Origin of the sequence: Agathobacter sp. LCP21S3_B2, from assembly GCF_052118705.1 — a bacterium.
GTDB lineage: Bacteria > Bacillota > Clostridia > Lachnospirales > Lachnospiraceae > Roseburia.
Map to the genome: position 1 here is coordinate 1 of NZ_JBQKGQ010000004.1, position 57,671 is coordinate 57,671.

Here is a 57,671-nt window from a genome sequence, read left to right on the forward strand (position 1 = left end):
ATAGTGGTCTTTTTCTATTCACTAAATAGGTGAAAAGCAATATTCAATTAAAATACAGTAACTGCGCGGAATTCAGCTGCTGATGCTGTTATTCCGTGAATAATTCAGGTTAAATGTGATAATTTATTAATAGATGCTACCGGCATGAAAGCAATATTTGTCGAATTGAAGGGAACTGATTTGGCACATGCGTTGCAGCAAATAAACCAAACAATTGATATGATGAGAGATGATATTCCTAATTGTACTAAATATGCGAGAATTGTTACATCAAACAGAACGAATGTGCCAAATATAAGAGCAAATCCTGAATACATAAAGCTTTATAAAAAGGCAAATGTCAAGGTGTCGGCAAATTTGATAGAAGAGAAAATTAGCAGTTTATAAATTTGAGGACATAACATGCAAACCAACACCACCCGAGATAAAACAATTGATTTCATAAAGGGCATCCTTATTTTATTTGTGATTTTAGGTCACACTACATTGGGCCTGACAGACATGTATTCATTTGATGATACAATGAATGGTATCACAAATGTCATATACAGCTTTCATATGCCTTGCTTCATCGCAGTCTCGGGCTTCTTATACAGGGAATATGTAAGGAATGCTTCACAAGGTATTTCTAGCCGGATAGGTCATAAATCATTTAATATCCTGCTGCCTTATGTGATGATTTCAGTTATTTACTGGATGATTAAATTTGCACTTTCAAATTTGTTAAGGGAGCCGCTCAGTGTTAGCAGCCTGATAAGCATACCATGGAAGCCTATAGAGATTTTTTGGTACTTATATGCACTGTTTCTCATATATTGTGTGGCGTATATGGCTGATTATGTGTTTGCGAGACTTCTGCCACATTTTAAGAATAAAATGGAGCTTTTATTTGTGCTGTTTTTTATAATTGCTTTGACATCCTATGGCAGATTTCACTATGTGGGCTTTAACTACATAGCCTGCTTTCAGATGTACTTTTATCTGGGATGCCTGATTAAGAAGTGGCTTGATAAACTGGATAATAGATATGCTGTGTTGAGCGGTCTACCGCCTGTATAGTGACAGTATTTATATTTGCAGTAAGCTATTTTTTATCAGGGTATTGTGATTTCCCTAAATGGTTACAGACTATCGGCCGTGGCAGCATGCCGTTTTATGCGATGCATGTGATATTTGTAGGTGGAATCAGGATTATATTGGACAGGGCTGGTATAACCAATATGGCACTGCAGTGTATATGTGGATTTGCAGGAAGCACTGCTATATGCTGGATTTTGTTTGAATGTATTATAAAGAAAATCAGATTAATCAATTTTATATTCTACCCAGGTAAACAGCTTCATATCAGAAAATGACAAATAGGAATCAGGGTGTTGTTTTTTAACACTAATCCGATATACTATATAGTGCTTGTTGAAGAAAAATATCAAAATGAATAGTTTTAATAGAAAAGGAAACACCATGAAATTTATTAAAATCTCTGCATTTGCAATAGTCCTCCTATTGCTCGTGCAAATAGTATCAAAGGCATTTATTGCCATTGACAGCAGCGATATCGAAAATATATATGGTTTTTATGCAGAGCCAAAGAACAGTCTTGATATGGTCATGATTGGACCAAGCGAGGTATACACGGGCTATGCGCCGGCTCTGGCATGGGAGGAGTATGGCCTTAAGTCATGCAATCTTTCAATAGGAGCTGTGCCATGCAATATGTACAAGTCCATCGTCACGGAGATTGTGAAGAGACAGAAGCCGAAGCTTCTTGTGATCAGTGCTGCAGCATTTAGTCAGGGCAATTGGAATCTGACTGATGAGGTTTATCTGAGAAAGTGGATTGACAATATGCCTATGTCACAGAACAAGCTTGACACGGTAAAGACTATTCCCCAAAATATCAATAAGGATGATGAAAAGGTGAAGGATAACATATCGGATACCCTTTATTTTCCATTGGAGAAGTATCATGGCAACTGGAAGGACCCTGAGGCGGTGTATACCTCATTTGTCACTCGTGCCTATATGAGGCTCAGTGGTGGAGGTTATCTGAAGGGCTTTTATTCAAAAACAGGCATCACCGGAGGCCGTGACAATCTGGCAAATATCGGACAGCCCACTAAAGAAGCCTATGTGCTGACTGATGAGTGCAGGGAATATCTTAAGGAGCTGCTTTCGTACTGCAATAAGCTTGGCATAGAGCATGTGCTGTTGCTGCAGCCACCTCATGAGACACAGGCAGCTGATAAGTCAGGACTTGAGAAGATTGAAAGTATAACGAGGGAGTATGGGTACGATTTTCTTGATCTAAGTACTGATTATGAGAGCATTGCAGGGATAGATGATTCCCATGACTTCGCTGATTTTGAGCACCTGAATGCCTATGGTGCTCAAAAGCTTACGTCATATATTGGCAATATGGCTGTGAATCAATATGGTATAAAGTCTGATACGGCAAAATCAGAGCTTTCAAGATGGAAAAAGTCTGTGAAGAGGACTAAAAAAGCTCTGAAAATGGCAAGAGAATATACTGACAGAGGAGTGGCACAAGTGGTTGGTGAGTATGAGACTGCCAAATAAGTGAAGCTGCCGGGTAATCAATCGCTGCATAATGGTATTATTTAGTGACGTTTGATACGGGATTTAATGAGCCTTATGCCTTCCAACACCATCTCATCACGCATCAGTACAAGCAGCACCATATAGACTATAAATCCGGTCACAATCATAATCATTGTGTGCATGAAGCTGACTGACAGCCTTACATCCATGAGAAACAGTACTATAAGCATACAGACTGCTGATATGAGATATTTCCACGATAGAGAAAATATTTTTGGTATACTGAGCTCATTTCGTATGAAGTAAAGCTGTACAGCAGTTATTATTACCTCCGAGATGACAGAGGCTATGGCTGCACCGTATGAATAGAGCTGATGTATGAGAATCATATTCATGACAAAATTGGCTGCGGCTCCGATACATACTGAGCGTGTCAGCAGGCTTTCACGCTTGGTAGTTACCAGATACTGTATACCGATTACATTGCTTAAGCCTATAATCGGCAACAGTGTAGCCATTATCATGATGAGATATGGCACCTTTTCATATCCCGGACCGAAAAACCATGGCGAGAAATTGCGTGCGATGCCTATCAGGCCAAAGCACAGAGCAAGACCTATAAACCAGACGAATTGAAAGCTCTTATAAAGGAGAGCTTTTACTTCGTCTTTTTTATTTTCACTGAAGGCTCTTCCTATTCTTGGAAGCATCACAGTACCGAGTGAGGTTACGAGCATGAGGACCATTTTGGATATCTTGTTGGCCTGCTCATAGTAGCCGTTTTCTGTCATGCTGCCGGTTAGGTTGTTGAGCATGGTTTTGTCAAGCGCTGTGTATATGGTTGTCGCTATAGTAGGTACAAAGAGCGTGAGAGTAGCCCTTAGATGAGAGAATGGCTTAAGCTCCTTAAGATTTGGTCTGTCGACATATTGAGGTAGGTAAAACCAGATGGATATATTGGCAAAAAGCTCTAAAAGGCATACTCCTGCCACATATATGAGCAGATCACTCTCTGAGCGCACGGCGATGAAGATAAAAGCAATGTTTATGATTTTAAAAATCACGTTTCGACCGACTATTTTGCCAAATTCCTCAAGTCCCTGAAACAGCCAGGAGATATCAGAAGCAACTGATATCAGGTACACGGCTTCAATCAACAGCAGGTGCTTTTTGAGCGGTGAGTGTGGAAATGCAAGTGTGAATACCATATATGCGCACAGACACACAATCACGCTGATAACGGATAGAAGCTCTATCTCCCAGAAGGTTTTGGTGCGTTTGGCTCTGTCCTTTTGCAGGTATGCTATTTCCCTGTTTCCGTAGTTTACAGTGCCAAGTGCGGCAAACATGATAAAGTATGATACCAGCGAGTAGGTATAGCTGTAGGCACCTATTCCGTCTGCCTTAAGCACCCTCGAGAGGTACGGCGCGGTGATGAGCGGTGTGATCAGTGTGAGTATCTGGTAACTCACATTATATATGTAGTTTAGTTTTATACTCTTGTTTTTTTGTGTTTTATTTTTCATGCAGATATCATATCACATATTGACTTATTTTGGCTATGCAGTTATTATATAAAAATCGCAAATTAACATTACTATCAACTTACACGTATAAATTACGACAGGGGAATAAAGCCTGTCACATAGGTGGAGAAATGGATAATATTATAATACGAAACAGGAAAGAGGAGTTTAAGGAGCTTGTTTTATACACGTTTTTTGGCAATATGACCTTTGTGATCAGCATAGGCTCATATGCCATTTTTAATGTGATTTTTGGAATCAATGAGCTGATTGCAAATGCACTGGCATGGGTGTTTGCTGTACTTTTTTCATATGTTACCAACAAGAAGTGGGTGTTTAAGGTTGCCACGCCGACAAAGACGGCGTTTTTAGTACAGATGTTTGCTTTTTTCAGCGGAAGATTTATTACGCTTGTCATTGAAGAGACTATTATCTTTGTATTTATCACTGTTTTGGCATATCCGAGCATGTGGGTGAAGCTGGCTGCACAGGTGGTGGTTGTTGTGCTCAACTATGTGATAAGCAAGCTATTTGTTTTTAAAAATCGCTAGGTGTGGTATATTTAATAAAATTATAAGAACTATAATAGTGTGTGTATGGTATAATAAAACGTAAATTTATTTGAACTCAGTTTAATTAAATGCAGTTTATGAGAAGTTGATTTACATAGGGATATAGAAGCTGCTTTTTGCAGTGTGGGACAGAAGGAGAAAATCCTATATGAGTAATAGACTTGACATGAAAAAAGATACAAATAATCGAAAAGACAAAACAAAATACGATGGTCCGGAGAAGCCGGACGCATACATGGGCAATGACAAGCAATGGGTTTTCAGGGCATTGGTTCTTGCTTTTGTTGATATGTGTATTATTGCAATCTCATTCTTTTTCGCTTTGATGATCAGGTTTGAGTTTTCATATTCACATATTCCGCTTTCATTTCTTGAGGGCTATCTGCACATTGTGCCATTGTTTATGGTGATTTCACTTGTGGTGTTTTATATTTTCAGGCTTTACCACAGTATATGGCGCTTTGCGAGCATCAACGAGTTTATGCATATTATTGGTGCCTTTCTGGTGCTTACAGTTGTGAGCGTTATCATTCATGAGGTTTATGAGATCAAGATGCCGTATGCATTCTGGATTATCGGACTGATGCTCAGCTTTGCACTGTGCACAGCGTGCCGTTTTGCGTACAGATTTATCAGAACCGGTCAGAAGATGCTTGAGCAGAGAGGCTCCGCAAACGGTGATGAGAAGGTCATGATTATAGGAGCCGGAAATGCGGGCAGGATGCTTATCAGGGAGCTTATCATGAGCTCACATCTGCACACAAAGGCCTGCTGCATCATAGATGACAATCCGGCGAAGCTGGGGCGCTTTATAGACGGCGTGCCTATTGTCGGCAACCGAAATGATATTCCTGAGATGGTTGAGAAGTATGATATTACAAAGATTGTGTATGCTGTCCCATCCACATCAGGTAAGGACAGGAAGGATATACTCAATATTTGTAAGGACACAGGCTGTGATGTGTCTGTGGTTCCGGGAATCTATCAGATGGTGGACGGAAGAGTGTCGGTTTCCAATCTGCGTCCGGTAAGCATTGAGGATTTGCTTGGAAGAGATCCGGTTGTTGTGGATAATGACGGTATTCATTCATTTTTACAGGGCAAGGTGGTCATGGTCACAGGTGGCGGTGGCTCAATCGGTAGTGAGCTTTGCCGTCAGATAGCCAGGGAGGATCCTAAGCTTCTTATCATTTTTGATATTTACGAGAATAATGCATACGATATACAGCAGGAGCTGAAGCGCAAATATCCTTATGTAAGGGTGGAGACGCTGATTGGCTCGGTGCGCAATACTAACAGGCTGCACTATGTATTCCAGACATATCATCCGGAGATTATTTATCATGCGGCAGCACATAAGCATGTACCGCTGATGGAGGAAAGCCCGAATGAGGCAATAAAAAACAATGTGCTTGGCACATTAAAGCTCTCAAGGATTGCAGCTGAGTACCATGTGAAGAAGTTCGTGCTTATCTCTACGGATAAGGCGGTTAATCCGACCAATATCATGGGGGCATCAAAGCGTCTGTGTGAGATGGTTATACAGATGATGAACAGGCAGACAGAGACTGATTTTGTAGCGGTACGTTTTGGAAACGTGCTTGGCAGCAATGGTAGTGTTATACCGCTGTTTAAGAAGCAGATAGAGGATGGCGGTCCTGTTACGGTGACGGACAAGCGTATTATCAGGTATTTTATGACAATTCCGGAGGCCGTGGCGCTTGTGCTGCAGGCAGGGCTCTATGCTCACGGAGGAGAGATTTTCGTGCTCGACATGGGCGAGCCGGTCAAGATTGATGATATGGCAAGAAACCTTATCAGGCTTTCAGGACTGGAGCCGGATGTGGATATTCAGATTGTATACACAGGCCTGCGTCCGGGCGAGAAGCTATACGAGGAGATGCTGATGAGCGAGGAAGGCCTCAAGGAGACTCCGAACAAGCTGATTCATGTTGGTGAGCCTATTGAGATGGATGATGAGCTCTTTGAGAAGCAGCTTGAGATGCTCGAGAAGGCATGCACCTCAGAAGCAAAGGATATCAAGCAGATAGTGGCCTCTGTGGTAAAGACATATCATCCGGACCTGGAGGACTAAATATCTTTTGAAGCTCATAATATAGACTGTAAAAGCCGGATGTTTGGCATATTTCATGTCGGAAGCGAGGAACATAACTATGGAAAAGAGACAGATTTCATTTTCACCACCTGATATAACAGAGGCAGAGGTGTCAGCTGTTGCTGATGCGCTGCGAAGCGGTTGGATTACAACAGGTCCAAGAACCAAGGAGTTTGAGAAGAGGATTGCTAAGCTATGTGTTACGGATAAGGCTGTGGCTCTGGGCTCTGCTACTGCGTGTCTTGAGTCGATACTCAGATTTCTGGGAATAGGTGCAGGGGATGAGGTCATCACGAGCGCATACACATATACTGCATCTGCAAGCCCTGCTGTGCATGTAGGTGCAGCTCTTAAGTTTATAGACGTAGCACCTGATTCATTTGAGATGGATTACGATGCCATGGAAGCCGCTATTACAGAAAAGACAAAGGTTATTGTGCCGGTTGATATTGCAGGTGTGCCTTGTGACTATGACAGGATTTTTGACATTGTGGAGAGAAAGAAGGCTCTTTTTCATCCGTCAAATGATGTGCAGAGGGCAATCGGACATGTGATTGTGGCGGCTGACTCAGCTCATGCTTTTGGTGCTTCTTACATGAGAGCAGGTGAGCGGATTATGTGTGGCAATGTAGCTGATTTTACAAGCTTTTCATTCCATGCGGTCAAGAATCTGACCACCGCAGAGGGAGGAGCACTCACCTGGAGACCTATAGAGGGCTTTGATGACGAGTATATCTACAAGCAGTTTATGCTGCTTTCACTCCACGGACAGACAAAGGATGCTTTGCACAAGAATGGTCTGGGCAACTGGGAGTATGATATTGTGGCTCCTTCGTATAAGTGCAATATGACTGATATCCAGGCTGCTATTGGTCTGGTACAGCTTGACAGATATGAGGGGCTTCTCAAGAGGCGACGTGATATTATAGAGTGCTATGACGAGGCATTTGAGCCGCTTGGTCTCTTGACTGTGCCTCATTTTACAGACAGGCATATATCGAGCGGGCATTTGTATCTGCTTCGCATACCGGGCATCGGTGTGGAAAGGCGTAATGAGCTTATAGTGCAGATGGCGGAGCGAGGTATCGCCACAAATGTGCATTACAAGCCGCTTCCGATGATGACAGCATATAAGAATATGGGCTTTGACATAGCTGATTTTCCAAATGCTTATAATCAGTATGAGAATGAGATTACACTTCCTCTCAACACAAAGCTTAGCGATGAGGATGTGGAGTATATAATTAATAATTTATTGGAGATTTTACATGAGTAGATGGAGAACATGGGGAGAGATTCCTACATTCATGAAAAATGATTTTACACTTAAATATTACAGGCATCTGAGCAGAAAGAGGACAAGCATGGTATTCAAACGCTTTTTTGATGTGATTATGTCCGCTGTTCTTCTTGTGCTGCTTTCGCCTGTTATACTGGTCCTTGCTGTCTGGATAAAGGTAGATAGCAGAGGACCTGTTTTTTTCAGACAGGAGCGCATCACGCAGTATGGCAGGAAGTTTCGCATATTCAAGTTTAGAACTATGGTTAATGACGCTGACAAAAAGGGTTCACTCGTGACTGTCGGTGGGGATTCAAGAATCACAAGAGTCGGTGCTGTCATCAGAAAGTACAGGCTTGATGAGATCCCGCAGCTTATAAATGTGCTATGTGGTGATATGAGCTTTGTTGGCACAAGACCAGAGGTGGAGAAGTATGTCATGGCATATACACCAGCGATGATGGCGACACTTCTGATGCCTGCCGGAATCACAAGTGAGGCAAGCATCAGGTATAAGGATGAGGACAGGCTTCTTGAGGCTTCTGATGATGTGGATTACACATATATCCACAAGGTGCTGCCGGGCAAGATGAGGTACAATCTTAAGTATCTTAAGAGATTTTCACTGATAAATGATATCAGACTGTGCATAGAGACTGTGCTTGCGGTAATACATTAGTCTGCTTGTCTGGGAGGATGATATTTATGGATAAAGTCAAATTTTCAGTCTTACTGTCAATTTATTACAAGGAAAAGCCTGAGTATTTCAGGGAGTGTATGGAAAGCATATATTCACAGACTGTTTTACCGGACGAGATAGTGCTGGTGGAGGATGGCCGGCTGACAGATGAGCTTTATGAGGCAATCAGAGATTATGAATGCAGGCATTCGGAAATAAATTTTGTTACTGTAAAGCTTGAAAAAAACAGCGGGCTCGGTCTTGCGCTTGCTGAAGGCATAAAGCATTGCTCTAATGAGCTTGTGGCCAGAATGGATACGGATGATATATGTGTGCCTGACCGGTTTGAGAGACAGCTGAATGCTTTTTCGGAAAATCCGGGGCTTGATATCATAGGCGGCTACATCAGCGAGTTTTCCGATGATATGCATAATATTATATCAGAGAGGACAGTGCCTCTTGGAAATTATGTGATAAAGCAGTATCAGAGAAAGCGTGATGCGGTCAATCACATGACTGTGATGTACAAAAGGTCTGCGGTGCTTGCCGCGGGCAATTATCAGGACTGTCTGCTTATGGAGGATTCTCTTCTTTGGGCGAATATGATCAGAAATCACTGTCGTATGGCAAATATAGGTGAGACTCTTGTGTATGCCAGAACCGGTGATAATATGCTGAAGAGGCGTGGCGGCTTTGATTATTTCCTTAAATACAAGGCAGGAAGAAAGCGTATTTTAAAGACAGGGACCATAAGTGCGGCCGATTATTTTGTTACGGTTGCGGCACAGTTTGTTGTCTGTATGATGCCACTTTGGATGAGGAGCCTGGTGTTTAAAAAAATATTAAGGAACAAAAACTTTTCAAATGCACGTTAATGTGGTAAAATCGGTATGGTTAACATTAATAGGCTTATTACTAGCAGACATAGGAGGTTAATATAAATGGAATTTAGAGCGGAATACGAGAAATGGTGTACAGACCCATATTTTGATGAGGCTACAAAGGCAGAGCTTAAGGCTATCGCAGGTGATGATAAGGAGATAGAGGACAGATTCTATCGCACACTTGAGTTTGGTACAGCAGGTCTTCGTGGTGTAATAGGAGCCGGCACCAACAGGATGAATATATACACAGTTCGTCAGGCTACACAGGGACTGGCAAATTACATACTTTCACAGGGAGAGGACGCAGTAAAGAGAGGTGTTGCAATCGCACATGACTCACGTAATATGCATGATGAGTTCACAGATGCCACAGCTCTCTGTCTTGCAGCTAACGGAATCAAGACATATGTATTCCCACAGCTCGCACCTGTTCCGGAGCTTTCATACGCAGTAAGGACACTCGGCACGATAGCCGGTGTTGTTATCACAGCAAGCCACAATCCTCGTGAGTACAATGGATACAAGGTATACTGGGAGGATGGTGCACAGGTTACTCCACCTCACGATACAAGCATCATGGCTGAGGTGGCAAAGGTTACATCGTTTGATCAGGTAAAGACTATGGACAAGGCTGCTGCTATTGAGGCAGGTCTTTACAATGTCATCTCTGATGAGGTTGAGGAGGGATATTTCGGAGAGCTACGCAAGCTTTCTATCCATCCGGAGATTATCAAGGCTATGGCAAAGGATATCAAGATTGTTTACACACCACTCCATGGCACAGGTCTTCGCCCTGTACAGAGAGTGCTTAAGGATATGGGCTTTGAGAATGTATACATTGAGCCAAGCCAGGCAGTGCCTGATGGCAATTTCCCTACATGTCCTTATCCAAATCCTGAGAATCCTGATGCATGGAAGCTTGCACTTGAGCTGGCAAAGGAAAAGGATGCTGATATCGTTTTAGCAACTGACCCTGATGCCGACAGACTCGGTGTATACTGCAAGGATACAAAGACAGGTGAATATGTGACATTTACAGGAAATATGTCAGCTATGCTTATCGGTGAGTATATTTTAAGCCAGAAGAGTGCCAATGGTACTCTGCCTGAGAATCCTGCATTTGTTGAGTCAATTGTTTCTACAGATATGGGAAAGGCAATTGCGGCAGCATATGGTGTAAAGCATATCGAGGTTCTCACAGGCTTCAAGTATATCGGAGAGCAGATGCTCAAATTTGAAAAGACCGGCTGCAACAACTATGTATTTGGTATGGAGGAGAGCTACGGATGTCTGCCTGGCACATATGCAAGGGATAAGGATGCTCCTGCAGCAGTTTGCATGTTGTGTGAGGTGGCTGCTTTCTACAAGTCACAGGGCAAGACGCTCTGGGATGGCATGGTTGACATGTACGAGAAGTATGGCTACTACAGAGAGGGTATTTCCACACTGACTTTAAAGGGCATTGATGGTGCCGCACAGATAAATGAGATTATGACAAAGGCACGTGCCGCTGAGCCAAAGAAGTTTGGTGATTATCAGGTGATTGCTATCCGTGATTACAAGAATGACACAAGAAAAGATATGACAACAGGAAAGGTTGAGCCGACAGGTCTTCCTTCTTCCAATGTACTTTACTACGAACTTAACGATAACGCTTGGTGCTGCGTACGCCCTTCTGGTACAGAGCCTAAGATTAAATTCTATTTCGGAGTCAAAGGAGTGTCTCTTGAAGATTCACAGGCTAAGCTTGATGCTTTGTCAGCTGAGGTTCTCGGACAGTTTGAATAAAGACTATGATGAAAATATACATTTGCCCGGATTGTGGCTGGATACGGATGGTTTCAAGAAGGAAAGAGGTTGAATGCTTCAAGTGTGGCAGGCCGCAGATGCGTCTGACGAATCTGGAGTTTGGAAAATATACCAATATGTCAGAGAAGGAGCGTCAGGACTACGCAGACGCGTGGCTTTACATTCATAGGAAAAAGGAAAAATAACATGGCAAAAAAGAGAAGAAGAAAAAAGAAAAAAAGTGCGCGTAAGAAGCTGATACTCTTTGTGTTTGAAGTTTTACTATTGATAATTGTATTGGTTGTAGTGTGGGCTTACAATAAGACGCTTGGACAGGTAAAGTATGAAAAAGGGCTTACAAACAGTGAAGCTGGAATAAATGAAGATATTGATGAGGATGTACTTGCTAATATGCATGGATATCTGAATGTTGCATTGTTTGGTCTTGATAATAGAAGCAATGGTTCATACAATGAGGGACATTCCGATTGTATCATGATCGCTAGTCTGAATTATGATACTAAGGAGGTTCAGCTTGTTTCTGTCTACAGAGATACCTATCTTCCGATAGGAAACGGAAAATATGCCAAGGCTAATGCTGCATATGCAAATGGTGGTGCGAGAAGGGCAGTAGCCATGCTTAATTCAAATTTGGATTTGAATATTACTAAATATGTATGTGTGGACTGGAAGGCTCTTGTAGATGCCATAGATGATATCGGTGGTCTTGATCTTGAGATTACGAAGGCAGAGATGGAGGAAATCAATTTTCTGATTCCGGAGGTTGATTATACTACAGGATATAATACTCCTTATCTTGAGGATGATGGCATGCAGCATCTTGATGGAACTCAGGCTACGTGCTATGCACGTATCAGAAACACCTCCGGTGATGATTTCTTAAGGGCATCCCGTCAGAGAATTGTGCTTCAGGCTATGCTTGACAAGGCTAAACAGTCAGACTTAGGTTCGCTCACAGAGATGTGTAAGGATATTATGAGTCAGATAAGTACAAACTTTACAGCAGCAGAGATTGTGCAATATGCAACAGCTGTTACAAAATATCAGATGAAGGAGACAACAGGCTTCCCATTTGAGCTGACTACAATGAATCTGTCAACTACTGGCGATACCGTAATTCCTATAGATTTGGCACAGAATGTTTCTGAGCTTCATCAGTTCCTGTTTAATGAGACTGATTATCAGCCGACAGATACCGTTCAGACAGTAAGTGATAAGATTGCTAAAAAGACAGGTGTTACATCTAAGACTTCAGCATTTGATCTCACGCAGTACAATGATACTGTTGGCTCTGATGGAACTGAAGGGGCAAAGAAAAAGAATAAGGACAAGCAGGATGCCCTAAAGAAGAGTCAGTCAGAATCTGAAAATGATTCGACAACAAAATCATCATCCGATGATTCAGATGAGTAATTACCTGAAGTCAGTTATGAAGGTGTTATAAGGCATAAGATATACTAATTAAGCTTTATAAAGACAATATTTATATGGACAATATATCAGGGACCGGTCATTAGATTGGTCCCGCATACTTTAATATGGCTGATACAATTAATATATCAATAAAGTAATATTGCAATAACTGGTCTGTATGGTTACTAATAATCTATAGTTGATTAATGATTAAACATTAATTATCAATTATATTACAAGAACAAGGGAGAAATTTATGAAATCAGAAATCAAAGAAAAAATCACAGCAACAAACCAGAAATACTTAAAGAAATTTTTAACACAGGAAGCACCGGCAAAGCTTGAGTCACAGCTTGAGCACATGGATTGGTCATACCTTGATATGATTCACAACAAGGAGCAGCAGCGAGGTACATTCTCACCACTTGCAGCTATGGAGCTTTCAGAGATAGAGGCTAATAAGGATAAATATCTTGCAACAGGTCTTGATGCGGTCAAGAATGGCAAGGTCGGTGCAATTCTTCTTGCAGGTGGACAGGGCACACGTCTTGGTTTTGACAAGGCTAAGGGCATGTTTAATATCGGAAAGACAAAGGAGCTCTACATTTTCGAGCAGCTTATCGCAAACCTTATGAAGGTTACAAATCAGGCCGGTACATGGGTGCCGCTGTATGTCATGACAAGCGAGATAAATGATGGCATGACAAGAGAGTTTTTTGCAGAGCACGACTATTTTGGATACAATAAGGACTATGTGAAGTTTTTCGTTCAGGAGATGGTTCCGGCAGTTGATTTTGACGGCAATCTGCTCATGAAGTCTGAGGATTCACTTGCCATGTCACCAAACGGAAACGGTGGATGGTTCAAGTCACTCATCAATGCCGGTCTTGACAAGGATTTGAAGGACAAGGGGGTTGAGTGGCTCAATGTATTTGCTGTGGACAATGTGCTTCAGCAGATTGCAGATCCTGTATTTGTCGGTGCTACAATCGAGTCCGGCTGTGTCAGCGGCTCTAAGGTGGTCAGAAAGTGCGATCCATACGAGAGAGTAGGAGCTATGTGTCTTGAGAATGGCAAGCCTTCGATTGTTGAGTATTACGAGCTTACTCCTGAGATGGCAGAGGCAAAGAACGAGAATGGTTCATTACAGTATGGCTTTGGTGTTATCTTAAACTATTTATTCCGCGTGGACAAGCTCATGGCTATCGCAGAGAAGAGCCTTCCGCTTCATGTGGTAGAGAAGAAGGTACCTTACATTGATGAGAATGGAACAGAGCACAAGCCTGAGACTCCGAATGCATACAAGTTCGAGACACTCATCCTTGATATGGTATACATGATGGACAACAGCCTGCCATTTGAGGTAGACAGAGAGAAGGAGTTTGCACCTGTAAAGAATGCGACAGGTACAGATTCGGTTGAAACAGCGAGAGCACTTCTTGAGAAGAATGGAATTGAGATTTAATTGCTATCATTTGGTGCCGCACAGAGCTGACATTGATATTTAATATATGATTTATGGTAACTGTTTATTGGCAGGGAAAGTATTGATATTCTGCATTTTGTATATATCGCAGATTCATAGGTGCATCTGCTGATGAGCAGTTATTTTTATTTTTGTAAATATGCAGCTGGTTTTTTCATAATGCATCAGCTTTTTTGTTTTCAATTGTTCTGAATATTTACGATTTCCGAAAAAATAAATAATCTCGTCACAAATTAAACACAGATTGACAGTATACTTCTAAATATAAACGAAGGGAGAAATTATTATGGATAACAATTATGGAAATATGAATGACACAAATAATACTAACAGTACAAATAACAATACAAACAATGTAAATTTCACAATGTCGGGTAATCCTTACAATCCGGACGAGTCACAGAAGGCTGCACAGACTAATAATACATCAGCTGAAACCTATTCACAGAGCTACAACCCATATTCGCAGGCTTCTGAAGCAGCACAGCCAAATGTAAATCAGTCATATGCAAACCAGTCTTATTCTAATCAGTCATATAATTCAGGCACAAATAATAATGCATATGGTGGCACATCAGCCGGTTCAACAGGCAGCTCATATAGCCGGATGAATATGAATGGTCAGGCATACCAGCAAGGCAGCGCATATCAGAGTGGTCAGACGCAGAATACCCAATATCAGAACGCACAGTACCAAAATGCTGCAAAGCCTAAGAAACAGAGAACACCTAGAAAGCCTGGTGCATTTGGACCATTTGCAGCAAAGACAGTGGCGGCAGCTCTTATCTTCGGACTCGTTGGAGGCGGCGTTTTCACAGGAGTAAGCTATGTTGGCACGAGAGCTATTTCAAATTCTTCTACTGCAAGTGCAAAGCTTTCTACCACAACATCCGGTGGAACTAAGCAGACATCATCAGGGGATGCAAAGGATCTGACAGATGTATCATCTGTTGTCGATGAGGTTATGCCTAGCATCGTTGCTATCACAAATACAGGAACAGTCACCTACAACAGCTTTTTCGGAAAGAAGTCACAGCAGTCACAGAGCTGCGGCTCAGGTATCATTGTGAGTGAGGATGATGATTATCTCTACATTGCTACAAACAACCATGTTGTAGCAGATTCAGAGGAGCTTACAGTACAGTTTGATGATGATTCTGTGGTAAAGGCAGAAATCAGAGGAATGGATCCGGACGATGATCTTGCAGTTGTACGTGTAAAGAAAGCAGACCTTGGAAAAGATACTTACTCAAATATCAAGATTGCTACAATCGGAGATTCAGACAGTGTAGTTGTTGGAAGCCCGGCAATCGCTATCGGTAATGCACTCGGATACGGACAGTCTGTCACAACAGGTATAGTAAGTGCGCTTAACAGAACAGTAACTACACAGGATTCACAGACAGGTGAGACTGTTACCAACAACAAGCTTATTCAGACAGATGCAGCCATAAACCCTGGAAACAGTGGTGGAGCACTCTTAAATGAAAACGGCGAGGTCATCGGTATCAATTCCGTAAAATATTCTTCAACTGAGGTTGAGGGTATCGGATACGCAATTCCTATGTCAGTTGCAAAGCCTATTATTGAGAGCCTCATCCAGGATGGAAAGTATACAAATGAGAATCAGGCATACCTTGGAATAAAGGGTGGCGATGTTTCGTCTGAGATGGTAGCTTATGGTTTTCCACAGGGTGTGTATGTTTCATCTGTTTCAGCTGGTTCAGGTGCCGCAAATGCCGGCTTACAGGAGGGAGATATCATCACTGCTATTGACAGCACAAAGATTTCTTCTATGACAGAGCTGCAGTCAGCGTTAAAGAGCTATCAGGCCGGAGATAAGGTTACTCTTACCGTTGCCCGTCAGAGTGGCAGACAGTACGAAGAGAACAAGGTTGAAGTAACCTTAAGCTCTGCAAAGGATATCCAGCAGTAAACGGGGTGCTGTGGCAGTAGGTCGGGACGTAAGTCCCAGGCACCGGCGGCGCACACGTACTCTTGCGGTCGCTACGCTACGTGGCTAAGATACTGTACGAAAAATTATGCTTGAAGGGTTTCTATGCTTGACGAAACCGTCGAAACGCGCCGTCCATGGCACGGTTTCTCCTCACCCCTGCGTCCATGCAGGGGTGTTTCTGTGTTCCTTGGGCATAATTTCTACAGTATCTAAGCCACTTCGCTATGCGCTTCCGCAAGAGTACGTGTGCGCCGCCGGTACCCGGGGCTTACATCCCTTACGCTGTGGCAGATATGCGCTTACGTGTGCGCCACCGGTGCCCGGGGCTTACGTCCCTTACGCTGTGGCGGAATAGTGCTTACGTGTGCGCCTCTGCTATGCGCAGATTACGTTCGCTATGTTGTGGTAGAATGTTGTTCAAATCGGTTTAAAGTACTAGACAAATTCCCTAAAATATTAGATAATGTATGTAAATAATTTTACTTTTGCACCGCATAGGAATTCTTCAAAATTGATGGTTTATAAGTAGATTTATCATAGTATACACATCGGTTTATGATTATGAGATATAATACACATTGAGCGGATGCAGCATAGGAGGTCGGCATGAAGAAGAAAAAAATAGTTATTGCACTCGGACATGATGCTCTTGGAACAACTCTTCCGGAGCAGCACGAGGCTACAAAGCATACAGCAAAGGCAGTTGCAGATTTTATCAGGGACGATTATGAGGTTGTTATCACACACAGCAACGGACCGCAGGTGGGCATGATTCACACCGCGATGTCCGAGTTTTGCAGGATTTATCCTGAGTATACAGCTACACCTACAGCAGTCTGCTCTGCAATGAGCCAGGGCTATATAGGATATGATTTACAGAATGCTATCCGTACAGAGCTTCTTGGCAGAGGAATTTACAAGACCGTTTCTACAATACTTACACAGGTGGTTGTTGACCCATATGATGAGGCTTTTTATCATCCGACAAAGATCATTGGCCGTGTTATGACAGAGGCTGAGGCTGAGGAAGAGGAGAAGAAGGGCAACCATGTGACACAGGTTGAGGGAGGCTACAGAAGAGTTGTGGCAGCTCCAAAGCCTGTTGATATAGTGGAAAAGGATGCTATAAGGGCTCTTGTTGATGCGGATCAGGTTGTTATCGCATGCGGTGGCGGCGGAATTCCTGTGTTAGCACAGGATAATAAGCTTCAGGGCGCCAGTGCTGTTATCGAGAAGGATCTTGCAGCCGGAAAGCTTGCAGATACTCTTGATGCTGACAGACTTGTTATACTTACAAGTGTTGACAAGGTCTGCCTGAACTATGGCAAGGAGGATGAGAAGCCGCTTGATACCATGACTGTCGATGAGGCAAAGAAGTACCTTGCAGCAGGCGAGTTTGATGAGGGTACCATGGCTCCAAAGATTGAGGCGGCTATCGACTTTATCGGTGACTCTGCCATCCGTTCAGTGCTTATCACAAAGCTCAACAAAGAGGGCAAGACAGTTTCAGGTGGTATGGGCACTTTAATTACAAAGTAGAGCTTAATTGTTATAATTCACATATATCCCACACGTCTATATGAATTTTGCAGAGCAGATGTGTGGGTAGTTTTATAAAAACATCGTGCGGTTTTGCGAATGTGCGTGGGGTGGTTCTGAAGAGTTGAAAACAAGGTAACTATTCAGAACCCCCGAGAACAAGAAAAGTAAGATAGAAGGTAACACAAAATGAGTGAGAAAAGGCTTCAAAAGAGAGATGAAATCTCAGACGAGTACAAATGGAAGCTTGAGGATATGTATGAGACAGATGAGCTGTGGGAGGCTGAGTGTGAAAAAGCGTCACAGCTTGCAGAAAAGCTCTCGGGCTTTAAGGGACATCTGGCAGACAGTGCAGCAACGCTGCTTGATTTTTTTAAGAAGCAGGATGAGCTGTCTTATTATTTGGAGCGTATAGTGGTTTATGCGAATGAGCGCTCGCATCAGGACACTACCGTGTCGAAATATCAGGCATATGTGTCAAAGGCAGAGACACTGACTGTTCAGGCATCAGGTGCGCTGGCATTTGCGAGTCCGGAGATTTTGCAGATAGATGATAAAACGCTTGAGAGCTTTTACAGTGAGAGCAATGAGCTTATGCACTATAAGCGTGCGATTGATGAGATAATGCGTCAGAAAGCGCATACTTTATCGGCTGCAGAGGAGAATATCCTGGCGCAGTGCGGTGAGATGGCTGCAGCACCGGAGAATATATTCAGCATGTTCAACAACGCGGATATCAAATTCCCGTATATCACTGATGTCGAGGGAAATAAAATCCGTATCACGCATGGCAATTTCATAGATTTTTTAAGCAGCAAGGACAGAAGCCTGCGCAAGCAGGTGTTCCGTGGAGTCTATGATTCGTACAAGAAGTGGAGCAATACTGTTTCCATGATGTACATCAGCAAGCTGAAAAATGACACTTTTTATGCAAGGGTAAGAAAATATGACAGCGCAAGGACCATGTATTTATCCGATGGCGATATTCATGAGAGCGTATATGATAATCTGATTGAGACGGTTCACGCACATCTGCCGGCTCTGCACAGGTACATGGCGCTTAGGAAGAAGCTTTTAGGTGTGGAGCATCTGCATATGTATGATTTGTTTGCACCGATTGTGGACAATGTACAGACCACATACACCTATGATGAGGCGAAAAAGCTTGTGGCAAAGGCGCTTGAGCCTATGGGCGATGAGTATGTCAGCACACTTAAGGCCGGCATGGAGAGTGGCTGGATAGATGTATATGAGAATGAGAACAAGAGAAGCGGTGCGTATTCATGGGGCGCTTATGGCACACATCCGTATGTGCTTTTGAACTATGCCGACAATCTGGACAGTGTGTTTACGCTGGCTCATGAGATGGGACATGCGATGCATACATACTATTCAAATGAGCATCAGAGCATCACCTACGCAGGATACCTGATTTTTGTGGCAGAGGTTGCATCCACCTGTAATGAGTCGCTTCTAATGCACTATATGCTTGAGCATTGTGAGGATGAGAATGAGAGAAAATATCTCATGACACATTTTCTGGACGGCTTCAGGACGACACTTTTCAGGCAGGCGCAGTTTGCAGAGTTTGAGCATATAGCTCACCGGAAAATGCAAAAGGGCGAGCCGGTTACCAAGGATGTGCTAAATGAGCTATGGCATGAGCTGAATGTGCAGTACTACGGACCGGATATGCGCGTGGATGATGAGATATCATATGAGTGGATGCGCATACCGCATTTTTACACACCGTACTATGTATATCAGTACTCGACAGGCTATTCGGCAGCAGTTGCTTTTTCAAAAAAGATACTTGAGGAGGGAAAGCCTGCTGTGGATAAGTATATAGGAAATTTCCTGTGCGGTGGTTGCTCGAAGAATCCAATAGAGCTGCTAAAGAGTGCCGGTGTCGATATGAGCACACCAAAGCCTGTGGATGACGCACTCAATGTATTTGAGGATTATCTGAAGCAGTTTGAGGCAGCAACTGAGTAAGGAGGAAAACATTTTTATGGAAAAAATTAAAAGCTTTACAATTAATCATAATATTCTTAAACCTGGATTTTATATTTCAAGAAAAGATGGAGAAATCGTCACATACGACCTTCGTACAAGAAAACCTAATGCAGGCGATTATATGTCCAATTCAGCTATGCACTCAGTGGAGCATATGTTTGCGACATGCGTGAGAAACTCTGAGATTGCAGATGATGTGGTATATTTTGGACCGATGGGCTGTCAGACAGGCTTCTATCTCGTTGTGAGGGATGTCGAGCCGGGAAAGGTTTTTGAAATCACCAAAGAGGTCTTAAAACAGATACTTGAGTATGATGGACCGGTATTTGGTGCATCAGCCATAGAGTGCGGACATTACGAGAATCTGTCACTTGACGAGGCAAAGAAGGAGTGCCGTGCATATCTTAAGGTACTTGAGAGCCAGACAAATATGGAGTTTACTTATCCACAGTAAACAGGTATTAAGATTTGACAGAAGTTGTATTGAGTACAGGAAAATTTGATGCTTACATGTGCGTATGACGCATCAATCTTTGGTTCTCAGTGGTTCTGGATAGTTATATAGAAAGATAATATAATAGCAAGATAGCAGGAATGGAGAAATAAAATGACAATAGGTGTAATTGGTGCAATGCAGATGGAGGTCGATGACTTAAAGGCTCAGATGACAGACACACAGACAGAGGTCTACAGCGGAGTGGAGTTTGTTGAGGGCAAAATCGGTGATCAGTATGTTGTTGCGGCAAAATGCGGAATAGGAAAGGTATTTGCGGCAATATGTGCAGAGGCCATGATTTTGAAATATGATGTAGATATGATTGTCAATATCGGAGTGGCTGGTACTTTGACAAAGGATTTAAATGTGCTTGACGTGGCAGTAGCAACAAACGTGCTGCAGCACGATATGGATACATCGCCAATCGGAGACCCGAAGGGACTTCTTTCAGGCATCAATATGATTCTGCTTCCGGCTGATACAAAAATGGTGGAGCTCATGTGCTCATGCTTAGCTGACAGGAATATCCACTACAAAAAGGGCAATATTGCAACAGGAGATCAGTTTATTGCCACAAAGGAGCAGAAAGATTATATTTCGAATACCTTTGATGCAATCGCAGCAGAGATGGAGGGAGGCAGCATCGGTCATGTGTGCTATGTGAACAAGGTGCCATTTGCCATTCTTCGCTCAATATCAGACGGCGACGGCGGCGAGACAGATTACCAGACCTTTGCGGAGAAGGCTGCGCATCAGTCGATTGAGGTAGTGCTTGAGTTTATCGGAAGGGCAGAAGAACTGAAATAGAGTTATTTCATTATTCATAATTTGCGATAATAAAGAATAGTATATAGCATGAGTGAATACAGAGCATACATGCAAAATACAAAACTACATAATGGGACAAAACGAAAGAAACGCCGACACAGATTCCTTTTTGGAGTGCTGCTGTCGGCGCTTCTTATTACAGGTGCTTTATATGGCAGAGAGTATGACATATCACAGCTGAAAAATATAGAGGTGATGGAGACACTTAGCAGTGCTGTGAGTCAGTTCGGAGACAGAAAGCTGCCTGTATATTCGGTTCAGACAACAGAAAAAAAGATAGCCCTTTCATTTGACTGTGCCTGGGGAGCAGAGGATTTTGACAGTATGATGGAGACACTTGACAAGCACAACGTAAAGGCTACATTTTTTATGACAGGAGGGTTTGTAAGTGATAACCCTGAATGTGTAAAGACGCTGGTTGAAAAAGGGCATGAGCCCGGAAATCACAGTGAGCACCACTATGATATGGCAACAATCACGGCAGGCGAGATGAAGACAGAGATAATGGATGTGCACAAAAAGGTCAAGGAGCTGACCGGAAAGGATATGAAGGTATTCAGACCGCCATACGGCTCGTATAACAATGAACTGATTGACACAGTGTATGGCTGTGACTATTATCCAATCCAGTGGGATGTGGATTCGCTCGACTGGAAAAACTATGGTGTGCAAAACATTATAGATACAGTGTGCAATCACAAAAGCCTGGATTGTGGCTCGATAATACTCTGCCATCTTGGCGCCAAATACACCTCGCAGGCACTCGATGAGATGCTCACGAAGCTGCAGGACATGGGCTATGAGATAGTTCCGGTATCAAAGCTGATCATGACAGAAGGCTATCATATGGATGCAAATGGTATGCAGATCAAGGACTGATCAATTTCATAAATCAATATTTTAGTCAATATTTAGTCAATATTTTAGCCTCTTACGATATTGTTATTTACAGACAAGTGTGTTAAACTAAAATTATATTTTAAAGAAGCTGTGAGACAGCTATGGGGGTAAATTATATGACAGATACAGGTTTTTTAGTAGCATTCTTTATATTTATTTTTTTAGTTATCATCTTTGCGCTTGTCGCTGTAATCGGAGCCGTTACAAGTGCTGTTGCAGGTATCAATGATGATGAGATTGAGGAAGAGGGCATTTGAAGCTGAAATAAATAAAAGATCTTAAAAGACATTTAAGGACATCGAATTATATTAATCGTATAATTGGGTGTCTTTTTATTGTCAAAATCTCTTAAAAAAGTATAAACCAATTGAGTTGCAATCCGCCACATTGTATAATAAAAATATAACAGCGAATTAAATTTATTGTGAAAATCGCAGTAATCACATTGTCTATCAAACTAAGGCAGGACATTATCAAAGAAAAAGAAAAGGAGAGGACAGATGATATCCAGATATAGTGTAAAAAAACCTTTTACTGTACTTGTAGGAGTACTGCTGGTAATAGTACTCGGTGTTGTATCACTTGGCAGGATGACGACAGATCTGCTGCCGGATATGAGCTTTCAGTATGCACTTATCGTGACAACAGATATGGGAGCAAGTCCACAGGAGGTGGAGAGTGATGTCACCGCGCCGCTTGAAGCAGCTATGGCAACTACGTCCAATATCAAAAACGTAAGCTCAATGTCATATAACAGCTATTCTCTGGTGACATGCGAGTATGAGCAGAATGCCAACATGGATTCCGTAGTGATAGAGATGCAGCAGAAAATAGATCAGGTCAAGGCTGGCTGGAAGGATGGAGTGGGTACTCCGACCATTATGAAGATAAATCCGGACATGCTTCCAATCATGATGACTGCTGTGGATATGGATGGGAAAAGCAAGGCAGAAATAACCGACTTTGTGGAAAACACACTTAAGCCTGCAATTGAGAGTACAGAGGGAGTCGCATCAGTGACTGCAACAGGTGAGCTCACCGAGCAGATACAGGTCACGATGAATCAGGCCAAGATAGATGAGCTCAATGAGAAAATAAATAATGCCGTTTCAAAGAAATTTGACGATGCAAAAAGTCAGATGGATGATGCAAGCGCAAAGATAGAGAGCGGACAAAACGCAATCACATCAGCATCGGATCAGATGAGCGCGGGAGTGGATACGCTAAAGGAGCAAAAGACAAAGCTTGCAGAGCAGAAGACTCAGTTAGAGAGTACTCTTGCAAGCTTAAATGAGCAGAAGAGCCAGCTTGAAACAATTCAGTCAGCTCTTTCAGACTTCATGAATAGTGATACATATACAAAGACAATTCCGTCACTCAAAGAGGGCGCAAATGCACCGGGTGAAGCAGGACAGACGCTCAAAGCGCAGCTTGAGCAGGTTGATAAGCAGATTGCAACACAGTTTTCAGGTCTCTCGGCGCTTGGAATCACCGTAAACACAGCAGATGATCTGCCTGCGGCAGCGTCAGCGATAGCACAGACTCTCATTCAGGTGAACACAGGTATAGAGCAGTGCCAAAGCGGGCTTGACCAGATAGCACAAGGAGAGACAGCACTTTTAGATGCCTATGATAATCTAAACAGTCAGGCAGCCATCAGCTCTATAAGCATAGGACAGCAGTCAGCACAGCTTGCAACAGCAGCGGCATCTCTTGACAGTTCAAAGAAGGAGCTTGAAAAGAGTAAGGATGATGCACTTGACAAGTCAAACTTAAATGCAGTTTTAACAATTGACTCGCTCTCGCAGCTGCTCGTCGCACAGAACTTTGACATGCCTGCAGGCTATGTAAATGATTCAAATGGCACACAGTACATAGTACAGGTGGGAGATGAGGTAAAATCAATTGATGATTTAACAAATCTTGTGCTCATGGATATGAAGCTTGATGGGATAGCTCCTATTCATGTCAATGATGTGGCAGATGTTGAGATGACTGACAACTCGGATGAGACATATGCGATAGTCAACGGTAATCCCGGAATAATGCTCTCTATGGAGAAGCAGACCGGCTACTCTACAGGAGACGTCACAGACCGTCTTTTGGACAAGCTTGATTCGCTGGAAAAGGAAAATGACGGATTACACGCCACAGTGCTTATGAACCAGGGCGTATACATCGACATGGTTGTAAAAAGTGTGATGCAGAATATGATAGTGGGAGCAATACTTGCCATTTTCGTATTGCTCTTGTTCTTAAAGGATATAAAGCCAACACTTATTATCGCAGCATCTATACCGCTATCGGTTATTGTGGCAGTGGTGCTTATGTATTTTACGGATATCACTTTAAATATCATTTCAATGTCGGGACTTGTGCTTGGAATAGGAATGCTGGTGGATAATTCAATTGTAGTAATCGAGAATATCTACAGATTAAGGGGAGAGGGATATTCGGTAAAGAAGGCGGCTGTTGAGGGTGCAAATCAGGTGGCAGGAGCCATTTTTGCCTCTACACTCACCACGGTAAGTGTGTACGCGCCAATCATTTTTACTGATGGAATCACGAGACAGCTCTTTGTAGATTTGGCTCTTACTGTAGCATTTACACTTATGGCATCTCTTGTAGTGGCACTCACATTTGTACCGGCAATTGCTTCAGGCATGCTCAAAAAGACGAAGGATATAAAGCATCCATGGTTTGACCGTTATAAGGATTGGTATGGAAATGTACTCGGCACATGTCTTAGATTTAAGCCGGTGGTATTTATTGCGGCAGTAGTGCTTTTAGTCGGCAGTGGCGCACTTTGCATGTCAAGGGGAATGACATTTATGGATATGGACATGGAGTCAAATCAGATTTCACTTACCATAGAGGCAAAGGATGACGAAAAGCTTGACTTCAAGCAGCTTACAGAGCTGTCTGATAAGGTCATGGATAAAATATCTGATATAAAGGGCATAGACACAATAGGAGCTACAGCAGGCGGCAGCTCGACCATGAACCTGATGAGCTCAGGAAGCGACAGCGTGAGCATGTATATATTGCTTGATGAGAAGTCGGATGTTTCATCGGATAAGGTAATAGATGAAATTGAAAAACGCACAAAGAATCTGGACTGCAAGGTAACAGCATCTTCACAGGCTATGGACTCATCAGAGTTTTTCGGAAGCGGTCTCTCTGTCAGGATTAAGGGTAATGATATAGAAAAGCTGCAGAAGCTTGCAGGTGATGTGGCAGATATCCTTAAGGACACAAATGGAGTGACAGATATAGATGACGGTCTTGGAGATACAATCAATGAGCTTAAGATAACTGTGGATAAGGAAAAAGCAGCAAAGTATGGCTATACGGTGGCTCAGGTATACCAGCTCGTATCCGGTGAGATATCATCCCAAAAGAGCGCAACAACCATTACGACCGACATAAAGGACTATGAGGTATACTTACAATCCGCAGAGCAGTCTGATGTGACTGTGGACGACATCAAAAACCTTACATTTACCTATAAGGATAATGAAGGCAGTGAAAAGGAGATTCCGCTCAGTGATATCTGCACTATTTCGCAGGAACAGACACTGAGTACCATTCATCGAGATGCTCAGACAAGATATATTACAGTATCAGGTGCGGTTGATGAAAACCATAATGTAACATTACTAAGCAATAAAATTAAATCAAAAATTAATAAACTTAGCATTCCTGATGGCTATTCAATAGACATGGAGGGCGAGGATGAGACAATAAATGAGTCAATGAGTCAGCTTGGACTTATGCTTGTGCTTGCAGTGATATTTATCTATCTTATCATGGTGGCGCAGTTCCAGTCATTGCTTTCACCGTTTATTATCATGTTCTGTATACCTCTTGCGTTTACAGGAGGCTTTATAGCTCTTTTCATCACGGGAAATGAGCTCGGAATCATATCAATGCTTGGCTTTATCATGCTGGCAGGTCTCATTGTAAATAATGGAATCGTGCTCATTGATTACATTAACCAGGCCAGGAGAGAGGGCATGAGCAAGCATGAGGCAATCATAGACGCAGGCCGTACAAGGCTTCGTCCAATACTGATGACAGCGATGACCACCATACTTGCAATGTTTACATCGGCGATAGGTATCGGAGATGGCTCAGATATGATAAGGCCGATGGCAATCGCAATAATAGGAGGTCTCGTATACGGAACCATCCTTACGCTTATAGTAATTCCATGTATCTATGATGCGTTCAACAGAGAGAAGAGCATGGTAGAGGAAGAGCTGTAGCAGGATAGAAGGAAAAAAGCTGCAAATATAGAGAGTTGGAGGATTTTTACATGGCAAAGTATATTATGGCATTAGATGCGGGCACGACCAGCAACAGGTGTATACTTTTCAATGAGAAGGGCGAGATGTGCAGTGTGGCACAGAAGGAATTTACGCAGTTTTTTCCAAAGCCGGGCTGGGTGGAGCATGATGCAGAGGAAATCTGGGCCACACAGCTTGAGGTGGCAAAGGAGGCTATGGCCAATATTCAGGCTACGGCAGCCGACATATGTGCGATAGGCATTACTAACCAGAGAGAGACCACAATTGTATGGGATAAAAATACAGGAGAGCCGATTTATCACGCGATAGTATGGCAGTGCAGACGCACGGCAGAGTATGCGGATTCGCTGAAGGAAAAGGGGCTTACCGATACCTTCAGAAAAAAGACAGGGCTTGTGATAGATGCTTATTTTTCGGCAACTAAGCTCAAGTGGCTCCTTGACAATGTGCCGGGAGCGAGGGAGAGAGCCGAAAGAGGCGAGCTTTTGTTTGGAACAGTCGAGACATGGCTTATATGGAAGCTCACTCAGGGACAGGTGCATGTCACGGATTATTCCAATGCTTCAAGAACCATGATGTTTAATATCAATACCTTAAAGTGGGATGATGAGATACTTAAGGAGCTTGATATACCAAAGAGCATGCTTCCAAAGCCAATGCCGTCAAGCTGTGTATATGGTGAGGTGAATCCTGTGTTTTTCGGGGGTCCGATTCCTATCGCGGGAGCGGCAGGAGACCAGCAGGCAGCGCTTTTTGGACAGACCTGCTTTAGGGCAGGAGAAGCCAAAAATACATACGGTACAGGCTGTTTTCTACTGATGAACACAGGTGAGATGCCGGTATCCTCAAAGAACGGACTTGTTACCACTATAGCCTGGGGCATAGACGGCAAGGTGGTATATGCGCTGGAGGGATCAATATTTGTGGCAGGAGCTTCTATCCAGTGGCTACGCGATGAGATGAAATTTATCGATTCCTCAACAGATTCAGAGTACATGGCAAGAAAGGTAAAGGATACAAACGGCTGCTATGTGGTGCCGGCATTTACAGGGCTTGGAGCACCATACTGGGATCAGTATGCCAGAGGAACCATTGTGGGGCTTACGAGAGGTGTAAACAAGTACCATGTCATAAGGGCAACTCTGGAATCAATGGCATTTCAGGTAAATGATGTGCTTGAGGCAATGAAGGCTGATTCGGGCATCAATCTCACATCACTTAAGGTGGACGGCGGTGCCAGTGCCAATAATCTGCTCATGCAGATGCAGGCTGATATCAGCAATGCACCGGTCAACAGGCCTGTGTGCGTGGAGACAACAGCCATGGGCGCAGCGTACCTCGCAGGGCTTGCGGTGGGCTACTGGGAAAGCATGGATGATATAAAGAGAAACTGGTCTATTGACCGTGTGTTTGAGCCGGAGATAGCAGCTGATTTGAGAGAAAAGAAGCTTAAAATGTGGAAAAAGGCTGTCGCCTGCGCATTTAACTGGGCGAAGGATGAATAATAGCTGATGCTTGCATTGTTTTAAATGAGCTTAGTGATACAGCAATTAAACAATATATGGAAATTGGTAGGAGAAAATAACATGTATGATGTAGTAATTATAGGAGCGGGAGTATCGGGAAGCGCCTGTGCCAGAGAGCTTTCGAAATATAACCTGTCCATCTGTGTGGTGGAAAAGGAGGAGGACGTGTGCTGTGGCACTTCAAAGGCAAACAGTGCTATTGTCCATTCCGGAATTGATTGTAAGACCGGTACACTTATGGCACAGATGAATCTCCGGGGAAATGAGATGATGGATGAGCTTTCGAAGAAGCTTGATTTTGAGTTTAGAAGAAACGGCTCACTGATAGTGTGCTTTAGCGATGACGATATGCCAAGGCTTAAGGAGCTTTATAATCAGGGAATTGCAAACGGGGTGCCGGGACTTGAAATTCTTGATGCAGGCGAAGCGCATGAGATGGAGCCGAATCTGTCTGATGAAGTTGTGGCAGCTATTTACTGCCCGACAGGAGGTATTGTATGTCCGTTTGGCATGAATATCGCATTTGCTGAGAATGCGGCAGCAAACGGTGTGGAGTTTTTATTTAACACCGAGGTGAAGGCGATACAAAAGGAGCAGACAGGCTATATTCTCATTACTCAAAATGGCGAAATTCATGCACGCTGCGTTGTGAATGCAGCCGGTGTATATGCTGACGTGTTCCACAACATGGTAAGTGAAAACAAAATACATATTACACCAAGGCGCGGAGAGTACGAGCTTTTAGACAGGGCTGCGGAAGGTATCGTTGACAAGACTATTTTCCAGCTCCCGGGCAAATACGGTAAGGGCGTGCTTGTAACCCCGACAGTACACGGAAATATTTTAATCGGACCTACAGCAGTTGACCATGAGGACAAGGATGGTACAAATACAACGAGAGCAGGCTTAGAGCATGTTGTGACATCCGGCACACGTTCGGTGCCGTCACTTCCTATGCGTCAGGTCATAACATCGTTTGCAGGAAACCGTGCACATGAGGACGGACATGAGTTTATCATCGAGGAGCTTTCTGACGCACCGTATTTTATTGACTGCGCAGGTATAGAGTCACCGGGCTTATCAAGTGCGCCGGCTATCGGCGAGAGAGTGGCAGCAATAGTTGAGGGGCTTTTTAATCCTTCTAAAAATGCGGACTTCATCGAGACAAGAAAAGGTATCTTAAATCCAAAGAAGCTTTCAGAGGATGAGTATAAAAAGCTGATAAAAGAAAAGCCTGAGTATGGCAATATAATCTGCCGCTGTGAGATGATTACGGAGGGCGAGATAATGGATGCGGTAAACAGACCGCTGGGCGCAAAGTCACTTGATGGTGTGAAGAGACGCACCAGAGCCGGAATGGGCAGATGTCAGGCAGGCTTCTGTTCTCCGAGAACTATGGAGATTATCGCCAGAGAGAGAGGCATTTCACAGCTTGACATCACTAAAAGCGGTGGAAAGTCAAGGATTGTTGTTGGAATGAGCAAGAACCGCGGATAGCCTGTCATACTTCAAAGAGACAGGTAACGATAGATTGATATTGGATTAATATCAGATTAACATAGGGGGACAATATGGAATTTTACGATATTGTGATAGTAGGAGGAGGCCCGGCAGGTCTTGCGGCAGCAGCTTCCGCTAAGAAAAATGGAATAGATAAAATACTTATACTGGAAAGAGACTGTGAGCTTGGGGGTATCTTAAATCAGTGTATACACAACGGCTTTGGCCTGCACACCTTTAAGGAGGAACTCACAGGTCCTGAATATGCCGGCAGATTTATCAAAGAGGTCAAAGAGCTTGGCATAGAGTACAGGCTCAATACGATGGTCATGGATATCTCAACCGGTGACGAGTTCGAAAACAGGGCAGATGACAGGAATGATGTAAAGATAAAAGATGAGGCAAACGATAAAATAGTTACAGCTATGAACCGCACCGACGGACTTTTTCATATCGCTGCAAAGACCGTAATCCTTGCGATGGGCTGCAGGGAGAGAGCAAGGGGGGCTCTTAACATACCCGGCTACAGACCGGCAGGAATTTTCTCGGCGGGCACAGCTCAGAGACTGGTGAATATAGAGGGCTACATGCCGGGACGAAAGGTAGTAATACTCGGCTCAGGAGACATTGGTCTTATCATGGCCAGGAGAATGACCTTGGAGGGTGCAACTGTGCAGGTGGTTGCAGAACTCATGCCGTATTCAGGAGGTTTGAAGCGTAATATCGTGCAGTGCCTTGATGATTTTAAAATCCCGCTTAAGCTCAGCCACACAGTGGTTGATATAAAGGGCAGGGAGCGTGTGGAGGGCATCACTCTCGCACAGGTGGACGAGCATAACAAGCCTATTGAGGGAACAGAGGAGTTTTACGAGTGCGACACGCTTTTACTCTCATGCGGACTCATTCCGGAAAATGAGATTTCAAAAACAGCCGGTGTAGAGCTCAATCCGGTAACAAGCGGACCGGTCGTAAACGAAAGCCTTGAGACAAATGTGCCCGGTGTATTTGCCTGCGGAAATGTGCTTCATGTGCATGACCTCGTGGATTACGTGTCAGAGGAAGCGACAGCAGCAGGCCGCCATGCCGCAGAATATGTGAAAAATGGCGGTGATAAGAGTTGCGATGGCAAAGAAATATCAATAACCGCTACAGGCGGAGTCAGATATACTGTCCCAAGCACTATAAATACTGCACAAATGGATGATACTGTGACGGTAAGATTTCGAGTGGGAGCTGTGTATAAGAATTGTTATATTGCAGTATATCTGGATGATAAACAGCTGCAGCACCGCAAGCGTCCTGTTATGGCGCCGGGTGAGATGGAGCAGGTAGTGCTTAAGAAGAAGCAGCTCATCGAAACAGACAATCCCCGCACAATTACGATAAAGATTGAGGAGGCATAGTATCATGGAAGAAAGAAATTTGACATGTATAGGCTGCCCTCTGGGCTGTGCCCTTAAGGTGACAATAGATGGAGAAAATGTCACGGTAACCGGAAATACCTGCAAGCGCGGAGCAGACTACGGAGCAAAGGAAGTGACGCATCCGACACGAATTGTGACAAGTACAGTCTGTGTGAAAAATGGCACAATACCGATGGTATCCGTAAAGACGGCACAGGATATTCCAAAGGAAAAGATAATGGATGTGATGGAGTGTATCAACCAAATCACGGTAGAGGCACCGGTGCATATAGGTGATGTACTGCTAAGCGATGTTGCAGCAACCGGTGTGGATATAGTCGCAACTAAGAATGTTGAATATAAGTAAAGAAAAAATAAAGAAATTTTATTGATATCTTCTTTATTATTGCATATACTATAAGCAAGAAAGGAGTGTTGTATATGTCACAGTCAGTTAATGTTAATTTTAAATTGGATGCAGATGTAAAAAAAAGCATGGAACAGGTGTGTTCGGAATTAGGTCTTTCTATGAGTGCAGCGTTCACCGTTTTTGCAAAAAAAGTAGGCAGAGAAAAGCGTATTCCTTTTGAGGTATCAGTAGATCCGTTTTATTCTGATAGCAATATCCGTTATTTGGAAAATATCGTGCGCGATATTAAGGATGGCAAAGCTCACTTCGCAGAGCATGATTTGATAGAGGAGGACTAATGAGGTTACTATGGGAAGATAGGGCATGGAGAGATTATTTATACTGGCAGACGCATTGATGACACTAATCGAATTGTTTATTATGAAAAAGATGAGATAATTTATATTGTTTCATGTAAAGGTCATTATGATGATTGAAAAATCATATTGACAAATCACCCAATGCACTTTAATATTGTAGAAAGAAACAGGCAAATATTTAAAGGCATAAGAAAGAGGAGTACATGACGAAAGCTTTCAGAGAGAGCATCCGGTCCGTAAGATGGTGATACATTTTGGACAGGCTGAAAGATGCTTAAGACAGAAATCATGGAAGGTAGCTTTTGAGCCGAAGAACCCAGAAAGTTAAATCTATATATAACAAGATTTGACATAAGTTCTTCCGATTCGTCCACGTTACAGGACAAGAGGCATTCGAGCGTATATGTCATATATTTTGGTGCATATGTCGCTCTGATGTAAACGAAGGTGGTACAGCGCTTATTCGCCCTTCCGGTCGTAGACCGGAGGGGCGTTTTTTGTAGACTGAGATGTGCACATATAGCGCAAATTTATTTATTTCCGTCATGGCATGTACTAAAACTGTAAGACCGGAAGATTGCGCATGCAATCCAATCGGTCGCCCGTCGCTAAATAAAAAGAAAAACAGCAAAAGCTCACAGCCTGAATTATCAGGTCGCGCATTATGTATGGAATTATGTGATTTATGGAGCTGCCTAGAGACTGTTAAAATTATGTACACAGCCCAGCAACGCACGCACATGGACGTGCGGGCGAGGCGTTAGCGCCATGGACGGCGCTAAAAGCCGGTTGCGTCATGGTCTAAGTAATCCTTCATCATAATTTTTACAGTGTCTTGGCAGCGTAATCATGAACATAATTCCATACATAATGCGCGACCTGATATAAAACACCCCCAAAGCTTTTGCGTCATTCATATAAAAGGAGGAAAACATGAGCAAAGAACTAAACAAAACCTACGATCCAAAGGACATCGAGGATCGTCTTTACAAAAAGTGGGAAGACAATGGCTACTTTCATGCAGAGGTAGACCGCAGCAAAAAACCATTCACAATCGTGATGCCACCACCAAACATCACAGGACAGCTGCACATGGGACATGCCCTTGACAACACCATGCAGGATATCCTTATCAGATACAAGAGAATGCAGGGCTACAATGCACTCTGGCAGCCGGGAACAGACCACGCATCCATCGCAACAGAGGTAAAGGTCATCCAGGCACTTAAAGAGCAGGGAATCAACAAGGCAGACCTTACAAGAGAAGAGTTCCTCGAGAAATGCTGGGACTGGAGAAAAGAGTACGGCGGACGTATTGTAAAGCAGCTTCGTAAGCTCGGATCATCAGCAGACTGGCAGCGTGAGAGATTTACAATGGATGAGGGATGCTCACACGCAGTACAGGAGGTATTTACAAAGCTTTATAAGAAGGGCTGGATTTATAAGGGCTCAAGAATCGTAAACTGGTGTCCGGTATGTAAGACATCTATTTCAGATGCAGAGGTAGAGCATGAGGAGCAGGACGGCTTCTTCTGGCACATCAACTATCCTGTAGTTGGCGAGGAAGGCAGATTCGTAGAGATAGCAACAACACGCCCTGAGACACTTTTCGGAGATACAGCCGTAGCTGTAAACCCTGATGATGAGCGTTATCAGGATATCATCGGAAAGACATTGAAGCTTCCATGCACAGACAGGGAGATTCCGGTAATCGCAGATTCATACGTAGATAAAGAGTTTGGAACAGGCTGTGTAAAGATTACACCTGCACACGACCCTAACGATTTTGAGGTAGGAAAACGCCACAGCTTAGAGGAAATCGTTGTAATCAATGATGATGCCACAATGAATGAAAAGGCCGGAAAATATGCCGGAATGGACAGATACGAGTGCAGAAAGGCACTGGTTGAGGATCTTAAGGAGCAGGGCCTTTTGGTAAAGGTTGTACCACACTCACACAATGTAGGTGTGCATGACCGCTGTCACACAACAGTTGAGCCAATGATCAAGCAGCAGTGGTTCGTCAAGATGGACGAGATGATTAAGCCTGCAGTTGAGGGAGTAAAGAACGGAGAAATCAAGCTCCTTCCTTCAAGAATGGACAAGACATACTTCAACTGGACAGACAATATCCGCGATTGGTGTATCAGCCGTCAGCTCTGGTGGGGACACAGAATACCTGCATGGTACTGTGATGACTGTGGAGAGATGGTAGTTTCAATAGAAAAGCCGGGCAAATGTCCTAAGTGTGGCAAGGAGCACTGGACGCAGGATCCTGATACACTTGATACATGGTTCTCATCAGCGCTCTGGCCATTCTCAACACTCGGTTGGCCTGAAAAGACAGAGGATCTTGACTATTTCTATCCAAACGATGTGCTCGTAACAGGCTACGATATCATTTTCTTCTGGGTAATCAGAATGATTTTTTCAGGCTATGAGCAGATGGGCAAGGCACCATTCCACACAGTGCTTTTCCATGGACTCGTAAGAGATTCTCAGGGCCGCAAGATGAGTAAATCACTCGGAAACGGAATTGATCCGCTTGAGGTTATCGACAAGTATGGTGCAGATGCACTTCGTCTGACACTTATCACAGGAAATGCACCGGGAAATGACATGCGTTTCTACTGGGAGAGAGTTGAGGCTTCAAGAAACTTCGCCAACAAGGTATGGAATGCATCAAGATTTATCATGATGAATCTTGAAGGTGTAGAGCTTAGAGAGCCAAAGCTTGATGAGCTTCATGCAGCAGACAAGTGGATTCTTTCAAGGGTAAATACACTTGCAAAGGATGCCACAGAAAACATGGACAAGTTCGAGCTTGGAATTGCAGTACAAAAGGTATACGACTTCATCTGGGATGAGTTCTGTGACTGGTATATCGAGATTGCAAAGGTTCGTACCTACAAGAAGGATGAAAAACCAGAGTCGGCAAATGCAGCACTCTGGACGCTTAAGACAGTACTTGTAAATGCACTGAAGCTCCTTCATCCATATATGCCGTTTATCACAGAGGAAATCTTCTGCACACTTCAGTCAGACGAGGAGACTATCATGCTCTCTAAATGGCCTGAGTACAAGGAAGAGTGGAATTTCCCGGCAGAAGAAGCTGCAATCGAGCACTGCAAGGATCTCGTAAAGGGTATCAGAAATGTCCGTACACAGATGGATGTTCCACCTTCAAGAAAGGCAAAGCTTTTCATCACAAGTGATGATGAGTCAGTCAGAAAGATATTCGAGGACAACAAGGAGGTATATGTAAATCTTGCATTTACCAGCGAGATTACAGTACAGCAGGGCAAGGCCGGTATTGGAGATGACGCTGTATCAGTAGTGATACCTGATGCGGTTGCATACCTGCCGCTTGAGGACCTTGTTGATTTTGAGAAGGAAAAGGAAAGACTCAATAAAGAAAAGGATAAGCTTACAAAGGAGCTTGCGCGCTCAAGGGGCATGCTCTCAAATGAGAAATTCTTAAACAATGCAAAGCCTGAAAAGGTTCAGGAGGAAAAGGACAAGCTTGCAAAGTATGAGCAGATGATGGCTCAGGTAGAGGAACGTCTGGCTCAGTTTAAATAATTAAATACAGATTATATTTTGTGAACACTGTTTTCCTGGGGCAAGGATGCAAAGGAGGCCGTCCACAATGCGGTGGTTCTTGAAGAGGTTGCCAAGATGGCATATCGAACCGGGCTGATTCATCCGCAGGTAGCACCTGCCCCGCAGGAATTACAGGATAAGCATTATTTCCGTAAGCATGGTGCAAATGCATATTACGGACAGAATTAACAGGATATCGAGAGGGTATAAAACAGATGAAGATGAAAACAGCACCTATGGGGTGGAACAGCTGGGATTGTTATGGAGCGGCTGTTACAGAAGATATCGTACGACGGAACGCTGAATTTATGGCTGAGCATCTGAAGGAGTACGGTTGGGAATATATTGTGGTGGATATCCAATGGTATGAGCCTTATGCTGCAACCAATGAGTATCATCCTTTTGCGGATGTAGTAATGGATGAGTATGGAAGACTGCTTCCCGCAGTAAATCGTTTTCCTTCCGCAGCAAACGGTGCGGGCTTTGGACCATTGGCAGAATATGTCCATTCTCTTGGATTGAAGTTCGGCATTCATATTATGAGAGGGATTCCACGACAGGCTGTACATCAGAACACGAAAATCATGAACAGTGACAGACATGCCCGGGAAATTGCCAAAACAAACAGTATCTGTGCCTGGAATACGGATATGTATGGTGTAGATCCTGAGAAAGACGGGGCACGGGAATACTATAACAGTATTTTTGAATTATATGCTTCCTGGGGTGTGGATTTTATTAAATGTGATGATATTGCACGGGAACTGCCACATGAGGAATCCGAACTGATTATGCTGAGCAAGGCATTGCATGGTTGCGGAAGACCCATGGTTTTAAGTCTGTCGCCGGGACCTGCTCTTTTAGAAAAGGCAGAGCTTTATAAACAGATTTCCAATATGTGGAGAATCACCGATGATTTCTGGGATAAGTGGGAACTGTTATATGATATGTTTTCAAGAGCAGAAAAATGGTGCACCCATGCAGGTGCAGGACACTGGCCGGATGCCGATATGCTTCCGGTCGGACCGATACGGCAGGTATATGATGTGAATAACTGGACGAATTTCACACAGGATGAGCAGATCACCATGATGACACTCTGGAGTATCATGCGTTCTCCTTTGATGCTGGGAGGAGAGCTGACAGGGTTTGACGAATTTACTATGAATCTGGTAACCAATTCTGAAATACTTGCCATGCATGCAAATGCACGGCATTCGCATCAGGTGTGGAGACGTGAAATCGATGGTATAGAGCATGCATTGTGGATTGCAGCAGATACAAAGGGTGGATATTATGTCGCGGTATTTAATCTGGGTGATAAAGACAGTGACATATCCATACCGCTTGCGGATCTGGAGATTTATGATGGAGTAAATGGAACGGAGCTTTGGAGCAGAGAGCACGTGGAAGAGCCAAAGAGCCTTAGTGTGTCATTAAAGAGTCATGGTGCTAGGTCATATCATTTTACGTACAACTAAAAAGAAATGCCCAGCTGCAGGTAAATCTGTGCAAACCGGAAATTTCTGATGAATAACATGGTGCAGAGAAGAGTTGAAAAGGCAGACGGATAAGAAACAAAGATAAAATAGTAAAAATAGAATAGAACAAAGAAAGAATATGGAGATAAAACAGAAAGGAATAAACAATGAATGTAAATCCTATAACAAGATTGGATTATCCAGATCCGGACGTGATCCGCGTAGAAGACACCTATTATATGGTATCCACAACCATGCACTTTATGCCGGGCTGTGAGATTCTGCAGTCTTTTGATCTGGTGCACTGGGAGCATGTGACTTATGTCTATGAGACGTTGGATCATACGGATGCGCAGCAACTGAAAAGCGGTCAGAATATTTACGGACAGGGCATGTGGGCAGCTTCCCTGCGCTATCATGAAGGCCGATTTTTTATCTGCTTTGTGGCAAATGATACCCGTAAGACTTATTTGTATACTTCGGAAAAAATAGATGGTCCATGGAAAAAGCAGCTGATAGAAGGCTTTTATCATGACGGCTCTTTATTATTTGATGAGGATGGCAGAAACTATATTGTATATGGAAATGATGAAATCTGGATTACAGAATTGAATGAAGATTTGACTGCACCAAAGAAGGACGGATTACATCGTCTTTTAGTCAGTGATCATAAGAACCCGGAGCTAGGCTATGAGGGGGCTCATATTCAAAAAATAAACGGCTATTATTATATTTTTCTGATTCATTCCCTGAGAGACCGCTGGATGCGGACGGAAGCATGCTTTTACAGTGATTCTCTGGAAGGAGAATTCACGGGTGGAGATGTACTTTGTGATGATCGTGGATATTGTGGACAGGGCGTGGCACAGGGAGGAATAGTGGATACGCCGGATGGAAAGTGGTATGCAATGCTGTTTCAGGATTCTGGAGCAGTTGGACGGATTCCTATTCTGCTTCCGGTTACCTGGAAGGATCATTTTCCGGTTTTTGGACAGAACGGACATGTGCCGGAAGAAATAGAGGTTCACAGTACCAGACCAGGATATATTTATCAGCCATTAGTGGGAAGTGATGATTTCTGTAATGGGCTGCTTCCGCGCTGGCAGTTTAATCATGATCCAGATCCACGGTACTATCATCTGGATGCATTGCAGGGAACCTATACAATTACAACACGGGAAGTTTGTACAGAGCTTACACAGGCAGTAAATACGCTTACGCAAAGGATGAGTTATCCGTCATGCGCAGCTGAGGTTACTGTTGATGCTTCTGCATTGAAAGAGGGCGATGTCGCAGGTTTGTGTGCGTTGCAGAGCTGTTATGCTGCAGTTGGCATTACAAAACATCATGGAAAATATGAAGTCCTTATGCTGGATAAAAAAGAAGATGGTATATTGGATATGACGGAAGGAACTGTTGTTGAATCACACCAGATGGATTTTCGTCTGGAAGCAGATTTCTGTAACATGAAGGATGAAGCACGCTGCTATTACCGGGTAAATAAGGGAGACTGGCTACCTATCGGAACCGTGCATAAGCTGTACTTCAAACTGGATCATTTTACTGGTTGCCGGTTTGGTCTGTTCTGCTATGCGGCAGAGGAAACAGGAGGAAGTGCCTGCTTCCGGGATTTTAAGTATTATGATGTTGATGAAATCTCATAAAGATAGAACTGCATAAAATAAGTGTCGGAATTTTTTTCAATAATCCGTTTTGCCTGTTCAGTACTATATGCTTGATAAATACAGTCAATTCCGTAAAAGATTCAGATTGCAGAAAAATCCGGGCATAGTATCAATAGAATGATATTGCCCGGATTTTTTATATTTAGTGGCTTTTCTTAAAATCCGAATAGTGATATAATGCATTTAATAGAAGCAAACAAAGTCTGATGTTAAGTGAGGGAAAGATATGGATGATACCGGTATAAAGAGAGAACCAGTTATCAGAATAAGCTATGACAGGATGGAAGCATATATACTGCTGCCTATACTTGGGGATAATGAAGCGTATACAGTCGATGAGCTGATTGATGCAGCAGCAAAAAATGGTGTAGTATTTGGCATTGACTGTGATTTGATTTCAGATATGGTGGAGTCACGCAACTTTGGTCATGAAATATGCTTTGCCAGAGGTCAGAAGCCACAGGATGGAGAGGATGGACGATATGAATTTCTGTTCGACTATAATCTGAATAAGAAGCCAAAGATACGAGATGACGGCTCTGTTGATTATTGGAGTGTACATTCGGTTGAGGTTGTCAAAAAGGGACAGAAAATTGCCAGATACATAGAGCCTGTAGAGGGAAAGGACGGAAAGGATGTCTTTGGAAAAGTTATACAGGCAAAAAGAGGCAAGCCGCTTCCACCATTGGCAGGCAGAGGCTTTGAAAAGTCTGCAGATGGTCTGATATACGTGGCGACAATTGACGGAAAGATTGAGAAAAATAAAAACCGCATACTCATAAATCCGGTGCTTGAGATAAATGGAAATGTGGATGTCGGAACAGGTAATATTGATTTTATAGGAGACGTTATTGTTCATGGCAACGTCAGAACCGGTGCAAGAATAATGTCATCCCAGTCAATTACGGTTGACGGTATATGTGAAGGCTGTGTGCTTGAAGCAGGTAAGGATATTATTTTGCGAAGCGGAATGATAGGAAGAAACAAGGCCAGACTCATAGTGAAGGGCAATCTTTTTGCAAAGTTTATAGAGTATACAGAGGTCAATGTTGAGGGTTATGTTGAGGCTGATTCGGCTGTAAACAGTATTATTGTAAGCAATGACATGGTACTCTTTAAGGGAGGCCATGCCAGTATAGTGGGAGGCAAGGTATACGGCTGTGCCGGAATAGAGGTTGCGAACCTCGGAAATGATGCATTTATCAAGACTGAGGTACATGTGGGTGTTCACAAAAAAATCAAGATAAAGATAGCGGAGCTTGAAAGGCTGATAATGCAAAAACAGCAGTTGTTGGACAACATCACCGCCGGGTTAAAGCAGATAGAAATGCTCGAAGAAAAGACAGCCGACAGAGAAAATCTGGATGAGAAAAAGATGACGCTTACCCGCGCAAAAATAGAAAAGACGGCTGACATTAACGCAAATAAGGAGGAGCTTGGGCGCTTGCAGAGCATTGTTGAGCGTTCGACAAATGCTACCGTAAAGGTTACTGAGCTGACATATCCAAATGTTGAGGTATATATCAATAATTCAAAGCTTGTCACAAAGGATGAGGTCGGACCGGCAGAATTTATGGAGAAGGATGCAGGCATTGTTATGATGTCTTTGTAGAAAAATGCGATATTTTTATTAAATCTTAATGGAATTTCACTTGCATAAAGGGGTTACTATATTATAATATATAGTGACCCTTTTTGATGAGGAAAATGATTTTATTATTTATTATACTAATTAATTATGGAGGCAATTATGCTTAACTTTGAAGAAGAACTCAAAAATTATGAACCAAGCCTTGAGATAGATGAGGCAGAGTCAGCTATTTACAGTCATGATCTGACAGATGTTACAGATATTATCGCAGAGATATTACGTGGTCAGCAAAAGTAGTTTTTATTAGGAGAATACAAAATGATTTGTTATAAATGTGGACAGGAAACCGGCTGGGAGGATAGCTGCCCTGCCTGCGGAGCCGATATGAAAATCTTCAAGAAGGTTGTGAGGATATCCAATTCATACTACAATGACGGTTTGCAGAAGGCGCAGGTAAGAAATCTCTCCGGTGCAATAATCAGTCTCAGACAGAGTCTTAAGTTTTACAAATACAATATACAGGCAAGGAATCTGCTCGGACTTGTGTATTATGAGATGGGCGAGGTTGTTGATGCCTTAAGCGAGTGGGTTATCAGTGCAAATTACCAGTCAGAGGACAATCTGGCCAAAAAATATATCGAGCAGATACACCGCAACAGAAATCAGCTTGACACTATAAATCAAACAATAAAAAAATATAATCAGGCTTTAATTTATTGTAAGCAAGACAGCAAGGATCTTGCGGTGATACAGCTTAGAAAAGTACTTTTACTTAATCCAAAGCTTGTAAAGGCTCATCAGCTTATCGCATTGCTTTATATCGAGGAGGGGTATTATGAGAAGGCAAAAAAGGCTCTCAGGGATGCAGGCAAGATTGATACAGACAATACTACCACTCTTCGCTATCTGAAAGAGGTAAATCGATGCCTCAAGGAAAAGGGTAAGGAAAAGAAAAAGAAAAATGACGATTTAATTTCTTATCAAAGCGGAAATGAAACCATCATAATGCCTAAGAGATTCAGAGAAACTTCTATGTGGACAAATATAGTTTATCTGATTATTGGTCTTGTTGTCGGAGTGGCAGTTACCAGCTTTCTCGTTGTTCCGGGTGTGCAGAATAAGGCAAAGCAGGATGCAAAGAAGCAGCTTCTTTCGACAAGTGACCAGCTTTCCACAAACGGACAGACTATAAGCGGTCTTAATGATCAGATTAAATCACTTAAGACACAGCTTGAGGACGAGCAGCAAAAGAACAGTGGTGTGGCTGAACAGATTGCATCATATGAATCGCTTCTGAATGCATATGGGCTTTATGCATCGGGAGATATAGTAAAGACCGGAGAGGCTCTAGAGAATATAAAGAGAGATGACTTGAGCGATTCAGCCAAACAGATATATGATACCCTGAATGGTTCCATATCGGATTCATATAAAGAGGCATTGTATAATCAGGCATATTCAGCATACAGTAAGGGTGATTATCAGGGTGCTATTCCAACCTTCCAGAAGCTTATCGGTATGGATGAGGCATATAGAGATGGCTCGGTTGCATATTACCTGGCGCAGTCATTCAGAAAATCAGGAGATCTGGCATCGGCAAAGCAGTATTATCAATATGTGGTTGATAATTATCCGGGTACTGAGAAAGCAAGAACATCAAAGAATTACATCAATCAAGAACAATAGAATGAAAATTATATCAGGATTTACAAAAGACATCGGCTTTATGCCGGTGTCTTTTTTTTGAATGGTTACTGTATAAATATGAATGTGTGGAAGCTATGAATTATAGCTGATATTTCATACTTGTGAAATATGCATAAATAACAATAACAGGGAGGAAATTAAATTGAGCTTAAATTATTGCATGAAGGATGACGAGGTAATCTATTTTATGCCGGAAGAGGTGGACCATCATTCTGTAAAGAATATTGCTGCAGAGCTTGATGGACTTATCGACAGTGGCATTGCCAGAAAAATAGTATTTGACATGACAAATACAAGTTTTATGGACAGCTCGGGTATAGGCGTGATAATTGGCAGAGCAAAAAAACTTAAATATTTCAATGACAGCAGTGTGGCAGTGCGCAATACATCAGACAGGGTAAACATGATACTTAAATGTGCAGGGATATATAGAATAGTTACAAAACAATAATAGTAAATAGAAAAGTCAAGAAAGGAAGCATAATGAAAAATAATATTATAAATCATATATCGCTCAGCTTTGATGCCATTTCCGAAAATGAGGCATTTGCGAGAATGACAGTAGCATTTTTTATGGCACAATTAAATCCGACGATAGACCAGGTGGAAGATGTGAAGACGGCAGTGTCAGAGGCTGTGACGAATGCGATTATTCATGGCTATGAGGTGTTTGAAGATGAGGCTGCTATACAGCACGAATTATGTACTCATGAGTGTATAGATAAGCCCCAAAATCATGAAATACATGAAACAGAAACAAATATGAAAACCAGTATAAATAACAGTACAAAAAAGCAGGTACATATGAAGTGCAAATATCATGGGAGAGAGTTATATGTGGAAATATCGGATGACGGAGTAGGCATAAAGGATGTAGCCAAAGCAATGGAACCGTTATACACATCCAAGCCACAGCTTGACAGGTCGGGTATGGGCTTCTCATTTATGGAAGCATTCATGGACGAGCTTACGGTCACATCGGAACCGGGACACGGAACAACAGTAAAGATGAAAAAAGTTCTATGAGCAGTGATAAAAACAGCAGACTTGTCACGGAAAATATAAACCTGATTTATTTAGTCATGAAACGATTCAGAAATAGAGGCATTGAACAGGATGATTTATTTCAGATAGGAGCAGTAGGGCTGATAAAGGCAGCGCAGAGATTTGATGAAAGCAGGGGCTTTGCCTTCTCTACATACGCAGTACCATTGATAATAGGGGAAATACAGCGATTTCTTCGTGATGACGGAATGGTACATATCAGCAGAAAAATACAGGATGATGCCAGAAAAATTGCAATTATCAGAGAAAAATACAAAATGAGCGAAAACAGTGAAATATCACTTGAAGAACTGGAAAATATTTCAGGCATGTCGAAACAGGATATAATAATTGCCATGGAAGCCGACAAAAAAGCTGCATCGATAGAGAATGAAAATGTGCTTGATTTTCTGGATAACAAAATGAGTACAGAGACAGCGGATAAGTCATCAGAGACAGACAAAGTGATAAATCATATCGCAATGAAGCAGGCATTTGATTCACTTGATGAGAGCGAGCGCAGACTGATTAAGCTTCGCTATATGCAGGATAAGACACAGAAGCAGGTGGCAGATGTGCTTGGACGCAACCAGGTGGCCATATCACGAATGGAGAAGAATACGTTGGCGAAGCTTCGCAGGGCGATGATGTGAGTGGGAAGCGTCGTAGGATGAGAGCTTCCCACATAAAGGCTGAGAGGATGCCGGGGTGGCATGTAGTATATTCTTCAGAAAATTATGAAGTCAGCCACGAGCCTATGTACGGATAGATTGTGGATATGCCGGGGCTTTTTTGTTATTAGGGAATATGGAACCTCGTGGCAGTTCATAATTTTCTTCAGAACACACTGCATGCCCTCCGGCGAATTTAGTGTGTCGAGTGGGAAGCAGTGGAGGTTTTGAGCTTCCCACATAAAGGCTGAGAGGATGCCGGGATGGCATGTAGTATATTCTTCAGGAAATTATGAAGACAGCCCCGAGCCCATGTACGGATAGATTGAGGATATGCCGGGGCTTTTTTGTTATTAGGGAATATGGAACCTCGTGGCAGTTCATAATTTTCTTCAGAACACACTGCATGCCCTCCGGCGAATTTAGTTGTGTCAAGTGGGAAGCGTCGTAGGTTTTGAGCTTCCCACGTGCAGGCTGAGAGCGCCGTGCCGTCCGAACCGCAGGTGAGGAACAGCACATTATATCTCAGCGTAAGTGGCGTAAGCCGGTGGTGGTGGGCAGGCGGTACTGTCGGGCGGGCGAATAGCGCAGCTGTTTAGTGTCTGTAGAATTATGCTGTAAAGCACAGAAATGCCGAGGCATGGACGCCGAGGCAAGGAGAAATCGAGCCATGGATGGCGAGTTTCGACGGTTTCGTCGGGCATAGAAAACCTGTAGGCATAATTTCGTACAGACACTTGACAGCGAAGCGTAGCCCGCACGACAGCACCGCCTGCCCACCACCACCGGCTTACGACACGTACTATTGAAAATATTGGGAAATTATTGAAAAAGAAAAGTACTTGCACCCAAATCCAAAAGCATATTACAATGGGTGATAAGAAAAATTGTATTGTCGAAAGGAGAAAAGCATGAAACTTCCACTCACATATGATAACTATATATTTGACCTCTACGGTACTCTTGTGGATATACACACAGACGAGAGTGACACTGCAATCTGGGAAAAGCTCGCCATGTTCTATGGATATTACGGAGCATTGTATGAGGCAAAGGAGCTTAAGGAGCGCTATGAGACACTTGTAAAGAGCAGCGAGGCAGAGCTTAAGAAGAAAATTGAAAAGTCTGATGCAGATGCGCAGTTTGCTATCTCATATGCTCACGAAGCATCACCGGAGATACATATAGAGGATGTATTTGAAAAGCTCTATGAGGAAAAGGGTGTGAATCCGACAAAAGAGCTCTCAGTGCATACCGGACAGTTTTTCAGGGTGATGAGCACCGAATACATAAAGCTTTATCCGGGCACAAAGGAGATGCTCAAGGAGCTTAAGGAGGCTGGGAAAAATGTATATCTGCTTTCAAATGCGCAGCGCATATTTACAGCCTATGAGATGATAAGACTTGATATCTTTGATTTGTTTGATGACGTATTTATCTCGTCTGATTACAACACCAAAAAGCCTGATGTCAGATTCTATAAGGAGCTGATAGAGAAGCATGATATTGACGTGGCAAAATCGCTCTTTACTAGGAAATGATTCGACTACCGATATCAAGGGTGCAAAGGAATGCCGGATGGACGCATTTTATGTGAAATCAAATATATCGCCAAAGGATGATATGGCTCATGACGCAGACTATGTTATAGATAATTTTACCAACTGGTAATGCATTATTGTTTATAAAAATGTGAATACTACATAAAAAACATATATAAATTAAAAACTTTTTATAAACAGTTGCAAATAAAATATAATGGTGTAAAATGAACTAGATTTGAATTAGTTTATTTTTTAACAAAGTAGAGGTGATAAGAATGTCAAACACATTATTAATGTTGTGTATCCCATTTGCGGGCTTATTACTGTGCATAGCAGTTATGCCGCTTGTGAAGCCTGAATGGTGGGAGAAGCATCAAGCTCATGCAGTTATCTTATGGTCACTGCTTTTTGCCATTCCGTTCGCGCTGTTCTATGGAGCACCAAAAGCCGCAGAGACGGTACTGGAGTGTCTGATAGGCGACTATCTGACCTTTATCGTGCTGCTCTTTGGACTGTTCTGCGTAGCCGGAAATATAAAGCTGGAGGGAAGTCTGGTCGGCAATCCAAAGGTAAACGTTATCATGCTTGCCGTTGGAACACTTTTTTCAAGCTGTATAGGAACTACCGGAGCCAGTATGCTCTTTGTCAGACCAATCATCCAGATGAACTCATGGAGAAAGAACAAGCGTCATATCATGGTATTTTTCATTTTCCTTGTGTCAAATATCGGAGGCTGCCTTACACCTATCGGTGACCCGCCACTGCTCATGGGATTTTCAAGAGGAGTATCATTTTTCTGGAGCATGAGACTGTTTCCGGTTCTGGTAATAAATATGATATTACTTCTGGGCATATTTTATCATTTGGACAGGAAGGCATATCAGAAGGATATCACTAAGGGACTTATGCCTGAGGTTAAGGAGAATGAGCCTTTAATTAGAATAAAGGGTGCTCAAAACTTTTTATATATAGTAATGATTGTCATAGCCGTTATACTAAGCGGTGTGCTTCCTAAGCTTTCTGCATTCCAGAATGCTGCAGGAGAGGTTATCGGTATTCCGATATTCAGGGAGGTTACACTCACTGTGCCTGCAATCATTGAGATTGCAATTATTCTGCTTGCAGCCTTACTTTCCTTCAAGACAACACCGAAGGAGGTTCGTGTGCAGAACCATTTCACATGGGGAGCAATTCAGGAGGTTGCGGTGCTTTTCATCGGAATCTTCATCACCATGCAGCCGGCTCTTATGGTATTAAAGAGCGCCGGTTCAGGTCTTGGAATCACGGAGCCGTTTGAGATGTTCTGGGCAACAGGAGCACTTTCAAGCTTCCTCGACAATACACCGACATATCTGGTTTTCCTTACTACAGCGGGAGCCATGCACTTTACTACAGGTGTCGCAACCACATTGGGAGTGGTGCCGGTCAAGATGCTTATGGCAATTTCGTGTGGCGCTGTATTTATGGGAGCCAACACATATATTGGAAATGCACCGAACTTTATGGTCAAGTCATTATCAGACGAAAACGGTATCAACATGCCATCGTTCTTCGGTTACATGTGGTGGTCAGTGCGTTATCTGTTCCCTGTTTTCATCATAGATATGATCATATTCTTTTTATAGGAGGGATGAATTATGGAATTTTATGACGAGAAAATTAAAGCTCTTGCCATCAAAATCTATGAGCTTGATGCCGAAGTATACAAGAAATTAGGCTCATCCCTCGGCAGGGTATTTGGTGGCGAGAAGGATATATGTATCCGCAACATCATGGAGGATCTGCACTCAAGGCAGAACAGCTCAAGAATCCGAAGCGAGCTTGCCCTGATAAGCAACATGGCAAGAACAATACCTGATCACGATACAAGGCATGATATCATGGTCAGATACAACAACATAGTAGAGGAGATAGCGGAGCTCCCGACAGGCTTTGCTGACGGAGATATCCTCGATCCAAAGATAGCGGATTTAAATACCGTAAACCTGAAGGATCGTTTCAAGACGGGCGATCATCTGATTATCTGTATAGGACGTTCCTGCGGATGTGGTGGAAATGAGATTGGATTTGCACTTGCAGACAAGCTTCGTATGAATTTCTATGATGTGTCTGTCATGAATGAGGTGTTCAGACAGAAGGATGGAGAGGAAGCTGCCCAGGCTACAGCTACCTTCCAGAAAAAAGAGCGAATGGGAATCAAAAAGCGCATAAAAGCTTTTAAGAGATACCACGGACTTTCATCAGAGGATGTGCTTTTCTTTGATACGAGCAAGTTCCTTGTAGAGAAGGCAAAGCAGGAGGACTTCATTGTCATGGGACGTTTCGCGGATGCGATTCTGACAAACAATCATATTCCTCACATCAGTATCTTTATCACAGCACCGGAGAAGAGACGAGTACAGCGTTTCCTTGAGATAAACAAGAATGTGACTCCGAATCAGGCAAAGAAGTGGATAGAGTCTGAGGATATAAGACATCTGAAGACCTACAAATTCTATACCGGCAGAAAGTGGAGCAAGGCAAGTAACTATGATATCTGTATCAACAGTGCCAGCTACGGTATCAAGGGCTCAATAGAGCTTATCATCCGTATGCTCCAGCTCGATGACCGTGTGAATCAGCTGATGGAGTAGTTTTTTAAAGCGTGTTTTATTGACGTAAAACACGCTTTTTTGATATATTTGACATTTTAAAAATTCCTCTTACAAAATTCGTGAAAAAGTGATAAAATGATAACGTATAACGAAAGAGGTGTGATATGTTCGAAATAGGTGATTACGTATTAAATGCTACAAATGGTATTTGCAAAATAAGCGAAATCGTGGAGTTAGACATGTCAGGAGACAAGCAGCTCAAGTCATATTTTTTGCTTCGTCCTATTGAGGAGGAGAATGACAGAGTGTATATTCCTGTTGACAATGCCGATAAGAGGATACGTAAGGTAATAACAAAGGGTGAGGCACAGGCAGTGCTGGATAGGATTCCTGAGATAGAGGCACTCGTGGTAGACAAAGAGAAGGAGCGCGAAACACGCTACAAGGAGGCAGTCAGAAGTTGTGAGCCGGATAATGTAGTCAGTCTCATAAAGTGTTTACATATCAGAAGCGAGCAGCGTGCCCGGGCTGGCAAGAAGGCTACAGCCGTCGATGAGCGCTATGGCAAGATGGCAGAGCACAATCTCAATGCAGAGCTTTCTTTTGTTTTGAAAAAAGACAAGCAGGAGATTAAAGAATTAATTAATAAAATGCTCTAAAATAGTATAAAAGTCATAAAAAGGCTTGCTTTATCTTCTATTATGATGTAAGATGATACTGAAGTACTAAGCAGGGAGTATTTTTTATAAGGGCAGAATCAATTCAGGTGTTCTGCCCTGTTCTTTTTGCTGAAAAAGGATATATTAAGAAAAGTTTAAACAAATAATTAATGAGTTTACGTTGGAAATATGATATTATATATCAGGTAAAGGCGTATAATATTATCGTTTAATGGTAAATGAGAAAACTTATCATGTTTTATCTGATAGAAACAAAAGAATTAAAGTAAGGGAATCAATATGGATAATATGAATAATATGAATATTAATTCTGCAATAGCAGATACTATGGATATAGGAAATACAAACACAGAAAAAAAGACAGGGCTCATAGGCTTTTATAATTATACGGTAGTGCTTACATACATAGGCATGTGGATAGGCTTCCTTGGAGTGATGCTTGCCATAAAGGATAGGTATGTGGGCTCATTAATCTGCCTTATGCTCGCCGGTGTCTGCGATATGTTTGACGGCACCATTGCATCCACAAAGAAGGATCGTACCAGGGACGAGCGCACATTTGGCATACAGATAGATTCATTAAGTGATATCATATGTTTCGGTGTGCTTCCGGCAGTGTGGGTATTTTGCGTGACACCAAAGATATCAGTTGCATTTGTCGCCATATTTGTATTCATGCTTTGCGGGCTTATCCGTCTGGCATACTTTAATGTGGATGAGGCTAACAGACAGGCAGCCACAGCAGAGCGCAGACAGTACTATCTGGGGCTTCCAATCACCTCCAGTGCTCTTGCTATCCCGGCGGTATATCTGATTGGCGAGTTCACTGCTATACATATAGAGACAATCGCAGCACTTGCCCTTTTAGTCATAGGCATATGCTACGTGCTCCCGGTAAAGCTCAAAAAGCCATCTCTTTTTGGCGAGGTTCTGCTTGTAGGTATAGGAGCAGTTGAGTTTTGTATTCTCATTGCGGAGGTTCTTATTTAATGGCAAAAAAATCGTTTGTAGACTGGCTTTACACCACGGCACCTGGGCGTGTGACACTTAAGGTGCTTCTGTATACAGGTGCACTTAAGCTCGGAGAAATAGTAGCACGCTCCCCGCTGTCTAAGCCGTTTATCAGCCGGTATATAAAGAATAACAATATAGACATGTCTGATTTTAAGGGACAGAAATATAACAGTTTTCAGGATTTTTTCTCCAGAAAGCGCGATGATATTGGGGTGGACAGGCAGGCTGAGCATCTTATCAGTCCGTGTGACGGCTACCTGAGTGCCTACAGGATAAAAAGTAACAACAGCTTTTACATCAAGGGCTCATGGTACAAGGTGACGGATCTTGTCACCGATAAAAAAATTGCAAAGGAATTTGTCGGAGGAGACTGCGTGATACTGCGTCTTTGTGCCAATGATTATCATCATTACTGCTATATAGATGACGGCTTTCAGGGAAAGAATCATTTCGTGAAAGGGCTGCTTCACAGCGTTCAGCCGATTGCACTGGAAAATGCTCCTGTTTACAGGAAAAACAGGCGTATGTGGACAATTCTTGATACAGTTAATTTTGGCAAGGTGGCACAGATTGAGGTAGGCGCGCTGCTCGTGGGCGGCATAGTCAATGACCACGAGAATGTCATGATGAGAAAGGGCGCAGAGATGGGGCATTTTGAGCTGATTGGCTCCACAATTGTGCTTTTGTTTAAAAAAGGTCATATCGACCTGCTTCCGGAAATCAAAGAGTGTATAAAAGGAGACAAAGAAGTACGTGTTATCCAGGGACAGCATATCGCAAACAGGACAGCTTTTTAACAGAATACTTCCAAAATACAGCCGTATTCCACTGCTTTTTACAGTAGTGCTCAATTTCAGTGTATACTGGGGCGCGAGAGCAATTGCAGGCGGTTTTACACATCACAATATAGAGACCGCGCTCGATGGCATGATACCGGTTGTGTACCCTACAGTAGTCATTTATTTTGGCTGCTATATTTTTTGGATTATAGGATATCTGTACAATGCAGCGATGGATAGAACGCACTGTTATCGTTTCCTTATGGCAGACTGGCTGGCAAAGGCAGTCTGTTTTATCTGTTATATCGTGTATCCTACAACCAATACCCGCCCGGAAATTGTAGGCTCAGACATATGGGCACAGCTCATGCGCTTTTTATATAGTATGGATGCAGCGGACAATCTTTTTCCATCTATACACTGCCTTGTAAGCTGGCTGTGCTATATCGGCATTCGTGGCAATAAAAAAGTACCGCAGTGGATACGTACAACCTTCTGGATTTGCGCTATAGCAGTATTCATATCCACATTGACTACAAAGCAGCATGTGATATATGATGTAGTGGCAGGAGTGATCCTCATCGAAGTAACATACCGAATTTCACGGCTGTTACTTACTAAATTAAGTAAATAATTAATTAGAATGCAGCTTCCCACCCGTAAACCTTCTGCCGGAGAGTATGCGGTGTGTTCCGAAGAAAAATTATGAACTGTCACGAGGTTCCATAAAAATAGTAGTTGAAAGAAATGATAAAATAAAAACAATCTAATTCTATGTGTGTTCGTGACTGACTTCATAATTTTACAGAGGAATATACTGCATGCTATGCCGGCTTGCATAGATTATAAAGTGGGAAGCGGAAATATATTATATGTAAGGGGGGGAAACATGGATGATATACAAATAGAGATGCTGCCGGTGCTGGGCGAATTCAGTTCAATTGCCTCGCAGTATGAACACATCATGTTCTACTACGAATCGGGCATACAGCAGATAGTAGCAAAGCTGCAGATATTAAATAATGAATTCAAAAACAATCACGAAAGAAATCCAATCGAGAACATAAAGAGCCGTGTAAAGTCACTTGACAGTATAATAGACAAAATGAAGCGAAAGGGCATTCCACTCACCACCAACGCCATGAAGCGTGAGATAAAGGATATAGCCGGCGTCAGGGTCATTTGTCCATTTATATCCGATGTATATCAGGTGGCCAATATGCTTGTGAATCAGGCGGATGTCGAGATTGTCACTATAAAGGACTACATAAAAAAACCAAAGGAAAATGGATACAGGAGTCTTCATATGATAGTGCTGGTTGATGTGTATTTTTCGGATCACAAGGACAAGGTGCCGATAGAGATACAGTTTCGTACCATTGCCATGAATTTCTGGGCCAGCACAGAGCATCAGCTTCGCTACAAGAAGAGCCGTGTATTCACGGAGGAGATGCAGCAGGAGCTCAAGAAATGCGCGGATATCATGGCAGACGCTGATGACAAGATGCAGAATCTGGCAAATGTTTCGGGGATTGTGCAGCCGATTGAGTAAAAGAGAGTGATGTAAGTCACTCTTTTTTGCTTGTAAATCAAAAGTTTATATTTATTTAATAAAAATTGTTAGCACTCTCACTTGACGAGTGCTAATTTGCGTGCTATAACATAGTCACAAGGAAATATTGAAGGATTATTTGTGGATAACATAGTAGAAGGGAGTGAGACTATGAACATTCAAAAATTCACACAGAAATCAATAGAGGCAGTCAATGACTGCGAGAAGCTTGCATATGATTATGGCAATCAGGAGATAGAACAGGAGCATCTGCTTGTGGCATTGCTTTCACAGGAGGATGGACTGATACCGAAGCTGATTGACAAGATGGAGATAAACGTAGAGCATTTCACAGAGAATGCAAAGCGTCATCTGGCAGCGCGCACAAAGGTAAGTGGCAGCAGTGCACAGGTCTATGTGGGCAATGATCTAAACAAGGTTCTTATCCATGCTGAGGACGAGGCAAAGGCAATGGGAGATGAGTATGTTTCGGTAGAGCATCTTTTCCTGTGTCTGCTGAAGTATCCAAACAAGGCAATGAAGGAGCTGATAAAGGAGTACGGTCTCACAAGAGACAGATTCCTCACAGCGCTTTCTACGGTCAGGGGCAATCAGAAGGTCACATCCGATAACCCTGAGGCCACCTATGATACACTTGAGAAATACGGCTACGACATGGTGGAGCGTGCAAGACAGCAGAAGCTTGATCCTGTTATCGGCCGTGACGACGAGATACGAAATGTAGTGCGCATCCTCTCGCGTAAAACTAAAAATAACCCGGTACTTATAGGTGAGCCGGGTGTTGGTAAAACGGCAGTCGTTGAGGGACTGGCGCAGCGTATTGTAAAGGGCGATGTGCCTGAGGGCTTAAAGGACAAAAAACTGTTTGCACTCGATATGGGCTCTCTGATTGCAGGAGCTAAGTACAGGGGCGAGTTTGAGGAGAGACTTAAGGCAGTGCTTGAGGAGGTAAAAGCCTCTGACGGACAGATAATTCTCTTTATCGATGAGCTTCATACAATAGTAGGAGCCGGAAAGACAGACGGAGCCATGGATGCGGGACAACTTCTTAAGCCAATGCTTGCAAGAGGTGAGCTGCACTGCGTGGGCGCCACAACACTCGATGAGTACCGTGAGTATATTGAGAAGGATGCAGCCCTTGAGAGACGTTTCCAGCCTGTTATGGTAGACGAACCGACAGTAGAGGATACTATCTCGATACTTCGTGGCCTTAAGGACAGATACGAGGTATTCCACGGCGTTAAAATCACAGACTCGGCACTTGTCACAGCGGCAGTGCTTTCAAACAGATACATCACAGACAGATTTTTGCCTGATAAGGCAATAGATCTTGTGGATGAGGCATGCGCCATGATAAAGACCGAGCTTGATTCAATGCCGGCAGAGCTTGATGAGCAGAATCGTAAGATTATGCAGCTTGAGATAGAGGAGACAGCTCTAAAGAAAGAGACAGACCACTTAAGTCAGGACAGACTTGAAGCACTCCAGAAGGAGCTTGCAGAGCTGCGTGATGACTTTAATGCAAAAAAGGCACAGTGGCAGAACGAGAAGGGAGCTGTTGACAAGGTCAGCAAGCTTCGTGAAAAGATTGAGTCCACAAAGAATGAAATCAAGACAGCACAGCAGAACTATGACCTGGAAAAGGCAGCAGAGCTACAGTACGGCGTGCTTCCAAACCTTAAGAAGGAGCTGGAATCAGAGGAGGCACTGCTTAAGGACAGAGACTTATCGCTTGTGCGAGAGAACGTGGGCGATGAGGAGATTGCACTCATTATCTCGCGCTGGACAGGAATACCTGTTGCAAAGCTTACGGAGAGTGAGCGTAATAAGACACTTCACCTCGATGAGGAGCTGCACAAGAGGGTAATAGGACAGGATGACGGAGTTACAAAGGTGACAGAGGCTATCATCCGATCAAAGGCAGGCATCAAGGATCCTACAAAGCCGATAGGTTCGTTTATGTTACTCGGACCTACAGGTGTAGGTAAGACAGAGCTTGCAAAGGCACTTGCGGCAAGTCTGTTTGATGATGAGAACAACATGGTCAGACTCGATATGAGTGAGTACATGGAGAAATACTCAGTGTCACGACTCATCGGAGCGCCTCCTGGATATGTAGGCTATGATGAGGGTGGACAGCTCACAGAGGCTGTAAGGCGTAAGCCATACTCAGTAGTACTCTTTGATGAGGTGGAAAAAGCCCATCCGGATGTATTCAACGTGTTGCTTCAGGTGCTTGATGACGGACGCATTACTGACTCACAGGGACGTACGGTGGATTTCAAAAACACTATCATCATTATGACAAGTAACCTCGGCTCACAGGAGCTTCTTGAGGGGATAGAGGCAGACGGCAGCATCAGCACAGAGTGTGAGAACCGCGTCATGGATGAACTTAAGGGGCATTTCAGACCGGAGTTTTTAAACAGACTTGATGAGATCATAATGTTCAAGCCTCTTACAAAGGACAACATTGGTCATATCATCACCCTGCTCATGGCAGAATTAAACAAGCGTCTTGTCGACAAGGAAATCACAGTCGAGCTGACAGACACTGCAAAGCAGTTTATCACCGACAGTGGCTACGATCCGGTATACGGAGCAAGACCACTCAAGAGATATCTGCAGAAGCATGTCGAGACACTCGCGGCAAAGCTGATTCTGGCAGATGGTGTGAGAGCAGGAGATACCATTCTTATAGATGTGAAGGATGACAAACTTAGTGCATCGGCAGTTCAGAAAAATGCATAAGTGAATGTATAGAAATTAACAACTTTTTCTCTTTATAATTTCTGTGCTTATTTCAATTTTTACATGGCTTGCAGAGGTAGAATTTATTATCTCTGCAAGCCTTTTTACTGCAATTTCACCCATGTACTGCTTAGGCACATGCACAGTCGAAAGAGGCGGTGTAATGTAGGTACACATTGGCATATCATCAAAGCCTATTACTGATATGTCTTCAGGGATGCGGTAGCCTGCCTCTGAAAGTGCGCGCATAGCTCCGGCAGCAATCAGGTCATTGTCGGCAAAGTAGCATCGGGCAAGCTCGTCACCGCTTTCTATTACTGCCTTCATATCGCCGTAAGCACCGTCAACTGTAGGGGAGAGGTGATGTACGACTGAGCGCGAGGTTGACATACCGCTTTTGCGTATTGCTTTATAGAAGCCGTCGGCTCTCTCCTCAAAGCCTGTTATAATGTATGAGGAATGCAGATATCCCGGCTGTGCATGTGTTTGTTTGATCAGATAGTCTGTGGCAAGATAGGCACCCTGAAGGTTATTTATAGTCACGCAATCGAGGTTTAAGGCTTCGAAATAGTTGTCTATTAGCACAACAGGCAGACCGCACCTTGTAAATGGCTTTATGTCATGCTCTTCCATCTCGGTTCCAAGCAGCAGGATACCCTTTGCTCCAAGCCTTTTCCACTCAGATAGCAAAGCCTCAATATCGTCATTTTCGTATATGTAGCTGATATTCAGGTAGTAGTGGCAGTGCCTGCAGCCCAAATCAATACCCTCTGACAGCTGTGAAAAGAATGGAACATCCTGTACCAAAACGCCGTGCTCTGTATGTGTGTAAACAGGAGAATTAGGAACTACAGCGCCATTCTTTCTGTATATTACAAAATATAATGTGCCATTGGAGGCCGGAGTTTCATTGGTATTTGATATCCTTGAAAAATCATATCCGGCAGAGACCGCAGCTTGGAGTACACGTTTTCTGGTGAGTGTGCTGACACCGGGCTTATTATTAAGTGCCATCGATATAGCTGCTTCAGAAAGATTAAGTTGTTTGGCAAGTTCTTTTGCTGTGATAGACATGGCATAGCTCCTTATGTTTTATTTGCCTCATTATAACATGACAATATAGTATTAACATTACAATTTAGTAAATTAAGTTGGAAAATACACTAAATTTACTAAATTATAGGTATCAATTAAGCTGGACCGGATATATACTTAGCACATAAGAACAATTAATCTGTCCGATGGGGCATATGAGAGAAGGAGATTTACACTATGAACAATATTCCAAAAATGAAAATTGGTATAGTTGCGGTAAGCCGTGACTGTTTTCCGGAAAGTCTGTCAGTAAACAGAAGAAAAGCACTTGTCGATGCATACACTGCAAAGTATGATGCAGCAGACATATACGAGTGTCCTGTATGTATCGTGGAGAGCGAAATACATATGGTACAGGCACTTGAGGACATAAAGGCAGCAGGCTGCAATGCACTTTGTGTTTACCTTGGAAACTTTGGACCGGAGATTTCAGAGACTCTTCTTGCAAAGCACTTTGACGGACCAAAGATGTTTGTTGCAGCAGCAGAGGAGACACAGGATAACTTAATTCAGGGACGTGGAGATGCATACTGTGGTATGTTAAATGCAAGCTACAATCTGGCACTCAGAAATATAGGAGCGTATATTCCGGAGTATCCTGTGGGCGATGCAGATGACTGTGCAGATATGATACATGAATTCCTGCCAATAGCAAGGGCTATATACGGACTTAATAATCTTAAGATTATTTCATTCGGACCGAGACCACTCAATTTCCTTGCATGCAATGCGCCAATCAAGCAGCTCTACAACGTGGGTGTTGAGATTGAGGAAAATTCAGAGCTTGATTTGTTTGAGGCATTTAACAAGCATGCCGGTGATGAGAGAATACCGGATGTGGTAAAGGACATGGAAAGGGAGCTTGGCGAGGGCAACAAAAAGCCTGAGATTCTTGAGAAGCTTGCACAGTATGAGCTCACACTTTTAGACTGGGTTGATGAGCATAAGGGCTACAGAAAGTATGTGGCAATCGCAGGAAAATGCTGGCCTGCCTTCCAGACACAGTTTGGATTTGTACCATGCTATGTAAACAGCCGTCTTACAGGAAGAGGTATCCCGGTTTCATGCGAGGTGGACATCTATGGAGTGCTCAGTGAGTTTATCGGAACCTGCGTCAGCGAGGATGCGGTAACACTTCTCGATATCAACAACTCAGTGCCGAAGGATATGTACAAGGAGTCAATCGAGGGCAGATTTGACTACAAGCATACAGACACATTTATGGGCTTCCACTGTGGAAACACCTGTTCAAGCAAGGTTTGCAACCCACAGATGAAGTATCAGATGATTATGGCAAGAAGCCTTCCTGTAGAGGTGACAAACGGAACTCTCGAGGGAGATATAGTGCCGGGAGAAATTACATTTTACCGTCTCCAGTCTACAGCAGACTGTAAGATTCGTGCTTATGTGGCTCAGGGTGAGGTGCTTCCTGTTGCAACACGCTCATTCGGCAGTATCGGAGTGTTTGCGATAAAGGAGATGGGACGTTTCTACCGCCATGTGCTTATCGAGAAGAACTATCCTCATCACGGAGCTGTAGCCTTCGGTCATTATGGAAAAGCCCTTTTTGAGGTATTTAAATATCTTGGCGTGCCAGTTGAGGATATTAACTACAATCAGCCGGCATCACTGCCATACAAGACAGAAAATCCTTTCTGTTAGTGGGTTCTGAATAGTTACGTTATCTGATGTAAACATATTACGTGAATGGAGAATAGATATGCTATATATAGGTGTGGATTTAGGCACAAGTGCAGTAAAGCTTCTGCTCATGGATGAGAGCGGAAAGGTATTAAATATAGTCTCAAAGGAGTATCCAATCAGCTTTCCAAAGCCGGGCTGGTCAGAGCAGAATCCATGTGACTGGTGGGAGCAGACCGTGGCTGGGCTTATAGAGCTGACTAAAGATTTTGACAGGAGCGCTGTTGCGGGAATCAGCTTCGGCGGTCAGATGCATGGACTTGTCGTATTAGATGAAAACGACAATGTAATAAGACCTGCTATACTTTGGAATGACGGAAGAACACAGAAGGAGACAGACTATTTAAATAATGTAATAGGAAAAGAAAAGCTGTCTGAGCTCACCGGAAATATAGCGTTTGCCGGATTTACAGCGCCAAAGATTTTATGGCTAAAAGCAAATGAACCGGAAAACTTTGCCAGAATAAAAAAGCTTATGCTGCCAAAGGATTATATTGCATACCGCATGACAGGTGTATTTAGTACCGATTATTCAGATGCATCGGGAATGCTTCTTCTGGATGTAAAAAATAAGTGCTGGTCAAAGGAGATGCTTGACATATGCGATGTAAGAGAGGAGTGGCTTCCAGAG

The 57,671-nt window shown here is 43.1% G+C and carries 49 protein-coding genes and 1 pseudogene (1 of these 50 running past the window's edge); 48 read left to right on the top strand and 2 right to left on the bottom strand.

Annotated features, from left to right (window positions below):
• Nucleotides 1-144: 144 nt before the first annotated feature.
• The 3 genes from ACTQ1L_RS03795 (at nucleotide 145) to ACTQ1L_RS03805 (ending at nucleotide 2,577) form a co-directional block, all read left to right on the top strand.
• Nucleotides 145-387 (top strand): hypothetical protein, encoded by a 243-nt coding sequence (locus ACTQ1L_RS03795; RefSeq protein WP_441365496.1) that lies wholly within the window; start codon nucleotides 145-147, stop codon nucleotides 385-387.
• Nucleotides 388-402: 15 nt separating this feature from the next.
• On the top strand, nucleotides 403-1,059 hold the full coding sequence (locus tag ACTQ1L_RS03800) for an acyltransferase family protein (protein WP_441365497.1): 657 nt from the start codon (nucleotides 403-405) through the stop codon (nucleotides 1,057-1,059).
• A gap of 402 nt (nucleotides 1,060-1,461) precedes the next feature.
• Complete coding sequence (locus ACTQ1L_RS03805; protein WP_441365498.1) at nucleotides 1,462-2,577, top strand: hypothetical protein; 1,116 nt, start codon at nucleotides 1,462-1,464, stop codon at nucleotides 2,575-2,577.
• Between the two features lie 41 nt (nucleotides 2,578-2,618).
• On the opposite strand, the gene ACTQ1L_RS03810 is transcribed toward ACTQ1L_RS03805, so the two are convergent.
• The gene (locus ACTQ1L_RS03810; RefSeq protein WP_441365499.1) at nucleotides 2,619-4,085 is read right to left on the bottom strand and encodes a flippase; all 1,467 of its coding nucleotides are present in this window, start codon (nucleotides 4,083-4,085) and stop codon (nucleotides 2,619-2,621) included.
• A 131-nt stretch (nucleotides 4,086-4,216) separates the two neighbouring features.
• Between ACTQ1L_RS03810 and ACTQ1L_RS03815 the strand changes: the two genes are divergently transcribed.
• The 43 genes and pseudogenes from ACTQ1L_RS03815 to clpB all read left to right on the top strand — a co-directional run bounded on the left by ACTQ1L_RS03815 (nucleotide 4,217) and on the right by clpB (nucleotide 54,244).
• Nucleotides 4,217-4,636, top strand: coding sequence for a GtrA family protein (locus tag ACTQ1L_RS03815; RefSeq protein ID WP_321112071.1), 420 nt, complete (start codon nucleotides 4,217-4,219; stop codon nucleotides 4,634-4,636).
• A 169-nt stretch (nucleotides 4,637-4,805) separates the two neighbouring features.
• Entirely contained in the window at nucleotides 4,806-6,752 is a 1,947-nt protein-coding gene (locus tag ACTQ1L_RS03820; protein ID WP_441365500.1) for a polysaccharide biosynthesis protein, read from the top strand.
• Nucleotides 6,753-6,831: 79 nt separating this feature from the next.
• Nucleotides 6,832-8,049 carry a DegT/DnrJ/EryC1/StrS family aminotransferase gene (locus ACTQ1L_RS03825; RefSeq protein WP_441365501.1) on the top strand — a complete coding sequence of 406 codons (1,218 nt, stop codon included), beginning with the start codon at nucleotides 6,832-6,834 and terminating at the stop codon, nucleotides 8,047-8,049.
• Complete coding sequence (locus ACTQ1L_RS03830; RefSeq protein ID WP_441365502.1) at nucleotides 8,042-8,731, top strand: sugar transferase; 690 nt, start codon at nucleotides 8,042-8,044, stop codon at nucleotides 8,729-8,731. The genes ACTQ1L_RS03825 and ACTQ1L_RS03830 overlap by 8 nt, the downstream gene beginning before the upstream one ends.
• A 26-nt stretch (nucleotides 8,732-8,757) precedes the next feature.
• Complete coding sequence (locus ACTQ1L_RS03835) at nucleotides 8,758-9,606, top strand: glycosyltransferase (RefSeq protein WP_441365503.1); 849 nt, start codon at nucleotides 8,758-8,760, stop codon at nucleotides 9,604-9,606.
• 66 nt (nucleotides 9,607-9,672) lie between these two features.
• Nucleotides 9,673-11,403 (top strand): phospho-sugar mutase, encoded by a 1,731-nt coding sequence (locus ACTQ1L_RS03840; protein WP_441365504.1) that lies wholly within the window; start codon nucleotides 9,673-9,675, stop codon nucleotides 11,401-11,403.
• A gap of 47 nt (nucleotides 11,404-11,450) precedes the next feature.
• Nucleotides 11,451-11,609 (top strand): hypothetical protein, encoded by a 159-nt coding sequence (locus ACTQ1L_RS03845; protein WP_015568264.1) that lies wholly within the window; start codon nucleotides 11,451-11,453, stop codon nucleotides 11,607-11,609.
• A gap of 1 nt (nucleotide 11,610) precedes the next feature.
• Nucleotides 11,611-12,837 (top strand): LCP family protein, encoded by a 1,227-nt coding sequence (locus ACTQ1L_RS03850; protein ID WP_321111854.1) that lies wholly within the window; start codon nucleotides 11,611-11,613, stop codon nucleotides 12,835-12,837.
• A gap of 256 nt (nucleotides 12,838-13,093) precedes the next feature.
• Nucleotides 13,094-14,302, top strand: coding sequence for a UTP--glucose-1-phosphate uridylyltransferase (locus ACTQ1L_RS03855; RefSeq protein WP_441365505.1), 1,209 nt, complete (start codon nucleotides 13,094-13,096; stop codon nucleotides 14,300-14,302).
• Between the two features lie 307 nt (nucleotides 14,303-14,609).
• A complete protein-coding gene (locus tag ACTQ1L_RS03860) occupies nucleotides 14,610-16,259 on the top strand; it encodes a trypsin-like peptidase domain-containing protein (protein ID WP_441365506.1) in 1,650 nt (549 codons plus the stop codon).
• A gap of 627 nt (nucleotides 16,260-16,886) precedes the next feature.
• Nucleotides 16,887-17,819 carry a carbamate kinase gene (arcC, locus tag ACTQ1L_RS03865; RefSeq protein ID WP_015568260.1) on the top strand — a complete coding sequence of 311 codons (933 nt, stop codon included), beginning with the start codon at nucleotides 16,887-16,889 and terminating at the stop codon, nucleotides 17,817-17,819.
• A 189-nt stretch (nucleotides 17,820-18,008) separates the two neighbouring features.
• A complete protein-coding gene (gene pepF, locus ACTQ1L_RS03870; RefSeq protein WP_441365507.1) occupies nucleotides 18,009-19,814 on the top strand; it encodes an oligoendopeptidase F in 1,806 nt (601 codons plus the stop codon).
• Between the two features lie 16 nt (nucleotides 19,815-19,830).
• Entirely contained in the window at nucleotides 19,831-20,289 is a 459-nt protein-coding gene (locus tag ACTQ1L_RS03875) for an S-ribosylhomocysteine lyase (RefSeq protein ID WP_321111861.1), read from the top strand.
• Between the two features lie 153 nt (nucleotides 20,290-20,442).
• Entirely contained in the window at nucleotides 20,443-21,138 is a 696-nt protein-coding gene (locus ACTQ1L_RS03880; protein WP_015517260.1) for a 5'-methylthioadenosine/adenosylhomocysteine nucleosidase, read from the top strand.
• A 48-nt stretch (nucleotides 21,139-21,186) separates the two neighbouring features.
• A complete protein-coding gene (locus ACTQ1L_RS03885) occupies nucleotides 21,187-22,038 on the top strand; it encodes a polysaccharide deacetylase family protein (protein ID WP_015568256.1) in 852 nt (283 codons plus the stop codon).
• A 137-nt stretch (nucleotides 22,039-22,175) separates the two neighbouring features.
• Entirely contained in the window at nucleotides 22,176-22,316 is a 141-nt protein-coding gene (locus ACTQ1L_RS03890) for a hypothetical protein (RefSeq protein WP_441365508.1), read from the top strand.
• A 243-nt stretch (nucleotides 22,317-22,559) separates the two neighbouring features.
• The gene (locus ACTQ1L_RS03895) at nucleotides 22,560-26,327 is read left to right on the top strand and encodes an efflux RND transporter permease subunit (protein WP_441365509.1); all 3,768 of its coding nucleotides are present in this window, start codon (nucleotides 22,560-22,562) and stop codon (nucleotides 26,325-26,327) included.
• Between the two features lie 50 nt (nucleotides 26,328-26,377).
• Nucleotides 26,378-27,874: a glycerol kinase GlpK gene (glpK, locus tag ACTQ1L_RS03900; protein WP_321111866.1), complete on the top strand. Its 1,497-nt coding sequence runs from the start codon at nucleotides 26,378-26,380 to the stop codon at nucleotides 27,872-27,874.
• 81 nt (nucleotides 27,875-27,955) lie between these two features.
• Entirely contained in the window at nucleotides 27,956-29,392 is a 1,437-nt protein-coding gene (locus tag ACTQ1L_RS03905) for an NAD(P)/FAD-dependent oxidoreductase (RefSeq protein ID WP_441365510.1), read from the top strand.
• Nucleotides 29,393-29,466: 74 nt separating this feature from the next.
• Nucleotides 29,467-30,798 carry an NAD(P)/FAD-dependent oxidoreductase gene (locus ACTQ1L_RS03910; RefSeq protein ID WP_441365511.1) on the top strand — a complete coding sequence of 444 codons (1,332 nt, stop codon included), beginning with the start codon at nucleotides 29,467-29,469 and terminating at the stop codon, nucleotides 30,796-30,798.
• A gap of 4 nt (nucleotides 30,799-30,802) precedes the next feature.
• Entirely contained in the window at nucleotides 30,803-31,165 is a 363-nt protein-coding gene (locus ACTQ1L_RS03915; RefSeq protein ID WP_055223950.1) for a DUF1667 domain-containing protein, read from the top strand.
• 74 nt (nucleotides 31,166-31,239) lie between these two features.
• On the top strand, nucleotides 31,240-31,506 hold the full coding sequence (locus tag ACTQ1L_RS03920) for a type II toxin-antitoxin system RelB/DinJ family antitoxin (protein WP_012743404.1): 267 nt from the start codon (nucleotides 31,240-31,242) through the stop codon (nucleotides 31,504-31,506).
• A gap of 72 nt (nucleotides 31,507-31,578) precedes the next feature.
• Entirely contained in the window at nucleotides 31,579-31,644 is a 66-nt protein-coding gene (locus ACTQ1L_RS03925; RefSeq protein WP_441365637.1) for a hypothetical protein, read from the top strand.
• An 816-nt stretch (nucleotides 31,645-32,460) separates the two neighbouring features.
• On the top strand, nucleotides 32,461-35,109 hold the full coding sequence (locus tag ACTQ1L_RS03930) for a valine--tRNA ligase (RefSeq protein WP_441365512.1): 2,649 nt from the start codon (nucleotides 32,461-32,463) through the stop codon (nucleotides 35,107-35,109).
• A 30-nt stretch (nucleotides 35,110-35,139) separates the two neighbouring features.
• Nucleotides 35,140-35,319, top strand: a pseudogene (gene araD, locus ACTQ1L_RS03935) (L-ribulose-5-phosphate 4-epimerase); the annotation flags it as partial.
• A 26-nt stretch (nucleotides 35,320-35,345) separates the two neighbouring features.
• A complete protein-coding gene (locus ACTQ1L_RS03940; RefSeq protein WP_441365513.1) occupies nucleotides 35,346-36,611 on the top strand; it encodes a glycoside hydrolase family 27 protein in 1,266 nt (421 codons plus the stop codon).
• A 167-nt stretch (nucleotides 36,612-36,778) separates the two neighbouring features.
• Nucleotides 36,779-38,275: a glycoside hydrolase family 43 protein gene (locus ACTQ1L_RS03945; RefSeq protein WP_441365514.1), complete on the top strand. Its 1,497-nt coding sequence runs from the start codon at nucleotides 36,779-36,781 to the stop codon at nucleotides 38,273-38,275.
• Between the two features lie 247 nt (nucleotides 38,276-38,522).
• Complete coding sequence (locus ACTQ1L_RS03950; RefSeq protein WP_441365515.1) at nucleotides 38,523-39,908, top strand: DUF342 domain-containing protein; 1,386 nt, start codon at nucleotides 38,523-38,525, stop codon at nucleotides 39,906-39,908.
• Nucleotides 39,909-40,046: 138 nt separating this feature from the next.
• Nucleotides 40,047-40,184: a hypothetical protein gene (locus ACTQ1L_RS03955; protein WP_321111924.1), complete on the top strand. Its 138-nt coding sequence runs from the start codon at nucleotides 40,047-40,049 to the stop codon at nucleotides 40,182-40,184.
• 21 nt (nucleotides 40,185-40,205) lie between these two features.
• Nucleotides 40,206-41,573 (top strand): tetratricopeptide repeat protein, encoded by a 1,368-nt coding sequence (locus ACTQ1L_RS03960; RefSeq protein WP_321111925.1) that lies wholly within the window; start codon nucleotides 40,206-40,208, stop codon nucleotides 41,571-41,573.
• Between the two features lie 163 nt (nucleotides 41,574-41,736).
• On the top strand, nucleotides 41,737-42,045 hold the full coding sequence (locus ACTQ1L_RS03965; RefSeq protein ID WP_321111926.1) for an anti-sigma factor antagonist: 309 nt from the start codon (nucleotides 41,737-41,739) through the stop codon (nucleotides 42,043-42,045).
• A 32-nt stretch (nucleotides 42,046-42,077) separates the two neighbouring features.
• Nucleotides 42,078-42,620 carry an ATP-binding protein gene (locus ACTQ1L_RS03970; RefSeq protein WP_321111927.1) on the top strand — a complete coding sequence of 181 codons (543 nt, stop codon included), beginning with the start codon at nucleotides 42,078-42,080 and terminating at the stop codon, nucleotides 42,618-42,620.
• Entirely contained in the window at nucleotides 42,617-43,291 is a 675-nt protein-coding gene (locus ACTQ1L_RS03975) for a sigma-70 family RNA polymerase sigma factor (RefSeq protein WP_321111928.1), read from the top strand. Before ACTQ1L_RS03970 ends, ACTQ1L_RS03975 begins: the two co-directional genes overlap by 4 nt.
• A gap of 929 nt (nucleotides 43,292-44,220) precedes the next feature.
• Complete coding sequence (locus ACTQ1L_RS03980) at nucleotides 44,221-44,850, top strand: HAD family hydrolase (protein ID WP_441365516.1); 630 nt, start codon at nucleotides 44,221-44,223, stop codon at nucleotides 44,848-44,850.
• Nucleotides 44,851-44,887: 37 nt separating this feature from the next.
• Nucleotides 44,888-44,980: a hypothetical protein gene (locus ACTQ1L_RS03985; RefSeq protein WP_441365517.1), complete on the top strand. Its 93-nt coding sequence runs from the start codon at nucleotides 44,888-44,890 to the stop codon at nucleotides 44,978-44,980.
• A gap of 148 nt (nucleotides 44,981-45,128) precedes the next feature.
• Nucleotides 45,129-46,478 carry a sodium:proton antiporter gene (locus tag ACTQ1L_RS03990; protein WP_441365518.1) on the top strand — a complete coding sequence of 450 codons (1,350 nt, stop codon included), beginning with the start codon at nucleotides 45,129-45,131 and terminating at the stop codon, nucleotides 46,476-46,478.
• A 12-nt stretch (nucleotides 46,479-46,490) separates the two neighbouring features.
• Nucleotides 46,491-47,486 (top strand): cytidylate kinase-like family protein, encoded by a 996-nt coding sequence (locus ACTQ1L_RS03995; protein ID WP_321111043.1) that lies wholly within the window; start codon nucleotides 46,491-46,493, stop codon nucleotides 47,484-47,486.
• A 125-nt stretch (nucleotides 47,487-47,611) separates the two neighbouring features.
• A complete protein-coding gene (locus ACTQ1L_RS04000) occupies nucleotides 47,612-48,106 on the top strand; it encodes a CarD family transcriptional regulator (RefSeq protein WP_321111045.1) in 495 nt (164 codons plus the stop codon).
• Between the two features lie 300 nt (nucleotides 48,107-48,406).
• A complete protein-coding gene (locus tag ACTQ1L_RS04005) occupies nucleotides 48,407-49,117 on the top strand; it encodes a CDP-alcohol phosphatidyltransferase family protein (RefSeq protein WP_321111047.1) in 711 nt (236 codons plus the stop codon).
• Nucleotides 49,117-49,938 carry a phosphatidylserine decarboxylase gene (locus ACTQ1L_RS04010; RefSeq protein ID WP_321111049.1) on the top strand — a complete coding sequence of 274 codons (822 nt, stop codon included), beginning with the start codon at nucleotides 49,117-49,119 and terminating at the stop codon, nucleotides 49,936-49,938. The genes ACTQ1L_RS04005 and ACTQ1L_RS04010 overlap by 1 nt, the downstream gene beginning before the upstream one ends.
• Nucleotides 49,895-50,554 carry a phosphatase PAP2 family protein gene (locus ACTQ1L_RS04015; protein WP_441365519.1) on the top strand — a complete coding sequence of 220 codons (660 nt, stop codon included), beginning with the start codon at nucleotides 49,895-49,897 and terminating at the stop codon, nucleotides 50,552-50,554. The genes ACTQ1L_RS04010 and ACTQ1L_RS04015 overlap by 44 nt, the downstream gene beginning before the upstream one ends.
• A gap of 255 nt (nucleotides 50,555-50,809) precedes the next feature.
• Nucleotides 50,810-51,472, top strand: coding sequence for a GTP pyrophosphokinase (locus tag ACTQ1L_RS04020; protein ID WP_321111052.1), 663 nt, complete (start codon nucleotides 50,810-50,812; stop codon nucleotides 51,470-51,472).
• 171 nt (nucleotides 51,473-51,643) lie between these two features.
• Complete coding sequence (gene clpB / locus ACTQ1L_RS04025) at nucleotides 51,644-54,244, top strand: ATP-dependent chaperone ClpB (RefSeq protein WP_441365639.1); 2,601 nt, start codon at nucleotides 51,644-51,646, stop codon at nucleotides 54,242-54,244.
• Nucleotides 54,245-54,259: 15 nt separating this feature from the next.
• Here clpB and ACTQ1L_RS04030 read toward each other — a convergent pair whose 3' ends face one another.
• Nucleotides 54,260-55,318, bottom strand: a complete 1,059-nt coding sequence (locus ACTQ1L_RS04030) for a LacI family DNA-binding transcriptional regulator (RefSeq protein WP_441365520.1) — start codon at nucleotides 55,316-55,318, stop codon at nucleotides 54,260-54,262.
• 198 nt (nucleotides 55,319-55,516) lie between these two features.
• Here ACTQ1L_RS04030 and ACTQ1L_RS04035 point away from each other — a divergent pair, with 198 nt between their 5' ends.
• Nucleotides 55,517-57,001 (top strand): L-fucose/L-arabinose isomerase family protein, encoded by a 1,485-nt coding sequence (locus tag ACTQ1L_RS04035; protein WP_441365521.1) that lies wholly within the window; start codon nucleotides 55,517-55,519, stop codon nucleotides 56,999-57,001.
• Nucleotides 57,002-57,059: 58 nt separating this feature from the next.
• Nucleotides 57,060-57,671, top strand: partial view of a xylulokinase gene (gene xylB / locus ACTQ1L_RS04040; protein WP_441365522.1) — the start only. 855 nt of this gene lie beyond the right edge of the window; 612 of the gene's 1,467 nt are visible here — the first part of the coding sequence; the start codon lies at nucleotides 57,060-57,062; its stop codon lies off the right edge, out of view.

Coding starts and splice junctions, on each gene's coding strand:
- ACTQ1L_RS03845 (WP_015568264.1), top strand. CDS start 11,451: ATGGTTTCAAGAAGGAAAGAGGTTGAATGCTTCAAGTGTGGCAGGCCG.
- ACTQ1L_RS03800 (WP_441365497.1), top strand. CDS start 403: ATGCAAACCAACACCACCCGAGATAAAACAATTGATTTCATAAAGGGC.
- ACTQ1L_RS03920 (WP_012743404.1), top strand. CDS start 31,240: ATGTCACAGTCAGTTAATGTTAATTTTAAATTGGATGCAGATGTAAAA.
- ACTQ1L_RS03960 (WP_321111925.1), top strand. CDS start 40,206: ATGATTTGTTATAAATGTGGACAGGAAACCGGCTGGGAGGATAGCTGC.
- ACTQ1L_RS03975 (WP_321111928.1), top strand. CDS start 42,617: ATGAGCAGTGATAAAAACAGCAGACTTGTCACGGAAAATATAAACCTG.
- clpB (WP_441365639.1), top strand. CDS start 51,644: ATGAACATTCAAAAATTCACACAGAAATCAATAGAGGCAGTCAATGAC.
- ACTQ1L_RS04020 (WP_321111052.1), top strand. CDS start 50,810: ATGGATGATATACAAATAGAGATGCTGCCGGTGCTGGGCGAATTCAGT.
- arcC (WP_015568260.1), top strand. CDS start 16,887: ATGAAGAAGAAAAAAATAGTTATTGCACTCGGACATGATGCTCTTGGA.
- ACTQ1L_RS03840 (WP_441365504.1), top strand. CDS start 9,673: ATGGAATTTAGAGCGGAATACGAGAAATGGTGTACAGACCCATATTTT.
- ACTQ1L_RS03980 (WP_441365516.1), top strand. CDS start 44,221: ATGAAACTTCCACTCACATATGATAACTATATATTTGACCTCTACGGT.
- ACTQ1L_RS03970 (WP_321111927.1), top strand. CDS start 42,078: ATGAAAAATAATATTATAAATCATATATCGCTCAGCTTTGATGCCATT.
- ACTQ1L_RS03805 (WP_441365498.1), top strand. CDS start 1,462: ATGAAATTTATTAAAATCTCTGCATTTGCAATAGTCCTCCTATTGCTC.
- ACTQ1L_RS03830 (WP_441365502.1), top strand. CDS start 8,042: ATGAGTAGATGGAGAACATGGGGAGAGATTCCTACATTCATGAAAAAT.
- glpK (WP_321111866.1), top strand. CDS start 26,378: ATGGCAAAGTATATTATGGCATTAGATGCGGGCACGACCAGCAACAGG.
- ACTQ1L_RS03795 (WP_441365496.1), top strand. CDS start 145: ATGAAAGCAATATTTGTCGAATTGAAGGGAACTGATTTGGCACATGCG.
- ACTQ1L_RS03910 (WP_441365511.1), top strand. CDS start 29,467: ATGGAATTTTACGATATTGTGATAGTAGGAGGAGGCCCGGCAGGTCTT.
- ACTQ1L_RS03950 (WP_441365515.1), top strand. CDS start 38,523: ATGGATGATACCGGTATAAAGAGAGAACCAGTTATCAGAATAAGCTAT.
- ACTQ1L_RS04035 (WP_441365521.1), top strand. CDS start 55,517: ATGAACAATATTCCAAAAATGAAAATTGGTATAGTTGCGGTAAGCCGT.
- pepF (WP_441365507.1), top strand. CDS start 18,009: ATGAGTGAGAAAAGGCTTCAAAAGAGAGATGAAATCTCAGACGAGTAC.
- ACTQ1L_RS04000 (WP_321111045.1), top strand. CDS start 47,612: ATGTTCGAAATAGGTGATTACGTATTAAATGCTACAAATGGTATTTGC.
- ACTQ1L_RS03895 (WP_441365509.1), top strand. CDS start 22,560: ATGATATCCAGATATAGTGTAAAAAAACCTTTTACTGTACTTGTAGGA.
- ACTQ1L_RS03890 (WP_441365508.1), top strand. CDS start 22,176: ATGACAGATACAGGTTTTTTAGTAGCATTCTTTATATTTATTTTTTTA.
- ACTQ1L_RS04030 (WP_441365520.1), bottom strand. CDS start 55,318: ATGTCTATCACAGCAAAAGAACTTGCCAAACAACTTAATCTTTCTGAA.
- ACTQ1L_RS03945 (WP_441365514.1), top strand. CDS start 36,779: ATGAATGTAAATCCTATAACAAGATTGGATTATCCAGATCCGGACGTG.
- ACTQ1L_RS03990 (WP_441365518.1), top strand. CDS start 45,129: ATGTCAAACACATTATTAATGTTGTGTATCCCATTTGCGGGCTTATTA.
- ACTQ1L_RS03825 (WP_441365501.1), top strand. CDS start 6,832: ATGGAAAAGAGACAGATTTCATTTTCACCACCTGATATAACAGAGGCA.
- ACTQ1L_RS03940 (WP_441365513.1), top strand. CDS start 35,346: ATGAAGATGAAAACAGCACCTATGGGGTGGAACAGCTGGGATTGTTAT.
- ACTQ1L_RS03955 (WP_321111924.1), top strand. CDS start 40,047: ATGCTTAACTTTGAAGAAGAACTCAAAAATTATGAACCAAGCCTTGAG.
- ACTQ1L_RS03915 (WP_055223950.1), top strand. CDS start 30,803: ATGGAAGAAAGAAATTTGACATGTATAGGCTGCCCTCTGGGCTGTGCC.
- ACTQ1L_RS03815 (WP_321112071.1), top strand. CDS start 4,217: ATGGATAATATTATAATACGAAACAGGAAAGAGGAGTTTAAGGAGCTT.
- ACTQ1L_RS03930 (WP_441365512.1), top strand. CDS start 32,461: ATGAGCAAAGAACTAAACAAAACCTACGATCCAAAGGACATCGAGGAT.
- ACTQ1L_RS03810 (WP_441365499.1), bottom strand. CDS start 4,085: ATGAAAAATAAAACACAAAAAAACAAGAGTATAAAACTAAACTACATA.
- ACTQ1L_RS03995 (WP_321111043.1), top strand. CDS start 46,491: ATGGAATTTTATGACGAGAAAATTAAAGCTCTTGCCATCAAAATCTAT.
- ACTQ1L_RS03885 (WP_015568256.1), top strand. CDS start 21,187: ATGAGTGAATACAGAGCATACATGCAAAATACAAAACTACATAATGGG.
- ACTQ1L_RS03875 (WP_321111861.1), top strand. CDS start 19,831: ATGGAAAAAATTAAAAGCTTTACAATTAATCATAATATTCTTAAACCT.
- ACTQ1L_RS04005 (WP_321111047.1), top strand. CDS start 48,407: ATGGATAATATGAATAATATGAATATTAATTCTGCAATAGCAGATACT.
- ACTQ1L_RS03835 (WP_441365503.1), top strand. CDS start 8,758: ATGGATAAAGTCAAATTTTCAGTCTTACTGTCAATTTATTACAAGGAA.
- ACTQ1L_RS03855 (WP_441365505.1), top strand. CDS start 13,094: ATGAAATCAGAAATCAAAGAAAAAATCACAGCAACAAACCAGAAATAC.
- ACTQ1L_RS03880 (WP_015517260.1), top strand. CDS start 20,443: ATGACAATAGGTGTAATTGGTGCAATGCAGATGGAGGTCGATGACTTA.
- ACTQ1L_RS03850 (WP_321111854.1), top strand. CDS start 11,611: ATGGCAAAAAAGAGAAGAAGAAAAAAGAAAAAAAGTGCGCGTAAGAAG.
- ACTQ1L_RS03905 (WP_441365510.1), top strand. CDS start 27,956: ATGTATGATGTAGTAATTATAGGAGCGGGAGTATCGGGAAGCGCCTGT.
- ACTQ1L_RS04010 (WP_321111049.1), top strand. CDS start 49,117: ATGGCAAAAAAATCGTTTGTAGACTGGCTTTACACCACGGCACCTGGG.
- ACTQ1L_RS03820 (WP_441365500.1), top strand. CDS start 4,806: ATGAGTAATAGACTTGACATGAAAAAAGATACAAATAATCGAAAAGAC.
- ACTQ1L_RS03860 (WP_441365506.1), top strand. CDS start 14,610: ATGGATAACAATTATGGAAATATGAATGACACAAATAATACTAACAGT.
- ACTQ1L_RS03985 (WP_441365517.1), top strand. CDS start 44,888: ATGGACGCATTTTATGTGAAATCAAATATATCGCCAAAGGATGATATG.